Raw genomic sequence first — 57,251 nt, 5'->3', positions numbered from 1 at the left:
CCCCAGCCTGGGCCGGCACATCGCCGCCACCTTCGGCGTCGCCGCGTACGTGGTCCCGGTCCCGGACTCCGCGGGCCTGTCGGACCGCCTGGACCAGGTGGCCATGGCCACGGCCCGGCTGGTGGGCCGCTGGTTCGACTCCGAGATGGTGCTCGGGATCGCCTGGGGCACCACGCTCGCCGCCATCGCGGGCCATCTGCCGCGCAAGCCCACGCGCGGGTCCGAGATCGTGCAGCTCAACGGCGCGGCCAACACGCGCACGTCCGGCGTCTCGTACGCGGGCGACCTGGTCGCCGGGTTCGGCACGGCGTTCGACGCGCACGCGCACTACTTCCCCGTGCCGGCGTTCTTCGACTACGCGACCACCAAGGAAGCGATGTGGCGGGAGCGGTCCGTGCAGCGCGTGCTCGACGTCCAGTCCCGGATCGACATCGCCCTCTTCTCGGTGGGCGCGGCGGTCTCCGGAGGGCTGCCCTCGCACGTGTACGCGGCCGGCTACCTCGAACCGCAGGACACCGAGCTACTCCACGCGGAGGGCGTCGTGGGAGACGTGTGCACCGTGTTCCTCCGGGCCGACGGCAGTTACCAGGACATCCCGATCAACGCCCGGGCCACCGGCCCGACCCCGCGGCAGCTGCGCCGGATCCCCCGGCGGCTGTGCGCCGTCGCCGGCGACAACAAGGTCCCGGCGCTGCGGGCAGCCCTGGCGGCCGGCGTGGTCACCGACCTGGTGCTCGACGAACGCACGGCCACACGCCTGATGCGGGGCGCCACCGGCACCGCGAGCCGGTGAGAACCACGAGGTTGCTTGCGGTTGAGAGGGCCGGGACGAAAGCAAGCTCGTGGTCCGCCCTTGGACAAGGTCGATTGTGAACCGGTTCGACGCCTTCGAGCTCAGGCAGCTGGCTGGGACAGCGCGTGCGTGCCAGCACTTCCCTGATTTGGCGGGGATTTTCCCGGCTGGATACTTGCGCGCCCTGGCGCTCGTGTGGTTGAGTGCGAACCGGTTCACAACCCGAACCGGTTCACATCGACGCAAGGAGGCGGAGTGGCCACCATCGGCGACGTCGCACGCATCGCGGGCGTGTCCCGCAGTACGGTGTCGTACGCGCTGTCCGGCAAGCGTGCGATCTCCGACCAGGCGCGCAAGCGCGTCGAGGCCGCGGTCCGCGAGCTCGGCTACACGCCGAACGCGGGTGCCCGGGCGCTGGCGACGTCCCAGACGATGGTGATCGGCCTGCTCGCCCAGTTCCTGGAGGACGAGTTCGCGCCCGCGATGCTCCAGTACATGCTGGGCGTCTCCAACACGGCCCGGGAGCTCGGCTACGACATCCTGCTCTCCACCGAGGAGGACGGCACGCGCGCCCTGCGGCGCATGAGCGACTCCCGGATGGTCGACGGCGTCGTGCTGCTCAACGTCGCCGACGAGGACGACCGCCTCCCCGTGCTCCGGGCCGCGCCCCAGCCGGGTGCGCTCGTCGGCCTGCCGGGCGACTGCACCGGGGTCGACGTCTTCGACCTGGACTTCGAGGAGGCCGGCCGGCTCATGGTCGACCACCTGTTCCGGCTCGGGCACCGCGAGCTGATCCTCGTGTCCCAGCCGGAGCACGTCGTCGAACGCGGAGGCGCCTACGTGTGGCGCCTGCAGAACGCGGCGCAGGAGGCGGCGCGGGCGCGCGGCGTCACCCTGCACGCGACGTTCGGCTCGTCGCGGCAGCCCGACATCGGCCGCGACCTGACCGCGCTCCTCGACGCGCACCCCGGCGCCACGGGCCTGATCCTCAACAACGAGGCGGCCGCGGCGGCGCTGCCGAGCGTGCTGCACGAGCGCGGGCTGGCGGCACCCCGTGACCTGTCGGTCGTGGGGCGGTACTCGGAGGAGTTCGCCAGCACGTTCTCCCTGCACTACACGGCGGTCGAGAGCGCACCGGACCGGCTCGGCCGCATGGCCGTGCGCCAGCTCGTGCGCCGCATCGAGGGCGAGATCGCCCCCGACGACCCGTACGTCGTCCGCTTCGTCTCGCCCGAGCTCGTCGACCGCGGCAGCACGGGCCCGCCGCCGCCGACGACGCCCGGCTGACCTCCCCCACACCGGGAAGCCCACGGACGACGGCGGTCGCCGCCATCCCATCGTGTTTCCGCAATCCCATTCGTGTTAACGCTCACACAGCACCATCGCCATGTGACCCGGCCATCAGGGTCACTGTTCAAGGAGGAACAACCATGCACCACCCGAACCGCGGCGCCGCTCGCCGCACGCTCACGGCCGGACTCGCCACGATCGCCGTCGTCGGCGGCCTGGCTGCCTGCTCGGCCGGAGACGACGCCTCCGGCGGGGACGCCGCCGGGGGCACCTACACCTGGTGGGACCCGTACCCCCAGCACGAGGACGGCTCCGACTGGGCCGAGCGGGTCCAGGCCTGCGGCGAGGACGCCGGCGTCACCATCGAGCGCACCGCCTACGACACCACCGCCCTGACGAACCAGGCGCTGCTCGCGGCCCAGGAGGGCACGTCGCCCGACGTCATGCTGCTGGACAACCCGGCGGTCTCCACCCTCGCGGACACCGGCATACTCACGACCGTCTCCGAGCTGGGCCTCGACACGTCCGCCATCGACGAGAACCTGCTGGCCGCGGGCGTCGTCGACGGCGAGACGTACGGCATCCCGATCGGCGCCAACACCCTGTCGCTCTACTACAACGCCGAGGTCCTCGACGACGCCGGGGTCGACCCCGCCTCCATCACCGACTGGGAGTCCCTCACCGCCGCGCTCGGCGAGGTGACCGGCGCCGGGCACAAGGGCATCACGTTCGCCGGCATCGGCACCGAGGAGGGCTCGTTCCAGTTCCTGCCCTGGTTCTGGGGCGCCGGCGCCGACCTGCGCGACCTCGACTCCCCCGAGGCCGTCGAGGCGCTCGAGCTGTGGACCGGGTGGCTGGACGACGGCTACGCGCCCGACTCCGTGATCACCAACTCCCAGAACACCGTGTGGGAGGAGTTCCTCACCGGCGACTTCGCGTTCGCGGAGAACGGCACCTGGCAGGTGAACAGCGCGGCAGAGGCGGGCTTCGAGACCGGTCTCGTCCAGCTCCCGGCACGCGACGGCGGTGTCGCGCCCGCCCCGACCGGCGGCGAGTTCATCATCGCCCCCGTCCAGGAGGACACCGCCCGCTACGACGTGACCCGCCAGATCGTCGAGTGCATGACGACGCCGGAGGGTCTGGTCGAGACCGCGAACACGTTCGCGTACTACATCCCGCCCACCGCGGAGGGCCAGGACGCGCTCCTGACCGAGAGCCCGGACCTCGAGCCGTGGGTCGAGGCCGTGCGCAACGCGAAGGGCCGCACCAGCGACGACCTGGGCACGGACTACCCGAAGATCAGCGAGGCCCTCTGGACCGCCGTGCAGAACGCGCTGTCCGGGGCCGAGTCCCCCGCCGACGCGCTGTCCAAGGCACAGGCCGACGCCGAGGCCGCGACCAGCTGACCGCACCGCCCGCCGGGCGCACGGGCCACCCGCGGTGGCCCGTGCGCCCGCAACCCGACCGAGCGAGGAATCCCGTGATGACCACCACCGAGGCCCCGGCCGCGGCGGACGCACCCCCGGGCGCCGGGCGCACGCCGCGGCGGACGCGGCGCCGACGCGGCCCGGCCGCCTCCCAGTGGGCCGCCGTCGGCTTCGCCGCACCGCTGCTCGTGTACCTGACCCTCTTCTACGCCTACCCGCTGTGGCGGAACCTCGACCTGAGCGTGCACGACTACACGATCCGCGCATTCGTGCAGGGCAACGCCGAGTTCGTCGGGTTCGACAAGTACGTCGAGGTGTTCACCTCGTCGACGTTCCCGACGGCGCTGTGGAACACCGCCGTGTTCACGATCGTCTCGATCGTGTTCCAGTACGCGATCGGGCTGGCGCTCGCCGTCTTCTTCCGCTCCGGGTTCCGGCTGTCGGCGCTCCTGCGGGCGATGTTCCTCGTGCCGTGGCTGCTGCCGCTCATCGTCTCGGCGTCGACCTGGGCGTGGATGCTCAGCAGCGAGAACGGGATCGTGAACTCCGTGCTCGGGGCGTTCGGCGTACCCCAGATCAACTGGCTGACGTCGCCGGACACCGCCCTGCTCGCCGTGACCATCGCGAACGTCTGGCTCGGTATCCCGTTCAACCTGGTGATCCTGCACTCGGGCCTGCAGAGCATCCCGGAGGACGTGTACGAGGCGGCGTCCCTCGACGGCGCGGGCCCCTGGCGGCAGTTCTGGAGCATCACGTTCCCGCTGCTGCGCCCCGTCTCGGCGATCACGCTGCTCCTCGGCCTGATCTACACCCTCAAGGTCGTGGACGTCATCTGGGTGATGACCACGGGCGGGCCGGCCGACTCCTCGACCACGCTCGCCATCTGGTCCTACCGCGAGGCGTTCGGCACCGGACAGCCGGACTTCTCCCCCGCGGCCGCCGTCGGCAACGTGCTGATCGTCATCGCCCTCGTGTTCGGGTTCCTGCATCTTCAGCTCCAGCGCCGCCAGGAGGAGTCATGACCCGCCGACCCTGGTGGAAGACCGCGCTCGGCCTGTTCTTCACGGCCGTCATGCTCTTCCCCGTCTACTGGATGTTCAACGTCTCCCTCACCCGCACCGCCGACCTGCGGGCCGACCCGCCGCACTGGTTCCCCTGGGACCCCACCACCGAGGGCTACGAGGCGGTCCTCGCCCAGCAGCTCCCCGCCCTCGGGACCAGCCTGCTCGTGGGCCTCGGATGCGTGGCCCTCACCGTCACGATCGCCGCCCCCGCCGGGTACGCCATCGCGCAGCTGCGGCTGCCCGGGCGCGGCCCGCTCAACTTCGTGCTGCTGGTGGCGCAGATGATCCCCGCCGTGGTGATGGCGATGGGCTTCTACGCGGTGTACGTGCGGCTCGGGCTGCTCAACACCGTGGGCGGGCTCATCGTGGCCGACTCCACGATCGCCGTCCCGTTCGGCGTGCTCCTGTACACGGCGTTCATGGCGGGCATCCCGCGCGAACTGCTGCAGGCCGCACGGGTCGACGGCGCGAACGCCTGGCGCACCTTCGTCTCGGTCGTGCTGCCGCTGAGCCGCAACGCCACCCTCACCGTCTCGCTGTTCGCGTTCCTGTGGGCGTGGTCGGACTTCATCTTCGCCTCCACGCTCGACCGCAACGGCGACCTCGTCCCGATCACGCTCGGGATCTACCAGTACATCGGCAACAACACGACGCAGTGGAACGCGATCATGGCGACCGCCGTCGTCGCGTCCGTGCCGGCGGCGGTCCTGCTCGTCGTCGCGCAGCGCTTCGTGACGGCGGGCGTGACCGCCGGCGCCGTCAAGGACTGAGAAAAGGACGAAAGGGCGAACGTGACCCATACCCCCGCGGCCTCCGCCGCGCCCGCTCCACCGGCCGACACCCCTGCCGCCGGCCCGCTCGCCCGGCCCGTCGCACCCGCGACGTCGCGCCGCGGCGCCGGGCTCGGCGAGGTGCGGGTCACCGGCGGGTTCTGGGCGAGCCTCCTGGCGGCCAATGCGAGCGCCACCCTGCGCCACTGCCAGGACTGGATGGAGCGGCTGGGCTGGATCGCGAACTTCGACCGCGTCGCGGCCGGCACCACGGCCGACGGCGAGCGCCCCGGCTGGCAGTTCTCCGACTCGGAGGTGTACAAGCTCCTGGAGGCGCTCGCCTGGGAGCACGCCCGCACCGGCGACCCCGCGGCGAACGCGATGTTCGAGGCGCTCGCCGCCCGCGTCGTCGCAGCCCAGGACGACGACGGCTACCTCAACACCTGCTACGGCCACGCCGGGCAGCCGGGCCGCTACACGGACCTGTCCAGCGGCCACGAGCTGTACTGCGCCGGCCACCTGCTCCAGGCCGCGGTGGCCCGGATCCGCACGTCGGCGGCCGCGGCCGCCGACCCGCTCGTCGCCGCTGCGATCCGCGCCGCCGACCACGTGTGCCGCGAGTTCGGCCCCGGCGCCCGCGAGGCCATCTGCGGCCACCCCGAGATCGAGGTGGGCCTCGCCGAGCTCGGGCGCGCCCTCGCCGAGCCGCGCTGGACCGCGCAGGCCGCCCTGTTCGTCGAACGCCGTGGTCGCGGCACGCTCGCCCCGGTCGCGCTGCTCGGCCCGCAGTACTTCCAGGACGACGTCCCGGTCCGCGACGCCGGCGTCTGGCGCGGCCACGCGGTGCGCGCCCTCTACCTGGCGGCGGCCGCCGTCGACGTCGCGGTCGACACGCACGACGCCGGCCTGCTGGCCGCCGTCGAGCGCCAGTGGACCCGGTCCGTGGAGCGCCGCACCCACCTCACCGGCGGCATGGGCTCGCGCCACCAGGACGAGGGCTTCGGCGACGACTGGGAGCTGCCCGCCGACCGCGCCTACTGCGAGACCTGCGCCGGCATCGCATCCGTCATGGTCTCCTGGCGCCTCCTCCTGGCCACCGACGACGTCCGCTACGCCGACCTCGTCGAGCGCACGCTCTACAACGTCGTCGCCACCTCCCCGCGCTCGGACGGCCGCGCCTTCTTCTACGCCAACCCGCTCCAGCAGCGCACGCCCGGCGGCGATCTCCTGCCCGACGAGGTGAACCCCCGCGCCGAGGGCGGCGTCCGCGCCCCGTGGTTCGACGTGTCCTGCTGCCCCACCAACGTCGCGCGGACGCTCGCGTCCTGGCCCGCCTACACGGCGACCGTCGACGGCGACGTCGTCACGCTCGCCCAGTACGCCCCCGGCGAGATCCGCGTCGCCCTGGACGACGGCGGCACGCTCGGCCTGCGCGTCACCACCCGCTACCCGCACGACGGGTACGTGCGCACGGAGGTCACCGAGGCCCCCGACCGTCCCGTCACGCTCCGCCTGCGCGTCCCGCACTGGGCCGACGGCGCCACCGTCACCGCCCCGCGTGCCGCGGGCGCCGGGCACGGCGACCCGCACCCCGTGCACCCCGGCTGGGCCGAGGTACGCCGCGGGTTCGCCCCCGGCGACGTCGTCACGCTCGACCTGCCCACCGCCCCGCGCCTCACGTGGCCCGACCCCCGGGTGGACGCCCTGCGCGGCACGGTCGCCGTCGAACGCGGGCCGCTCGTCCTCTGCCTGGAGTCGCACGACCTGCCGGACGGCACGGACCTCGCCGACGTGCGGCTCGACCCGTCGGTCCCGCCGGTCGCGCACGACGACGGCGCCCGGGTCCGCGTGCGTCTCACCCCGCTCCCACCATCCCCTGCGGACAGGCCACCGTTCGCAAGCGCCCCGCCCGGAGCGCCGTCGGACACCACCACCCACGCCACCACGACCGACGTCGTCCTCATCCCCTACCACCGCTGGGCCGAACGCGGCCCGGCGGTGATGCGGGTCTTCATTCCGGCCCGTTGACGAACCGACCGAACCCAGCACGACGAGAGAAAGGGCTCGACGATGAGAACCACCTCGCACCGTTCCCCGCAGCGCCTGGCCGCCGCCCTCGCGGCGGCACTGGCGCTCGCGGCGGGACTGACGGCCGGCGCCACGACGGCGGCGGCTGACGACACGGAGGAGACAGTGCCCCACCTGCACTACACGATGGAGGGCGTCGGCGACGGAACCGTCCCCGACGTCTCCGGCAACGGCCTGGACGGCACGCTCGCGGGCGAGGCGTCCGTGATCGGGACCGACGACGGCGGATCGGCGCTCGACCTGGCCGGCGGGCCCGACGGCGGCCACGTGGCGATCCCGCGCGCGGCGCTCGACGGGGCGACGGACCTCACGGTCTCGGCGCGGGTGCGCTGGGACGGCGCGGGCGGGGCGTGGCAGCGGGTCTTCGACCTCGGCTCGTCGACGGAGCGCTACGTGTTCAGCACGCCGTCGAACGGCGGCGGCGACCTGCGCACCGCAGTGACCACCCGGGGCGGGGGCGGCGAGGCCCAGGTCACCGGGTACGGCCCGCTGCGGGCGGGTGAGTGGGCCACGCTCACCACGACGCTCGACACGGCGGCCGGCCGCATCACGACCTACCTGAACGGCGTGGCGGTGGCGTCGGCGCCGACGGCGGTGACCGCGGGCGAACTGCTCGACGCGGGCGCGGAGCGGGCCGGCTGGATCGGCCGCTCCTTCTACCCGGACCCGCTGCTCGACGGCGCCGTGACCGACTTCCGGATCTACCACGCCGCGCTGAGCGCCGACGAGGTCGCGGCGCTCGTGGGCGACGTGCCGACCGCAGTCGGGACCGCGGACGACACGTACGAGCTGCGGACGCTCGTGGGCGCGGCGCCCGACCTGCCCCAGGCGGTGCGCGCCTCGTTCTCCGACGGCTACGACCGGGACGTGCCGGTCACGTGGGACGAGGTCGACCCGGAGCAGTACGCACAGTCCGGCACCTACACCGTGCAGGGCCGAGCGGCGGGCGCGACCGTCACCGCTGAGGTCACGGTCACGCGCGGCGAGCTGCGCGTCGATCTCGGCAGCGACACCGGCGCGTTCCTCGGGGGCGCCTCGGGGACGCTGTACGGCCTGTACGGGCCGGGCCTGCCGTCGGACAACCTCATCGAGGGGATGAACCTGCGCACGGTCTCGACCAAGGCGCAGGACGGACCGCAGCATCCGGGCGCCGACGCGCTCGAGGTGGTGCGGCCGCTGGCGGACGCGACCGACGGCGACGTCTACATCTACATGACGGACATCCACCGCGGCTTCCCCTACCAGTGGCCCGGTGACACGCCGCAGGAGAAGATCGACACCTTCATCGACAAGATGGCGCTCCAGGTGGACCAGGTGCTCGCCCTGCCCGAGGAGTACCAGGACAACGTCGTGTTCGTGCCGTTCAACGAGCCCGAGGGCAACATGTTCGGCACCGGCGAGTGGTCGTACGACCGCACGAGCTGGCTGAACGACCCCACGGACTACTTCGCGGCCTGGGACCGCGCCTACCGGACCATCACGGAGCGCATGCCGGACGCGCGCATCGCGGGCCCGAACACGAGCATCCTGTACACGCAGGTCAAGGGCTTCCTGGAGCACACCGTCGAAGCCGGGACCGTGCCGCAGGTCATGACGTGGCACGAGCTGTCGCACCCGCAGAAGATCCGCGACTCGGTGGCGACGTACCGTGAGTGGGAGCGGGAGGTGTTCGCCGGCACCTCGCACGAGGGCACCGAACTGCCGATCAACATCAACGAGTACGCGTTCAACTACCACACGTCGGTGCCCGGCCAGATGATCCAGTGGGTCTCGGCGATCGAGGACGCCAAGGTCGACGCGGACATCGCCTACTGGAACATCGACGGCAACCTGTCGGACTCCGCCGTCGAGGCGAACCGCGGCAACGGGCAGTGGTGGCTGCTCAACGCGTACGGGCAGATGACGGGCCACACCGTGCAGGTGACGCCGCCGTTCCCGGGCGAGAACTACACGCTCCAGGGCGTCGCGACGCTCGACGAGGAGCGGGCCGTGGCCCGCACGATCCTGGGCGGGGCCGACGGCGCCGCGCCGGTCGACCTGGCGAACGTGCCGCGGGACGTGTTCGGCGACGAGGTGCGGGTGTTCGTGCGGGAGATCCCGTGGACCGGGCAGCTCGGCGACTCGGCACAGCCGCGGCACCTGGCGGAGCTCACGCTGCCCGTGTCGGACGCCGGGACGGTGGCGGTCGACTTCGACGGCGAGACGCTGCCGCTGCTGCGGGAGTCCTCGGCGTACGAGGTCGTCGTCACGCCGGCAGGCGCGGGCACGTCGTCGAGCACGACGCCGGCGCTCTGGGAGGGCAGCTACGAGGCCGAGGACGCCGCGCACTCCGGCACCGGGTACAGCAGGAACGGGCCCGAGGGGTCGCCGTCCGACGTCGGGAAGTTCTACACGTCCGGCGGGTACGACGTGGGCGGGCTGCGCACCGGGTCCGACGTCGTCCTCGACTTCGAGGTCGACGTGCCGGCCGACGGCACCTACGACCTGTCGGTCTTCGCGAACAGCCTGAACACGTACGACCTCGTGGCCGAGCAGGGACCGACCAACGTGTTCGTGCGGGTCGACGGCGAGGCCGAGCAGGAACTGCACCTGCCGCTCGCCTACAAGTGGGTGGTCTGGGACCATGCCGACACCACCGTGGACCTCACCGCGGGCACCCACACGATCTCGCTGGCCGCGCAGAGCCTCGACGGCTCCGGGGCGACGTCGGGTGACGCGATCGTGGACCGGATCACGCTGGCGCTGCCGAACCCCGACGCGGCGACGTCCGTGTACGAGGCGGAGCTCGCCAACCACGACGGCCGGGCGATCTACGACGCAGACACCAGAGGAGCGGTCGAGCTCGGCGCGGGCCAGACGGCGACGTTCTGGGTGTACAGCGCGGCCGACGGCGAGGCGGCGCTCGGCGTCGACGTGCTCGGCGGACACGGCGGGCACGGCGCGGTGGAGGTGAACGGTCACCAGGTGCTGTCCCTGGCCCGGACGCGCGAGGCCGCCGTGCACCTGCGCGGCGGCGTCAACAAGGTCACGGTCACGGGCCGGGCCGGCGGGCTGCTGCTCGACCGGATCACGGTGGGCCCGGGCGAGGGCCTGCTCGGCGTCGTCGAGCGCCAGGCGGAGGACGCCACGCTCGCCGGTTCCGTCACGGTCGACGAGCGGTCGCTGGCCGACGGCGGCGCCGCCGTGGCGGGGATCGGCGGCGAGCCCGGCAACGGGAACACGCTGCGGTTCGACGTCACGGTGCCGGATGACGGCACCTACGCGATGGTGGTGCGCTACTCCAACCCGGAGCAGTCCGAGGCGTCGCACTACAACCCGGACCCGCTCGCCCGCCGGGCGGACATCTCGGTCAACTCCGGGCCGGTCCAGCAGGTGCTGTTCCCGCACACGTTCCACGCGAACGCGTTCGCCGAGCTCACCGTGCCGGTAGACCTGGTGGCGGGCGAGAACACGGTGGTGTTCGCGTCGTCGGAGGCCCCGAACTTCGACGGCGAGACCTTTGCAAGCGACACCTGGCCGGGCATCCTCCTGCGCTCGTCGGAGGCGCCGATCGTGGACAAGATCCGGATCTCCCCGCTGAGCCGGGTGGTCCCGCCGGGCCGGGACGCGGCCGACGGCCGCTGATAGCGGGCTACCGGCACCACTTCGGTCCGGGGCCGGGCCGACCTGACCCGGCTCCGGACTGAGGTGCGTTCAGTAGGGTTTCGAATCCATTCAAGAGGGCTCAGAAGGTCCGCGAGACCCTGCTGAACCCCACGTCAATAGCGAAGCCGGCCGGCCTGGCTCAGGCGCTGAGGCGGAAGATCGGGAAGACGCGGCCCTCGGCCGTCTTCTCGTACCCGGCGAAGGCGCTCGCCAACACCTTGAACCGCTCCCACGTCACGTCGCGCTCCTCGCCGGTCAGCTCGGAGACCTTGGTCCGGACGCTCTCGACCGGGTCGCCCGGGATCTCGAGGTCGACCTGCTCGGCGCGGCGCAGGCCGTGGACCCACGCCGGGTGCTTCGGCGAGCCGCCCGCCGAACCCACGATGTACCAGGCGTTGTCCTCCGGGATCGCCGCGAGCGGCACGATGCGCTCGCCGCCGTCCTTCTTCGGCACGTGCACGAGCACGAGCCCCTTGCCGAACTGGACCGGCTCGTTGACCTCTCCGCCGTTGGCGCGGAAGGTGTCGATGATCTGCTGGTTGAAGTCCATGCCCGGACAACACGACGCGGGAGTCGCGACATTCCCGCCGCCACGCGCGATCTCCTACGCTGCTGACCATGGATGTCGCCATCGCCGGAGGCCACGGATTCATCGGATCGGCCCTGATCGCGCACCTCGTCGAACGCGGGCACGACGTGCGGCGGCTGGTCCGCCGTGGTTCCGCCGCCGGACGTGCGATGCCCGGCGACGACCCGGGCGCCGTTGCGGACGACGGTGCTTCCACCCGGGGCCGCGTGACCGACGTCGTCTGGGACCCGCGGACCGGTGAGCTCGATCCCGCCGCGCTGGAGGGCGCCGACGCCGTCGTGAACCTCGCCGGGGCCGGCGTCGGCGACCGGCGGTGGACCGCGGCGTACCGGGCCACAATCCGGGAGTCCCGCACGTCGACCGCCGGTCTGATCGCGCGCACCGTCGCCGCGCTCGACTCGCGCCCGGCACTCGTGCAGGCGTCCGCCGTCGGCTACTACGGCGACCGCGGCGACGAGGCGCTCACCGAGCGGTCGGGCCCCGGGGACGACTTCCTCGCCGGCGTGGTCCGCGACTGGGAGGCCGCCCCCGCGCCCGCCGCCGACGCCGGCGCCCGCGTGGTCCTGCTGCGCAGCGGGATCGTCCTGGCCCCGCGCGGCGGCGCGCTCGGCAGACTCCTCCCGCTCGTGCGCCTGGGCCTCGGCGGGCCGCTGGGCGGCGGGCGCCAGTGGTGGCCGTGGATCACGCTCCCGGACGAGCTGGCCGTGCTCCGCCGGGCGATCGGGGCCGACGACGGCGGTCCCGCGCTGAGCGGCCCCGTGAACTCGGTCGCGCCCGGGCTCGTGACGAACGCCGGCCTGACCCGCGCGCTCGCGGCCGCGCTGCACCGCCCCGCCGTCGTCCCCGCCCCGGCCTTCGCGCTGCGGACCGCCCTCGGCGGCTTCGCGGACGAACTGCTGGCGTCACGCAGGCTCGCCCCGGCGGCCCTCCAGGACGCGGGCTTCGCCTGGCAGCACGCGACGGCCGAGTCCGCGGCGTCCTGGATCGCGGCGGAGATCGGACGATCCTGACGTCGGGGTGCGACGATTCCGCCATGCTGATCGCCATCGACTCTCCCGCGCGCGCCGACGTCCGGAGCCTCCTGGACGAGCACCTGTCGGAGATGCACGCCACGTCGCCGCCCGAGAGCGTGCACGCGCTCGACCACTCGGCGCTGCTCGCGCCGTCGATCACGTTCTGGACGGCGCGGGACGACACGGGTGCGCTGCTGGGGGCGGTCGCGCTGAGCGAGCTCACCCCCGCCCACGGGGAGGTCAAGTCCATGCGGACGACGGCGCCGGCCCGCGGCCGGGGTGTCGGGGCGGCGCTCGTGCGGCACGTGCTGGCCGAGGCCCGCTCGCGCGGGTACGCCCGGCTGAGCCTGGAGACGGGGACCCAGGAGTACTTCGCGCCGGCGCGGCGCCTCTACGCGCGGCACGGCTTCACGGAGTGCGGCCCGTTCGCGGACTACGGGCCGGACCCGGCCAGCACCTTCATGACGCTGACACTCTGACCGCACTCCCGCAGGGCTGGGCCGCGCGACCTTTCGTTCGTATCTGGAATCGTATATGTTCCTGAGTGGGGCGACGACGACGCCACCGCACGTCGACACCGAGGTCGAGCGAGAGGGCACCATCCATGCAGTTCCACCACCACGGATACGTGACGTCCGACCCCCGGGTCCTGCCCGCAGCCGGGACCGGCGTCAGCCGCCCGGACGAGCTGCCCGACGAGGTGGACGTCCTCATCGTGGGCAGCGGCCCGGCGGGCATGATCGCCGCGGCCCAGCTCGCGCAGTTCCCCGAGATCACCACCCGCGTCGTGGAGCGGCGCCCGGGCCGCCTGGAGATGGGCCAGGCCGACGGCATCCAGGCGCGCAGCGTCGAGACCTTCCAGGCGTTCGGCTTCGCCGAGCGGATCACCGCCGAGGCGTACCGCATCACCGAGATGGCGTTCTGGAAGCCGGACCCCGCTCGCCCGGATCACATCGTCCGCACGGCCCGCGTGCCTGACGACCCGCACGGCATCACCGAGTTCCCCCACCTCATCGTGAACCAGGCACGCGTGCTGGACTACTTCGCGGAGGTCGCCGCCGACTCCCCCGCCCGGATCACGCCGGACCACGGCTGGGAGTTCGCAGGCCTCACGGTGGACGACGACGGCGTCACCGTCACGCTCCGCCGCACCGCCGGCCCCGACAAGGGCACCGAGCGCACCGTCCGCGCGAAGTTCGTGCTCGGGGCCGACGGCGCCCGCAGCGCCGTCCGGGAGGCGATCGGCCGCGAGCTCGTCGGCGACCAGGCCAACCACGCCTGGGGCGTGATCGACGTCCTCGCGGTGACCGACTTCCCCGACGTGCGCACCAAGTGCGCCATCCAGTCGCACGACGGCGGCAGCATCCTCCTCATCCCCCGCGAGGGCGGCTTCCTGTGCCGCTGGTACGTCGATCTCGGGGAGGTGTCCGACGACGACGCCCACGCCGTGCGCGCCACCCCCGTCTCCGAGATCGTGGAGCACGCGAACCGGATCCTGCACCCGTACCGGCTCGACGTGAAGGACGTCCCCTGGCACAGCGTCTACGAGGTGGGCCACCGCCTCACCGACAAGTTCGACGACGTGCCGGCCGAGCTGACCGGGACCCGCACGCCGCGCGTGTTCATCGCGGGCGACGCCTGCCACACGCACAGCGCGAAGGCCGGGCAGGGCATGAACGTGTCGATGCAGGACGGCTGGAACATCGCCTGGAAGCTGGGCCACGTCCTGACCGGGCGCGCGCCCGAGACGCTGCTCGACACGTACTCCGCCGAGCGGCAGGTGGTGGCGCGGAACCTCATCGAGTTCGACCGCGAGTGGTCCACGCTCATGGCGACCAGGCCCGAGGACATGCCCGACCCGTCGATCCTCGAGGACTTCTACGTGCAGACCACGGAGTTCCTCTTCGGGTTCCGCACGGAGTACGAGGAGTCGATGGTCGTCGGGCCCGCGACGCACCAGGGACTGGCCGAGGGGTTCCCGGTCGGGAAGCGGTTCAAGTCCGCGCCCGTCACGCGGGTCGCGGACGGGAACCCCGTGCACCTGGGGCATCACGCCCGGGCCGACGGGCGGTGGCGCGTCTACGCGTTCGCCGACGACGACGGCGCAGGGGCCCCCGGTCTCGAGCGCTGGGCGGGGTGGCTGGCGACGTCGCCGGACTCGCCGGTCGTGCGGTACACGCCCGGGGGCACGGACCCGGACTCGGTGATCGACGCCAAGGTGATCTATCAGCGCGATCACACCCAGGTCGAGGTGGGCGACGTGCCCGGCGCCTTCCTGCCGCGCGTCGGGCCGTTCGGGCTCGTCGACTACGAGAAGGCGTACGCCGCCGACCCGGACGACGACATCTTCGCCGCGCGGGGCATCGACCGCGGGGGCGCCGTCGTCGTCGTCCGCCCGGATCACTACGTCGCGGCGGTCCTCCCGCTCGGCGCGACGGCGGACCTGGCGGCGTTCTTCGACGGCGTGCTGCTCAGGTCGTGAAGGCCCGCAGTTCGGCGACCACCTGGTCGCCGTCCTCCCGGAGGACGTCCACGTCGAGGTAGTGAGCGTCCGCGGGCTCCTGGGTCAGGTCGACCTGCACGCAGGCGATCGCTTCGACGCAGGGCTCGTCGGCGAGCTCGGGGGCGCCGGGGAGTTCCGCCAGCCAGGCATCCAGGGCCTCGCGGGACGTGGTGATCTCACCCTGGACGTACCAGTCCTGGAAGCTGCCGAGCTCGCACGGGCCGCCGGTGGCGCCGTCGGGCAGCGACTCCTGCCCCACCGCCGTGGCGATCTCCACGCAGTCCACGTGCTCCGGCCGGCCGGCGTCGGCGAACCACCACCCGGCCAGCGCGAGCAGCGCGGTGTACAGCACGATCACCACCGCGACGACGATCCCGGCGATCAGCAGCCACAGCCGCCAGCCCCGCAACCTCTTCTCGGTCGGCACGTCCGTCCTCCTGATTCGTCGGCGGGCCCCATCTTGCCGCTCCCGACGCCGAGAAGCCAGGAATCAACCGAATTGCCCCCACGCCTGGGCGATACCGGGCCGGTGGGCCATGCGGTTGCTTACGCCTCCGGCCCCTGATGCGTCACCAACCTCATGGCTCACGATCGCGGGTCCTCCGGGTGGCGGCCCGCGAGCGGGATCTCCCAGCGGTAGCGCAGCGACAGCATCCGCAGCGCGAACACGAGCACCGCGATCGCGAGCCCGGTGCCCGCGTTCATCCAGCCGATCGACTCGGCGGCGCTGGTCAGCCCGGCGCCCAGCAGCGCGGCGATGGCGTACAGGCCGCGCGGGTGGAAGACCTGCGGGTCCTCGTTGGCCACGACGTCCCGGATCACCCCGCCGCCGACGGCGGTGGTCAGCCCGAGGATCGCGGCCGTGACCGGGTTCAGCCCCGCCCTCAGCGCGATCTGCGTGCCGGTGATGCAGAACAGGGCCATGCCGGCGGCGTCGAACGCGGTCAGGGCGCCCGCGTAGCGGTGCTCGCTGGCGGCGAACCAGTAGACGAGGACGGTGGCGAGCACCGGCGGCAGGAGGTGGACGGGCGACGCGAACGCGTGCGGCACACTCTGGCCGATGATGAGGTCGCGCAGGATCCCGCCGCCGAGGCCCACGCACGAGCCGAGCATCAGCGAGCCCACGATGTCGAACTGCCGGCGGGCGGCCAGCAGCGAACCCGACATCGCGAAGAAGAAGACTCCCGCCAGGTCCATGGCGAGCTGCACCCAGGTCAACGCCGCGCTCTCCCCCCGGCTCTCGGACGGCCGGCATCCGCGGCCCGTACGATGCTAGGCCGCGCCACGCCGGGCAGAAACCCGGACGGGTGTCACGCTCGTCACCCAGGTACGTAGTTCACCCAATGGCGGGCGGGGACCGGAGGCCTCTACCTTCTACTGACCGGCCAGTCACCTGTTCGTCGGGACGACGCTCCGGCCATCGCCGCCGCGAGCACCCGCACGGCAGGTCCATACCTGCGAGGGAGCAGCCCATGCGTGCCAGACCCCGAACCCGCACTGCCGTCACGGTCGTCACCGCACTGTCCGCCGTCGCGCTCGCCGCGACGGGCGCCGTGGCCGCCGTCAGCGCTGCCACCGCCGACAACACCGCAGACAGCGCCGCGGAGAGCGTCGCCGCCGCGCAGCTCGCCTGGTCCGACGAGTTCGACGGCGCGGCAGGATCCGCCCCGGACCCCGACCACTGGAACCACGAGACCGGCGACCACGGCTGGGGCAACAACGAGCTGCAGAACTACACGGACAGCCGCGACAACTCCGCGCTGGACGGCGCCGGCAACCTCGTCATCACCGCCCGTCAGGAGGCCGGCGGCGGTTACACCTCGGCCCGCATGACCACCAAGGACAAGGTGGAGCCGCAGTACGGCCGCGTCGAGGCGCGCATCCAGATCCCCCGCGGCCAGGGCATCTGGCCGGCCTTCTGGATGCTCGGCGCGCAGTTCCCGGACACGCCCTGGCCGGACTCCGGCGAGATCGACATCATGGAGAACGTCGGCTACGAGCCGCACCTCGTCCACGGCACCCTGCACGGCCCCGGCTACTCCGGCGGCGGTGGCGTGGGCGGGACCTACCAGCACCCGCAGGGCTGGTCCTTCGCCGACGACTTCCACATCTTCGCCGTCGACTGGTCCCCCGACCGGATCTCCTGGTCCGTCGACGGCGAGACCTACATGACGCGCACTCCCGCGGACGTCCCCGGTAGCTGGGTCTACAACCAGCCCTTCTTCATGATCCTGAACATCGCCGTCGGCGGTGACTGGCCCGGCTACCCCGACGGGACCACCCAGTTCCCGCAGCAGATGCGCGTCGACTACGTGCGCGTCTACGACACCGAGAGCGGAGGCGGCGGCGGGACCGGCACCGTGACCGCGAGCAACGGCATGTGCCTCGACGTGGCCTGGGCGGACACGGCGAACGGCACACCCGTCCAGCTCGCGTGGTGCAACGGCAACGCGGCCCAGGAATGGACGTTCGCGACCGACGGCTCGGTGCGCGCGCTCGGCAAGTGCCTCGACGTCGCGGGGGGCGGCACCGCACCGGGGACGCCGGTCCAGCTCTGGGACTGCAACGGCACCGGGGCGCAGCAGTGGGCCCGTGACGGCGGGGCGCTGCGCAACCCGCAGTCGAACCTGTGCCTGCAGCCGGTGGGACGGGTGCAGAACGACGGCACGCACATGGAAATCGCGGCCTGCGACGGCAGCACCGTCCAGACCTGGACCACACCGTCCTGACGCGGAGAGGCCGACCCAGGGCCTACGATCGCGCATGTGGCATCGATCGACCACGTGACACCGAGTCCCGGCGCGCGGATGGTGGCCGCCCTCGTGACGCTCACCGTGCTCCTCACGACCGGGTGCACCGGCGCCCCCTGGTCCGACGCTGCCGTCCCGAGGGGCTCCGGCGCGCCCGGACCCTCGTCGGACACCGCGCACGAGCGCGGGACGCTGCGGCGCGAGAAGCCCGCGCGATTCACGCTCGTCGCCGCTGGCGACGTCCTACCGCACGGCCCGCTCAACGACAGCGCGACACGGAACGGCGCCATCGACTACACCCCGCTCCTGGCCGGGCTCGACCCCTGGGTGCGGCAGGCCGATCTGGCGTTGTGCCACCTGGAGGCGCCCGTCGCTCCCCCGGGCACCGCGCCGACCGGGTACCCGGCGTTCGGGGCGCCGGAGGAACTCATCAGGGACCTCGCGGAACAGGGCTGGGACGGCTGCTCGACGGCCTCGAACCACTCGATGGACCGGGGTGTCGACGGCGTCGCCGCGACGCTCGAGGCGCTCGACGACGCCGGGCTCGGGCACGTGGGCACCGCCCGCGACGCCGACGAGAGCGCCCCGCAGCGCTACACGCTCGATCGCGCCGGGCGGCCGCTCACGGTGGCGCACCTGTCGGCCACGTACGGACTCAACGGGTTCTCCGTCCCCGAGGACCAGCCGTGGGCCGTGGACCTGCTGAAGGCCGACCGGGTCATCCGTGAGGCGGCCGCGGCCCGCGAGGACGGCGCGGAACTCGTGGTGGTGAGCATGCACGCCGGGGCGGAGTACGTGGCCGAGCCCACCGACGAGCAGCGGGCGTTCGCGCGCAAGCTGGCGGCCTCGCGGGAGGTCGACCTGATCATCGGGCACCACGCGCACGTCCCCCAGCGCATCTCGCGGCTCGACGGCGGTCCCGGCGACTCCGGCATGTGGGTGGCCTACGGACTCGGGAACATGATCTCCAACCAGAGCTCCGAGTGCTGCGACGCGCGGACCTCGAACGGCGTGCTGCTGACGGCGACCGTGAACCAGCCCGAGCCAGGCGCGGCCGCGCGCGTCACGGGCGTCGAGTGGACCGCCACCACCGTCGACCGGGCGGCGGGTCACCGGCTGCGGGCGCTCGTCGACGCGATCGACGACCCGGGCTCCGGGAGGCTCTCCGCGGCCGAGCTCCGCCTGCGCTCGGACGCGGTGCGCGACGCCGTCGGCGGCACCGCCCCGGAACGCACCGAACCGCCCGCGCCGACGGGTGAGGAACCCCGGATCTCGCGCTGAGCGCCGAGCGAGTGCCGCCGGAACTGCCGGTCATGAGCGACATCGACCGCCATAAATACCATTAATCCTTTTGGGATCAATTGGCGGTCGTAGAATCATTTGAAGAGCGCGGGCCACAATTCTCTCTCGGCGTGCGTTTGCGCCAGGACATGTCAAACTCACCTTTAAGTGAGAGCGCCCCTCAAAGGCCACGAGATCATTTCCGGAGCCTTTGAACCGGGTCCTGACGGCGGAGGTGCAGACCATGGAAAAGCGAATCGACACCCCTGCGGGAATTCCCCTGTCGCGCCGGGGCACCCTGGTTCTCGGTGCCGCGGCATCACTGGCGTTCGTCGCGCACGCACCGGACGGTGCCGCCGCGACCGCCGCGAACGGCTCGGGCGGCCAGGGCGGCCTGCGCGCCGTCGACCGCTTCGACGACCTGCGGGAGCGCTGGCTGGACTTCCTGCTCGGCACCACCGGACTCGGCCTCGACTCCCCCGCCGTGATCGAGCGGAACCGTCGCCTGTCCGAGTACGCCGCGTGGGCCTACGACCACGCCGACCGCCACCCCGACCCCGGCGACAGCATCTGGCCGGACCTGCCCCTGAGCGGCCCCGATCCGGCGAACCTCACGACCACGTACCGGCGGATCCTCAAGATCGCCACCGCCTGGGCGACACCCGGGACGGACCAGCACGAGAACGAGGCCGTCGAGCGGACGCTGCTCCGGTGGTACCGGCACCTGACCGACCACTGGTACCACGCCGGCGCCGCACCGTCCGGGAACTGGTGGTTCTGGGAGATCGGGATCCCGCGCGTACTCGGCGACCTCACCCTGATCCTGCAGGACCGCCTCCCGCGGCCCGACGCCGGCCGGGCCCTGGACGCGATCCGCGCCTTCAGCCCCGACCCCGCCCGGATCGAGGCGAGCGACAGCCCGTCCACGGGCGCGAACCGCGCCGACAAGGTGCTCAGCTGTCTCCTGCGGGGCGTCGCCGGGCATGCGCCCGAGGACATGTCGCTCGCGCGCGACGCGGTGGTGGATCTCCTCTCGTACACCACGTCCGGCGACGGGTTCTACGCCGACGGCTCCTACATCCACCACCTCTGCATCCCGTACGCCGGGACCTACGGCAAGGCCGCGCTGGCCGCCGTCGCCCCGGCCGTGATGCTGCTCGACGGCACCCGGTGGAGCCTCTCCTCGCAGCTCATGCGCCCCCTCCTGAACAGCCCGACGCTGACGTTCGCGCCGTTCATCTGGAACGGCCGCATGATGGAGACCGTCCGCGGCCGCGCCGTGGCCCGCGAGCACGAGCGCGACTACCGGGACGCCTGGGGCGCGGCGGAGGCCGTCATGCTGCTGGCCGAGCACGTCGACGAGCCGTACCGCTCCCGGTACCGGTCCCTCGCGAAGGGGTGGCTGGCGCGGTGCGGCGAGGACTACAAGCCCACCAGCCTCTCCGACCTGCGGCGCGCCCAGGCGATCCTGGCCGACGCCGGCGTCGAGCCCGCGCCGGAGTCTCCGGGGAACGTGCAGTTCGGCGTCCAGGAGCGGATGGTGCACCGCGGCCAGGGCTGGGCGTTCACCGTCGCGACGTCGTCGGAGCGGATCGGCAGGTTCGGCTGGGGCAACGGCGAGAACCGGTACGGCTGGCACCAGGGCGACGGCGCGTCGTACCTGTACCTCGACAGCGACCAGGGGCAGTTCTCCGACGACTACTGGCCCACCGTCGACCCGTACCGGCTGCCCGGCACCACCGCATCGCTCGCCGAGCGCGCACCCGGGCCGGACTCCGGGACGCCCGTCCCGGAGGCGGCCAACCGCTGGGGCGGCGGCGCCGGGCTGTCCCGCCGCTGGGGCACGACGGGCATGGATCTCACCAACGAGCTCGGCGACGTCCGGGCCAAGAAGTCGTGGTTCCTGCTCGACGACTCCGTCGTCGCGGTCGGCTCCGGCATCGTCGTCACCGGCCCCGGCGCGGAGACCACCGTCGAGAACCGGTCGTTCCCCGCCGGCACCGCCCCCGGATTCGTCGTCGACGGACGCACGGTCGCCCCCGGCGACCGGACCGGCCTCGACGCGCCCCGGTGGGCGCACCTGGACGGCGTCGCCGGTTACGTCTTCCTCGGCTCCTACGCCGCGCGGGCGTCGGTCGCGGAGCGCACCGGCTCGTGGCACGACATCAACGTGGGCGGCGACACCGCCGGCTCACGCACGCCGCTGACCCGCACCTACGCCACCCTGTCGCTCACGCACCCCAGCGGCACCGGCGGGGACCGGTACGCCTACATGATCCTGCCGCGGGCGTCGGCGGCCGCCACCCGCGCGTACGCGGCGAGCGGCGCCACGACCGTGCTCCGCGACGACCCCCGCGCGCACGTCGTCCGCGCCGCGCGCGGGAACCGGTGGTTCCTGTTCGCCCATCTCTTCGAGGCGGTCGACGACGGTGTCGTGCGCGCCGACGGCCCCTGTGCGGTCGTCGCGACCGGGACCGCCGACGTCGCCCGGATCGCGGTGTCCGACCCGGCGAAGTCCGACGAGCAGCGCTCGATCCTGCTCCAGCTCGGCGGCTGGTACCCCGAACTCGCCCGGGCCGACAGCCGGCTCACGGTCCGCGCGGGCCAGATCGTCCAGATCCTGGCCGACCTGGACGGTGCCCGCGGTGCGTCGTACGAGGCCGTGCTGACGACCTAGCTTGTACGGTTCACCCATGCGACTGGCCGTCCTCGACATCGGTTCCAACACCGGCCACCTCCTCGTGGTCGACGCCCACGGCGGGGCCGCCCCGCTGCCGGCGTCGTCGTACAAGGAGCCCCTGCGGCTGGCGGAGCACCTCGACGCGGCGGGCGCGGTCACACCGTCGGGCATCGACGCGCTGGCCGAGTTCACCGCGGAGTCGATCCGCATCGCGGAGGACCGGGGCTGCGCCGACCTGCTGGCGTTCGCGACGTCGGCGGTACGCGACGCCGTCAACGCGGACGAGGTGCTCGACACCGTTGCCGAGCGCACCGGGACCCGGATCGAGGTGCTCCGGGGCGAGGACGAGGCACGGCTGACGTTCCTCGCCGCGCGCCGCTGGTTCGGCTGGTCGGCCGGGCGGCTGGCCGTGTTCGACATCGGCGGCGGGTCGCTGGAGATCGCCGCCGGCAAGGACGAGCTGCCCGACGTCGCCTGGTCCCTCCCCCTCGGCGCGGCCCGCCTGGCCCGATCGATGGAACAGCCGGGCGACGAGACGGAGGTGCGGGCGCTGCGCCGCCGGATCCGCGTCGACATCGCGCAGGACGCGGGCAACCTCCTGCGCCAGGGCCGCCCGGACCGGTCGGTGGCGACCTCCAAGACGTTCCGCTCCCTGGCCCGGATCTGCGGCGCGGCGCCCGAGGCCGAAGGACTGCTCGCGCGCCGGGTGCTGCCGCTGGACGCGCTGCGCGAGTGGATCCCGAAGCTCGCCGGGATGACGCACAAGCAGCTCGCCACGCTGCCGGGCGTGTCGCCGCGGCGGGCGCACCAGATCGTGCCGGGCGCGCTCGTCGCGGAGGCGTGCATGGACATCTTCGACCTGTCCGAGCTGGAGATCTGCCCGTGGGCGCTGCGCGAGGGCGTCATCCTGGAGCGGCTGGACACGATGCCGCACCGCGGGGCTATCTGACCAGGCGGCGGGACTGCGCGTGCAGGCGCTCGGTCATCGCGGTGATCCAGCCGACGACGGCAGCCCGCTGGTGCTCGTCATACGCATCGACCAGGGCCGACGCCTCGCGCTCCAGGGTCGCGAGCGCGTCGGCGAGCACCGGGTCGGTGGGCGCCCCGGTGCTCGAGATCAGCACGCGGCGCCCGTCCGTCGGACACGGCTCGCGGCGTACGTAGCCGCCCTCGACCAGGCGGTTCACCAGCCCTGTGACCGCGCCGGCGGTGAGGCCGGTCTGCTCGGCGAGCTCGCTCGCGGCCAGCGGGCCGCACCGCTCGATCACGCTCAGGGCCTTGTGGTCACCGGCCGACAGGCCGCGCCGGACGCCGATCGCCTCGTGGAACAGCACGAAGGCGTCGGCCAGGTCGGAGGCGAGGCGCGCGTTCACGCCCTACACCTTAGAGCCGTCGCGACGATGAACACCGTCGACACCGCGCCGATGAGCAGGCACATCGCCGCCAGGAGCCCGAGCATGGCGGCGCCGGGCATCACCGGCTCCACCGGCTGCGAGCCCGCGGCGCGCAGCCGGGCGTTGAGCGTGCGGAAACGCAGCGTGCCGACCCGGAGCAGGACGAGCCCGCCGGCCAGCGCCAGCAGGGGCAGCAGCAGGCCGAGCACGTGGTGGCTCTGTCCCAGGTAGCGCGCCGCGAGGACCGTCCCGGCCGTGACGGTCAGGACCGTACGCCGCCAGGCCAGCTCCGCGCGTTCGGGCTGGAGACCCGCGTCCCACGGATAGCTCACGGCGTCGGCCCCACGATCAGGGCGGCGCCGACCAGCACGGCGACGACGAACAGGCCGATCACGGCCGGCAGCGCGGACAGCGGCGACGGCAGCGGGCGCTGGTGGCGCAGCGCCTGCTCGGTGCGCACCCAGCCGAACCAGGCCTCCCAGACCAGGGCGATCCCGGTGGCGACGAGGATCAGGGACGCGATCAGCCGTAGTGTCGGATCGAGCGGCGTGGCCAGCGCCTCCAGCGCCACGGCGCCGGCGATGAACGCCAGCGCCGTGCGGATCCACGCGAGGAAGGTGCGCTCGTTGGCCAGCGAGAAGCGCACGTCGGGCTCGTCGCCGTGGCCGTAGATACGGCGGGGCAGACGGCGCTCGGGCCTCACTGGTCGTCCCTTCCGTACGGGCTCACTACTCTGCTGACACGGGAATTCCAGCATACGGAACCGCCGCCGTCACACCGACTCCAGGACCGCTCGGGCCGCGTTGTGGCCGCCGAGGCCGGAGACGGCGCCGCCGCGCCGTGCGCCCGAGCCGCACAGCAGCACGGCGGGGTGGTCCGTGGCCACGCCCCAGCGGGCCGCGGGGCCGGCGAGGTCGGTCTCGTCACCGGCCCAGGGCCAGGCGAGGTCACCGTGGAAGATGTGCCCGCCCGGCATGTTCAGGTCGGCCTCGATGTCCTGCGGGATCTTCGCCTCGATGCAGGGCGCCCCGTCGGCGTCGCGGGCGACCACGGACGCGATCGGGTCCACCAGGTGCTCGTCGAGGGACGCGATCGCACGCGCCACGGCCTCGGCCTTGCGCTGCTCGCGGGTGGCGGGGTCGTCGAACAGGGTGGCGGGCAGGTGCAGGCCGAAGTAGGTGAGCGTGTGGGTACCCGCGGGGACGTCGCCGAGGATCGTCGGGTCGGTCAGGGAGTGGCAGTAGACCTCTCCGGGCATGCGGCTCGGCACCTGGCCGGCCGCGGCCTCGGCGTACGCGGTCTCCAGCTCGCGGTAGCCCTCGCCGAGGTGGAGCGTGCCGGCGAAGGCGACCCGCGGATCCTCGCCGGACCTGAGCCGGGGCAGCCGGTCCAGCAGGAGGTTCACCTTGAGCTGTGCGCCGACCGGCTTGTCCGACGGATCCGGGACCTCGCCGAGCAGCCCCGACAGCACCCAGGGCGCAACGTTCGCCAGCACGAACCGCGCCCGCAGCGTCCGCCCGGCGACCCGCACCTCGGCGCCGTCGTCCCCGGCGTGGATCGCCGTGACCTCCGCGCCGGTCACCAGTTCCGCGCCCGCCGCCTCCGCGGCCCTGGCCAGGGCGCCGGTGACGGCGCCCATGCCGCCGACCGGAACCTCCCACTCCCCCGTCCCGTTCCCGATCAGGTGATAGAGGAAGCACCGGTTCTGCACCAGCGAGTCGGCGTGCAGGCTCGCGAACGTCCCGATGAGGGCGTCCGTCGCGACGACGCCCCGCACCGTGTCGTCGCGGAAGCGGCGCTCCACGGCCTCGCCGAGCGGGTGCTCCACGAGGTCCCGCCAGATCTCGGCGTCCACCTGCGCGCGCAGTTCCCGTTCCCGGGGCAGGGGCGCGGTGAGGGTGGGAGCGATCACGCCGGCCAGCTCGCCGACCGACGCGTAGAACGCGCGCCACGCCTCGTACGCGGCGTCGGACCCCGTCACGGACCGGAAGGAGGCGGCCGTCGCGGCGCCCTCCGGGCGTTCCACGAGCAGACCGCCCGGCACGCCGTCGCGGACCACGGGCGTGTACGACGCCGTGACGCGCGGCGCCAGCCGCAGGTCGAGCCCGAGCTCGCGCACCACCTGCGCGGGCAGCAGGGAGACCAGGTACGAGTACCGGGAGAGCCGGGCCGGGTGCCCGGGGAAGGCGCGGGCGGAGACGGCGGCGCCGCCCGTCCGGTCCAGGCGTTCGAGGACGGCCACCGACAGGCCGACCCGCGCCAGGTACGCGGCGGCGGTCAGGCCGTTGTGCCCGCCTCCGGCGATGACGACATCGTAGGGAGTGATCATATCGCCATTGTCGCGTATCACGGTTGTGGTTGTCTTACCTGCATTAGACGTGAACGTCATGAACGCCATACCCATTACGTCAACTTCTCAGGTTGTCGCATGTTCGCGCTGTGAAGCTCTTCAAATGATCGGCGCGTCTACCTTGATATCAGGCGGCAGCGTGATAAGGCCGCCGGTCCAACACGAAGGAGAAACATCATGGGTATTCTGGACGGAATCCTCGCGGCCATTGCCGCACTCCTCTCCAGCCTGGGGCTGCCGATCGCACTGCCGGAGCTGCCGGGCCTCCCCCTCCCGCTCTGATCCGCCCAGACCTCGCACCGACGCCGGGGCATCCCTCACCAGGGGTGCCCCGGCGTCGCGTCAGGTCAGGGCTCGGCACGCAGCAGGACCGTCGCGCAGCCGATCAGCCCGCCGAGCAGGACCAGCGCGGCCGCGAGGACGTAGCCGTTGTCGCGGGTCTCGAGGGCGATCCAGCCGAGGACCGCGCTCGCGACGACACTGGCGCCGAGGATCGGCCAGACGGCGCGCCGTCCGAACCGGAACAGCAGCGCCCCGGCGAACGCCGCGAGCAGACCTCCGGCCAGCCCGCTCAGCACCTCGGTGGAGAACGCTTCGAAGTCCACGCCGGCAGTATTCCACGACCGCGCCCTCGCGGTGAGCTCGATGCACATGCTCGGCATCGGACTCACCGCGAGGGCGCGGCGTTCACTCTCGAGGAGCTAGGTTCAGCTCTCCGGCGGCGTCGACATGCAGCCGTGGGCCGAAGCCTCGGCGTGGCCGATCGTGATGTCCGCCAGGCCGTCGAGCTTGACGACCACGGCGGTCACGGCAATGCCGGTACCCATCTCGGTGGGCACCTGCTTGTTGACGACGATCTCGCCACCCGGGATCTGGATCGCGACGTTCGGGTCGTCCACGAGAATGGTCTCGTTGCCGATCCGCAGCGTCAGGTCGACATCACCCGACACCCTGTCGCACGAGGCGACAGCGGTCGCCGTCAGGTCCTCGACGATGATCGCCGGGGTGCCGAGCACGTTGACCGAGGCTTCCTCGATCGTGGTCTCGGAGACCACGGTGTCGGTTGCCGTGTCGACGGACACGCTCGGGCACAGAACACCGGCGTCGAGCAGGCTGGACTCGACCGACACCGTGCAACCCGGGTCCACGACCACGTCCTCGGACGTGGAGACCTCACCGGTGTCCGGCTGCGCCGGCAGGACGACCGCCCCGAGCAGGTCGACGGCAGCGCCGTAGGCCTGGCCGTTGTAGTACTCAGCGGCAGCCTCCGCCGTGGCCTCGCCCTCGATGGCCTGAGCCGTCGCCGGCACCACGGCCGACCCGACGAGCAGTGCCACGACCGGCACCAGCTTGATCATTCGCATTCGATATTCCTCCCCATGGAGTTGCTTCTTACGGACATGCGTCGTGGCGAACCGGTCCGGGGGGAACTGGGCAACAGATCAGCACCTTGCGCACCGCGACGCGCCATTATCTTCCGACGCATCACCCATTCCGCGTATCGCCCGCATGGCTGGACAAAGCGCGACTCGCGTTGTTGGAGACGATTTCATGCATCGCCGCTGAAACCGCCATTGCCGCAGACGAGATCAGCTTTTTCGCCCGTTGGCGCCCTCGCGGCGACGGACCCGGGCGGACTAGGTTGACCGCATGAACTTCGATGGCACGGTGGCTCTCGTGACCGGCGCGGCCCACGGCATCGGCGCCGCGACCGCCCGGCGTCTGCACAGCGACGGCGCCACGGTCGTCGTCGCCGACCACGACACGGACGCCGCGCGGGCCCTGGCCCGCGACCTCGGGACACGCGCCCTCGCGACCGCCTGCGACATCCACGACCGCGACTCGGTGGATGCCGCCGCCGACGCCGCGCGGTCCGCCTTCGGACGCCTCGACCAGCTCGTCACGGTCGCCGGCGGGTCGGTTCCGACCCCGGATCCGGAGGAGGTCTCGGACGAGCAGTGGAGCCGGCTCGTCGACCTCAACCTCACCGGCACCATGCGGTGCGTCCGCGCCGCGCTGCCGCTGCTGCGCGAGTCCCCGCGCCCCGCCGTCGTCATGGTCTCCTCGGTGAACGGCCTCGCGGCGTTCGGCGACGAGCCGTACTCGGCCGCCAAGGCCGGTCTGTCGGTGCTCGCGAGGAACTACGCCGTCCGCTACGGCCCGGCGGGCATCCGCTTCAACGTGGTCGCGCCCGGCACCGTCCGCACGCGGGTCTGGGACTCCCAGGACGGGGCGCTCGAGCGCCTCGCTCCCCTCTATCCCCTCCGCCGGGTCGGGGAGCCCGAGGACATCGCGGCCGCCATCGCGTTCCTCGTGTCCGACGACGCCGCCTGGATCACCGGCGTCACCCTCCCGGTCGACGGCGGCATCCTCGCCGGTCCGCTCCAGACCATGTTCCCGGAGCGGTGATGCCCGGTACAGTCACCGGATGAAAATGGACAATGAGGTCACTCTGGATACAACCGATGCGGCGCCTCGCTGGAAGATCATCGGCCCTGGCATCGTCGTCGCCGCCACCGGCATCGGGGCCGGCGACCTCGTCGCCACGATGGTGGCCGGCAGCCAGTACGGCTACGCCCTGCTGTGGGCGGCCGTCGTCGGCGTGCTGATCAAGATCGTGCTGGTGGAGGGCGCGGGGCGGTGGACGCTCGCGACCGGCCGCACGATCTTCGACGGCTGGAAGCAGCTCGGGCGGTGGGCCACGATCTACTTCGGCATCTACATCGTGCTGTGGGGCTTCAGTTTCGGCGCCGCGGCGATGTCCGCGACCGGGCTGGCGCTGAACGGGCTCATGCCCGGCGTCGAGCTGCGGTGGTGGGCGATGGCGGCCGGCGTCGCGGGCCTGCTGCTGGTCTGGTTCGGCAAGTACCGGCCGTTCGAGATCATCGTCGCCGTCCTGGTGGGCGTCATGTTCCTGACGGTGGTCGGCTCGGCGATCCTGACGACGCCGCACCTCGGCGGCATCGTGAGCGGGCTCGTGCCCCGGATCCCCGAGGGCGGCGTGATCTACACGCTCGGCCTGGCGGGCGGCGTGGGCGGCACCATCACGCTCGCCGCCTACGGGTACTGGCTCGCCGAGAAGGGGTGGTCCACGCCGCGCTGGATGCGGGTCATGCGCATCGACAACGCCTGGGCGTACGTGATGTCCGGGATCTTCGTGATCGCCATGCTGATCGTCGGCGCCGAGCTGCTGTACTCCTCGGGGATCACGGTGGAGGACGGCGGCGCCGGGCTCGTGGACCTGTCCGCCATCCTCGCGGACCGCTACGGCGCGTTCATGGCCCCCGTCTTCCTGATCGGGTTCGCGGCCGCCACGTTCTCCTCGGTGCTCGGGGTCTGGCACGGCGTGTCGCTGATGTTCGCCGACTTCGTCGCGACGTCGCGCGGCCTGCCCGCCGACGACCGTCGCCGCGGCGCCGGCGGCCTCTACTACCGCGCGTACATCCTGTGGCTGACCGTCCCGCCGATGGGGCTGCTGTTCCTGGACCGGCCCATCGCCCTGGTCATCGCCTACGGCGCGCTCGGCTCGCTGTTCATGCCGTTCCTGGCGATCACCCTGCTGTTCCTGAACAACTCGTCGAGCGTGCCGCGCCGGTGGCGCAACCGCTGGTGGGTCAACGTGATCCTGGCGGCCGTGGCGGCGATGTTCCTCCTGCTCGGCTACAACCAGCTCGCGAGCGCCCTCGGCGAGGTGGTGCCGCTGCCGACGCTCGGGTTCTGATCACTGGTACCCGCGGATCTCCTTGAAGGCCTCGCCGATCGAGCTCTCCGCGACGTCGAAGACCCGGCCGCCGGTCGTCTCGGCGAGCCGGGCGACGTCGGTGCGCGCTCGTTCGTCGTCGCCCAGCATGACGACGAACGTCGGCACGCCGAGCCCGGCCCAGCCCTCGTCGTGGTACGCCGCCTCGAACTCGTCGAGCGAGATGCCGCGGTTGTTCTCGCCGTCAGTCATGAGGACGACGGAGGTGTAGTAGCCCTCGTTGGTGGGGTCGTCGAGGATCTCGCGGTACGCCTGGGCAAGGCTCTCGTAGACGGCGGTGGTGCCGCCCTGGGCGCGGAGCGCGCGCACGGCGTCCCGGATCGGGTCGAGCTCGGCCGGGTCCGCCTCGGGGTCCTGGAGATCGAAGGTCACGAGGTCGCCCGGCTCGGTCGCGTAGGGCAGGATCGCGACCCGCTCGCCCTGGCGGAACCGCGTGAAGTTCCCGGTCACGGACGTGTCGTTGCCCGTCAGGTCGCCGAAGGCCTGCTGCAGCTGGTTCAGCCGCGTGCCCGCCATGGACCGGGAGTCGTCGAGCACGTAGACCACGTTCGCCGGGTCGCGGTAGTCCTTCAGGTAGTTGGCGATCAGCCGGTCGGCCGTGTTCAGGTCCTCCGGCAGCGCCACGGGTGCCGGGTCGGCCCGGGGGATGGCGGGGTCCGGCAGGGCCGCGCCGGCCGTCTGCGGGCGCCGGTACGACACCCGGGTCAGCAGCTCCTGCGTCTCGGTCTCGGAGAGCCACTCGTCGATGCGCTCGAACAGCTCGCCCTGCTCGGCGTCCAGCAGCGTGAGCGGGTAGTCGGAGTAGACGGCGGCGTCGGGGTAGACGATCACGAGGTCCTCGGCCAGGTCGCCGGACTCGTTCAGCGCCACCAGCTCGGACTCGTAGTTGACGATCGCGTCGGCCTCGCCCTGCCGCGCGACGAACTCGTCGGCCAGCCAGCCGGAACTGCCCGCCGTGCGCACGAGTCCCGAGAAGAAGCCGGTCACGGCGTCGTCGTCCACCTGTTCGACGGTGATCGGCGAGACGCCGCCGTCGAACGCGGACGCGACGCTGACCAGTGCCGAGAAGCCGGAGTTGGACGACGCCGGGTTCGTCATGAAGAACGACAGGTCGCCCTGCCGGGCCGTCTCCGCGATCGTCGTCCACGGCACCGTGGTGCCCTGTTCCCAGCCGAGGCGCTGGGCGGCGCCCGGGCTGACGCCGAGCACGACCGGGGACCGGCCCGTCTCGCCGGTGCTGTCGCTCCACGGCTCGCGCGCCGCCGGGTTCTCCGCCTTCTTCTGGTCCCACAGCAGGTTCATGTAGCGGTCGGACGAGAACCAGGCCAGGTCGCAGTCGGCGGGTTCGCCGTCGTCGTCGCACGTCGGCGACCCGCTGACGACGGTCTCGGCGCCCTGGAGCGTGCCCTCGTAGGTGGGGACGAGCGTGACGCCGGTGGAGCGGCGCAGGTCCTCGGCGACCTCGTCGTTCTCGATGACGCTCTCCAGCTCGGAGCCGGCGAGCACGGTGAGGGTCACAGGGGCGTGCGGGCTGTAGGCGTTGCGTTGGGCCACCAGGACCAGGAAGACGACGACGATGATCACGACCGTCGTCCCGGCCGCCACGACGACCTTGTTCATGCCAGAGCCTTCCACGCGAGACGAGGCGCGCCGCCCCGGCCTCCGCACCGGACGAACGCGCCCTGACCTGCGTCATGGTGGCACGCCCGATCCGGCCACCCATATCCGACATGCCCGCCAGAACGCAGCGTTCACCGGAAGTTCATCCCGGCTGCGGGCGCAGTACGGCGAGACGCAGACGTACCAGGTGGTGTCCGTGAGCGACGACGAGCTCGTCTACGAGGCGCGCACCACCGACGGGACCGTCGTGGACGGGTTCACGGAGGACAAGTCGGACGGGACGAAGGTCGTCACGGACCACTGAGCCTGTGCACCCGTTCACCCGGCCAGGTGTCCCCATCTGGTGCGGAGGGCGTCCCAGAGGCCGGCGTCGACCTGTCGTCCGTGGTCGAGCACGACGACGTGGTCGGCCGCGTCGAGGGTCGCGGCACGGGAGGAGGAGCCCACGATCGTCCTGCCGGATGCCCGCAGCGCCGTCCAGAGGGCGGCCTCGGTACCGGCGTCCAGGGCGGAGGAGACGTCATCGACGACCAGCAGGTCAGGGTCGGCCGCGAGGGCGCGGGCGAGCGCGAGGCGCTGGACCTGGCCCCCGGACAGCCTCAGACCGCGGTGTCCGACGACGGTGCCGTGCCCGCCAGCCTCGCTGACGTCCTCGTCGAGCTGCGCGGTGACGAGCGACGAGGCCACGGCGCGGTCGTGATCGAGGTGGACGTTCTCGGCGACCGTGCCGGACACGATCCGGGGCACCTGCCCCACGAACGCGGTCCTGGTCCCGGCCAGCCGGGCCATACCGGTCAGGCGCGTCTCGTTCCAGGTGACGGCGCCGTCCAGGCGGACGAGCCCGGCGAGCCCGGCCAGCAGCGACGACTTCCCGGCGCCGACACGTCCGACGACGAGGACCGTCTGGCCGGGCCGGATCTCGAGGTGGACGTCACGCACGCCGATCGTGCCGTCGTCGTGCACGGCGCTCACCCCGGCCAGGCGGAGCCGGGCGAGCGGGCCGACCGGGACGGTCGCGGCCGAGGTCCGGTGCGTCCCGCGGACGAGGTCCACGTCGGCCGGTACGGCGGCGAGGTCGCTCGTCCCGGCGAGGCGGGTGGCGACGTCGGTCCAGCGGCGGGCGACCGGGATGCGGGTGACGACGTTCCCGGCGGTGGCGCCGACCCATCCGTAGGCGCCGATTGCCGTGTAGACCACGAGCGTCGTGGTCAGCGACCAGGTTCCGGCGACATGGAGCCACCACACCAGGACGGTCGCGGACCGTGAGACCAGCCAGGGCGCCTGCCAGACGAGGTAGGAGACACGGTCCTCGCGCTGGGCCGCGGCGACCCGCTCGGCGTCCTGCCGGCGCAGGTGGGCCAGCGCGGCGCCGGTCGCGCCGGAGAGCTTGATCGTGCGGACGGCCTCGAGCACCGACCCGAGGGCACGCCCGAACGCCGCGCGAGCATCGCCGGCCAGCCGCGCCGTATCGCCCACGAGCCGGGCGCCCAGTCCCGCGGCGCCCGCCGAGACGCCCACGACGCCGGCCGCGATGGCCACGGCGATCGGGCTGCCGGACACCCCGCCCAGGACGGCCAGGGTCGTGAGGCCGAAGGCGAACTCGCGCGCGGTCCGGGACAGGACCAGGAGCCGGTACTCCTCGAGCGTGCGGGCGGTGACCTCACCGGGAGACGGCCGTTCGACCGGGGCGTGACCGGTCTGGCCGCGCAGGATAGCCAGCCTGACCCTCAGGCGGCCCTCGGTCCACAGCATCGTCCTGGGACGTGTCTCCAGGTAGTAGACCACGCTGCTGAACAGGGCGGCGGCGATCACCCCGGCCGCGGGCCACCAGGGATTCGCCCCGGCCATGAGTGCGGTGACGAGCGCGGCCCACACCCACCCGGCGACCGCGCTGCCGGAGCCGACGACGTCGTCGAGCCACATCAGGAGTTCGGCGGGGATCCACCAGCGGGGGCGGGTCAGGGCGGCTCGCGTCGCCGTCCTGCCGACCGGGACGCGCGCTGAGCCGGCGCGCGGCCGCGTGGTGTCGTGTGCCCGGGTGCGGACGGCGCCGTGCGCGTGCGCGGCCGGGGCCGCGTCGTCGTCCCGTGTCGCGGCGGTGCCGTCGGCTTCGACGAGGGCGGCGAACCGCCCGTCCCCGGCGGCCAGCTCGTCCCAGGTGCCGTGCTCGACGATCCGTCCGTGGTCCATGACGGCGATGGTGTCGGCGACCCGCGCCGTGGCGAGCCGGTGGGCGACGACGATGCCGGTGCGTCCGGCCAGCAGGCCGCGCGCGGCGTGCGTGACGGTCCGGGAGGTGTACGGGTCCATGCGTGCGGTGGCCTCGTCGAGCACGACGACGCGCACGTCGCGGACCAGCAGCCGTGCGAACGCGACCAGTTGTTCCTCCCCGGCGCTGAGCATCACCCCGCGCGGCCCGAGGACCGTGTCCAGCCCGTCGGGGAGCCCGTCCACCCAGCCGGTCAGGCCGAGCGCCGCGATCGCGGCCCCGACCCGTTCGGCCGGGACGTCACCGAACAGCGCGATGTTCTGCCGCAGCGTCCCGGACAGGATCTCCGTGCGCTGACCCACCACCCCGACGGTGCCGCGCAGGTGCTCCACGTCCAGGTCCCGCACGTCCACGCCGTCGAGGAGCACGCTGCCGGCCGGAGGCTCGACCGCCCGGGACAGGACCTTGGTCAGGGTGGTCTTGCCCGACCCCGTACGGCCCACCAGGGCCACGGTGCGTCCGGCCGGGAGGGACAGGGAGACCGGGCCGAGCCTGAACCCGTCGCCGTCCGCGGCCGGGTAGGTGAACGTCAGGTCCCGCACGTCGATCCGCGCCCCGGGCGCGCCGCCGGCCTCGCCGAGCCGTCCCCCGAGTGCCGGCTCCTGTGCGGCGTCGAGCATGCCCCGCACGCGGGCGAGGGTCCCGAGGCCTTCCTGGATCTGCGGCAGCAGGCTCGTCAGCGTGTGAAGTCTCCGCACGAACATCGCGACCAGGAGAAAGAGCGTGACGAACCGCGCCACCTCCAGCCCGCCGTCCCGGACGGCCGCCACGCCGCCCAGCACGACCACCGCCGTCAGCCCGGCCATCACCAGCGACAGGCGCAGCGAGAACCGCGCCGAAAGGATCGACGCCGCGAGCTGGGCGCGGATCGCGGCGGCACCCGCCCGGGCGAACCTGCGCAGGACGAATGGCTGGCCGCCCACGGCCCGCATGTCGTCCCTCGCGGCCACCGCCTCCTCGAGTTGCGCGGCCGAGTCGGACCACGCCTCCTCCGCGGCCGTCGTTGCCGCCGTGATCCGCGCCCCGGTTCCCCGGACCGTCAGCAGCGCGAGCGCGCCGACGACGGGGAACAGCCACCACGCCGGCCACCACGCCACCCCCGCGGCCACCCACGCGACGACGGCTCCGACCAAGCCGTAGAACGCCACCTCCCCCAGCCGGCGGAACGCCGAGAACAGGGCGCGCGGATCGTCGTCGGTGCGCTCCAGCAACGACCCGATGGCCTGTTCCTCCAGGTCGGGCAGCGTCCGGCGCAACGTGACCGCCAGCAGTTCGCCGCGCAGCCGGGACTCACCACGCGCCGCCACGACACGCCACCATCCCGTGACGATCACGCCGCCGACGATCGTCGTGGCCGTCAGTCCGGCGAACATCCAGAACCGCTCCAGCGACGGGATCGCGACAAGATCCCCGGTGACGACGGCGAGCCACGCGTCGATGCCCGCCAGAGCCATCGTCAGCGGCACCACCGGCGCCAGGGCCCGCATCAGGTAGCCGCGCCACGAGCCGCCGGGCCGGCCGCCGGGCCGCGCCCTCTTCGAGTACCTCGGCAACGCGGTCTCCTTGATCGTGTGGCGTCTTGAACGGTGGGGGGTGCGAGGGGGCGCGTCGCCTATTCCAACCCGGATCCTCGCTGCTGCCCAGGGCATTTCTGTGGCAGGTCTGCGGCATCGGGCGCCACGCGGCCCGGCCACACGGTTCGCGCGACCGGCGGCGCGAGGGTGTCGCCGGGCTCTGCCCCCACGTGCGGCTGTCGCAGCGCGGCTCGTAGCAGTTCGAGAGTTGCCCGGACCGAGCCCTCTGCGTTGACCTCGACCGCGTCCGGCCGGCTCTGCCGGACTTCTTCCAGTGACTCCACGAGGCGTTCAGCATCCTCGGGTCCGACCAGGGCGTTGTTGATCCGGTGTTCTGTGCGGGTCGGAGCAGCTGACCGCTCGGCCAGTCGCCGGGCGAGGGCCGTGGGTCCCAGGTCGAGGATGCACTCGACGAACGTCGCGCCGCATTCCTCGGCCAGCCGCTCCAAGGATTCGATGAAGTCGGTCCGAGCCAGATACTGGCCGACGATCACGTCGTGCCCGCTCCTGAGTTGCTCGTAGGCCATTGCGAGAGCCAGCCTCCTGGCGTGCAGACCGGATGCCTGGGTGTCCTCGCTCCAGTTGCCCAGGGAGTGCTTGATGCCGTCCACGTCGAGCGGCAGCGTCAAGGGCCGATCGTGCGCCAGCAATTCTGCCAGCGTCGACTTCCCCGATCCGGGCGCACCGTTGAGCAGGATCAGGCGGGCCATGCGGAGACCCTGGCTGCGCCTGAGATTCGTGGTGGAAGTCGGTTGCAGTTCGTCGCGAACCGCAATCGTGCGTCGGTCGGCGTCGGCGAACCACAGCCGAACCGCAGCCAGCGCCCGCCGACCGCCGTCAAACCGCAGGGACACGCCGAGAACACCGGGAATTGTCGGCGTGTCGCTGCGCCTCGGCGACGGAAACCGTCCTCGCTCTGCGGTTCGGCGGACACCGGCGCACTCAGGGTGCGGCGTCAAGGGTCCTCGGGAGTCCGCTCGTCGAGCGCCTGCGACGTTCGGCGATTCGGTCGGCGCCGTCCGGCTCTGTCCTGGCAGCATGACGGCATGGAGCGTGTACTGGGAATTGGTGGCTACTTCCTGCGGGCGGCCGACCCGACGGCCCTGATCGCGTGGTATCGCGACTGTCTGGGCCTGAACCCCGAGGAGAACGACGTCTGGCACCAGGAGGCCGGGCCGACCGTCTTCGCGACCTTCGAGTCCGAGACGGACTACTTCGGATCCCGCGCCCAGCAGACCATGCTCAACTTCCGGGTCCGCGACCTGGACGCGATGCTCGCGCAACTGCGCGCCAAGGGCGCGGACGTAACGGAGGAGACGCAGGACATGGAGGGTGTCGGCCGATTCGGCTGGGTCACCGATCCGGAGGGCAACCGGATCGAGCTGTGGCAGCCCGCCTGACCGAAGACGTCACCGGGCTTCCGGACGAGCATCTCCCGATTCGTTCGCCGCCGGAACCGCCCCTGGGCGTTCGCTCTCCGCCGCGAGGCCGGCCGCGAGGAGCGTGGCGAGGCCCGAAACGTCTTGCGCGTCGAGCATGGCGATGTACGACGACCGCTGGTCGAACTGCACGATCGCCGGGAACCCGAACCGGCGGATCGTCTGCAGAGCGATGATCGCCCGTCCGGTCCGGCCGTTGCCGTCGCTGAACGGGTGGATCCGCTCGAACGCGATGTGCGCGTCCGCGACCGCCTCCAGCAGAGCTCGGTCGTCGAGATTCGCCGTCTGCCACTCCGTCTGGTCGGCCCACTGGTGGACGAGGCCCGGCACCCGTGAGGGCGGCGCCGGCTTCCATGACGCACCAGTGACGACGTTGTCGGAGGTCTTGAACTGTCCGACGTCGTGAGCCAGGTGATCCATCAGAGCCCTGTGGAGGTCGAGGACGAGGCCGGAGGAGATCGGCTCGTCGTCGGCGACGGCTCGCAGGATCCGGGCCATCGCCTGGCGGTGGTTCGCCACCTCGTACAGCTCGCGGATCGGGGTGCCCGCCGCCGGCGTTCGTTCGTCGACCAGAAGCGTGATGGTGTCCGACAGGGAGAGCGTGTTTCCCTCGATCGCCGAGGAGTGGTGGGCGAGCCGCACCAGCACGTCGTCGGCGTAGTCGGGCGTCAGCACCGCGGACTGCTGCACCTCGATCCGGAACTGCTCATGATCCCAGGTCATCGACGGGTCCGTCGGCTGTTGATGATGCCGACCAGTTCGTCCAGCCCGAGGCCCTCGTACTTGTTCACGGGCTTCACCTCGAGCACCCCGCCCTGCACGGTCACCTCGACGGGGTCACCCGCGTTCAGGCCCAGCGCGCGCAACTCGGCCGGGCTGATCGTGATGCCCGTGGAGTTGCCGATGGTGACGACCTTCTTCCTCATACGAACAGGCTAGCAGCATGTTCGTACAGGACGTGGTGCGCCTCGCGGGCGAGCGGCGGTCCGACCGGAGCCAGAAAAACTACGACACAAACCTCGCGTGCAGGACACTGGCAATCCACCGGCGACCACCAAGGAGGCAACCGCATGACCGAAGGTGAGAGCACATCGTGAGCGGGCTCGCGATCCGGGACGCGGTCCCCGACGACGCCGGCCGGCTCGCCGTCGTCCGCCATGCCACCTGGCGGGCCACCTATGGGCGTGGCGTGGCCGCTTCCTGGAGCGACCCGCCGAGCACCGACAGCGAGGCGGCACGCGCGTCGCGGCCTCGTTCCCCGCGGTGGGTGATCAGGAGGTCGACGAGCTGCTCGGTGAGCAGCATCAGCGCCGCCCGCGAGGTGTGGATGAGCTCGTCGTGGAAGCCCTCGGTGATCGGCGGCACGACGAGCAGGACGTCCGCCAGCTCGGCGACGGCCGAGCCAGAGAACGACGTGACCACCAGCACCTTCGCCCCGCCGGCCCGCGCCGCGCGCATCGACTCCAGCGTGACCCGGCTCGCGCCGGAACCCGAGAAGACGACGGCGGCGGCCCCCGCCCCGAGCTGCCGCGCCGCGATCTGCTCTGACATCGCGTCCATGAGCTGCTCGGCCGGGCGCCCTGCCGCGTTGAGGCGGAGCACCATGTCCAGGCCGAGCGGGCTGGAGAGCCCGTTGGCGATGACGAGCACCCGCTCGGCCTCGTCGAGCGTGCGGAGGAACTCGGCGAGCGCCTCCTCGGTGAGCGCGGACATCGCGTGTCCCAGCCGCGCCCCGAAGCGCTCCGCCCCGGCGCGCACGGTGCCCGTGAGGGAGGCGGGGGTGTCGTCGATCCCGTGGGAGGTCTGCTCGTGGGCGAGTTCCTGGACGAGGGCGACGCGCAGTTGCGGGTAGCCGTCGTAGCCGAGGGACTGTGCCGCGCGGATGACCGTGGTGCGTCCGACGCCGACGGCGTCGGCCAGTTCCTGGGCCGTGCGATCGACGGTCGTGGCGCGGTCGGCGGCGATCGCGTCGACCACGCGCCGTTCGGTGGGCTGCAGGGACGGCGCGAGGGAGAGGATGCGCGCCGTCGGCGGGGCGTCAGGCGCTCCTTGCCAGGCCACGGACCGTTGCCCCCTTCATGATGCGCCGGCGGATGGCTCCGGAGATCGCGTCCATGATCATGGTCGCCGCCACGACGACGATCAGCAGCATGCCGACCGTGTCCCACTGCCGGAAGTTGGTGTAGTTCGAGAGCATACTGCCGATCCCGCCCGCGCCGACGAGGCCGAGCACGGCGGACGTGCGGATGTTGATCTCGAACCGGTACAGCGCGGAGGACAGCAACGACGGTGCGGCGGCCGGCCACAGCGCCCACCGGGTGACCTCGGCGGTGCTGCCTCCCGCGGCGCGGACCGCCTCCGAGGCGCCCTCCTGCACCGACTCGATCGTCTCGTACACCCACTTGCCCTGGGTGCCGATGCCGGCGATGCCGAGGGCGAGCGCGCCGGTCAGCGGGGTGAGCCCGGTGACGGTGAGCAGGATCAGCGCGAAGATGACCTCGGGCACGGCGCGGATCACGGCGAACAGTCCTCGCAGGGTCGTGCGCAGCCAGGCCGGTCCGACGCCGCGCGCCGCGAGCATGCCGAGCGGAATGGAGACGACGACGCAGCCGATGGCGCCGATCCACGCCATGGAGATCGATCGCCACGTCTCGAACAGGGCGCGCGGCAGCTTCTCCCAGTTCGGGGCCCCGAACATGAGCACCAGGTAGTCCCAGACCTTGCCGGGCAGCGACGGCAGGTCGCTCCAGGCGATCTTCAGGTCGATCGTCGAGAGCAGAATGACGGTGCCCACGACCAGGGCGATCACGGTGGGCCACAGCCGGGAGGGGCGCGGGGGTACGGGAAGCGGCCCGTCCGCCGTGGGGGTGGCCGCCGGAGCGGTGGCGAGGTTCGTCATACCAGCCTCCTGCGCAGCAGATTGGAGCACACCTCGATGGCGATGACGACCACGAGGATCTCCAGGACGATGACGGACACGTCGTCGTAGGCGTAGAACGCGCGGCGTTCGTCGAGCAGGCGGCCGATGCCGCCGGCGCCGACGATGCCGAGGATCGCCGAGATGCGGACGTTGAGTTCGAGGGTGTACAGCCACTGCCCGGCGAACAGGGGCCACGACTGCGGTAGTGCGGTGACGCGGTTGATCTGCGCCTGGGTGCCGCCGGCGGCGCGGCCGGCCTCCATGTAGCCGTGGTCGGCGGAGTCGATCGCCTCAGAGACGAGCTTGACGATGATCCCGAGGTCGAACAGGAACAGGGTGACCACGCCCGGCAGGACCCCCACACCGAGCATGGCCACCAGCACCGTGGCGTACACGAGGTCGGGCACCGCGCGCACCACGTTGACGACGGCGCGCACGGCCCGGCGGGTCAGCCCGTTCGGGTTCGTCGGCGCGGCCGCCCACAGGGTCAGCGGCACGGAGACGACGGCGGCGAACGCCGCGCCCACCAGCGCCATCTGGAGCGTCTCCAGCAAGGGCCCGAGGGTCCGGGGCAAGAACGTGAAGTCGGGCTGGAGGAACTGGGCGATCTTCCCGGCGCCGTTGCGCCAGTGCTGCGCGATGGCCGCGAGGTCCAGGTCGATGCCCCCGATCGCGGGCACGCAGGTGGCGACCGTGAACGCGGCGAACCCCGCGACGACGAGCGCCGTGCGCAGGTGGTTCCGGGGCCGCGGCGGCACGACGAGGTCGGTGGCCGTCACGGGTGCACGCCCAGCTGGTCCGCGGCCCGCACGGGACGGCCGTAGATCTGCTCGAAGTCGGCGTCCGTCGCCTCGCCCGCGGGCCCGTCGTAGACGATCCCGCCCGCACGCAGCCCGATCATGCGGGTCGTGTACTGCCGTGCGAGATCCATGAGGTGGATGTTGACCAGCACGGTGAGGCCGCGCTCCTGGTTGATCCGGCGCAGGTCGCCCATCACGGAGTGCGCCGTCGGCGGGTCGAGGCTCGCGACGGGCTCGTCGGCCAGCATGATGCTCGGCTCCTGCATGAGGGCCCGGGCGATCGCGACGCGCTGCTTCTGCCCGCCGGAGAGCGCGTCCGCGCGGGTCCACACCTTCTCGAGCATCCCGACGGAGTCGAGCGCGTGCAGGGCACGACGGCGGTCGTCCGCCGTCGGCAGGCCCAGCATCGTCCGGAACGCGGGTGTCCAGGCGAAGCTCCCGACGAGCACGTTGTGGAACACATCGGCGCGCTCGGCCAGGTTGAACCCCTGGAAGATCATGCCGATGTGCCCGCGGGCCGCGCGCAGACGCCGCCCGCGCAACGTGGCGACGTCGTAGGGGCCGACCGTGACCGACCCGCTCGTCGCGCGCACCAGGCCGTTGATCGTGCGGATGAGCGTCGACTTGCCGGAGCCCGACAGCCCGACGACCGAGACCATCTCCCCCGGCTCGATCCGCAGCGAGACGTCCCGCAGTGCCTTCGTGCCGTTCGGATAGGTCACTGACACGCCGTCGAGCGCGACATGCCATGACGTGGACGACGACGTGTCAGTGTGCATCCGGATTCTCCCCTGGCGCTCAGTTCGCGAACTGCTGGAGGATCTCGCCGTAGCGGGCGATCTCCTCGTCGGACGTCTCGGCCGTCCAGTCCGACAGGCCCACGAGGTCGAACATCACGTCCGCGGCCTCGTCGGAGGAGCCGGCGTAGTCGTCCATCAGCGTCGTCAGCTCGGCGACCAGGTCGTCGGGCAGCGACGGCGCGACGGCGACCCCGCCGTTGGGGATCATCTCGGTGTAGGCGAAGGCCACGACGTCGTCGGCCACGCCCGGAGCCTCCTCGAGCACGGTGGTGCGGGCGTCCCAGTAGGCGAACCCGACCTCGGCGTCGCCGTTGTGGACGGCCAGCACGGCGTTGTTGTTGCCCTCGACGGGGATCTGCGTGATCCCCGCGTCGGTGTCGATCCCCGCGTCCCGCATGGCAACGACCGGGTACTGGTAGCCGGCCGGCGAGGTGGCCGCCTGGAGGGCGACCTTCGTGCCGTCGGTGATCTTCGAGAACGCCTCGGTGCCCGCCGGGCCCTGGCCCCCGGCGTCCTGCCCGGCCTCCTCGACGCCGTTGCAGTAGGCCAGCTCGGCGCCGCTCGCGGCGTAGGTGGCCTTGACCGGCTCGCCCGCGCAGTACTTGCCGGGGTTGTTGGTGTAGGCCACCCCGGCGTACGACGTCGCGCCGAAACGCACGTCGCGCAGGATCAGCTCGGCGTCGTACTGCTCGGTCGCCTGGTACAGCGATCCGGCGTCGGTGATGACGACCTGTGCCTGGTCGGCGCCGAGGGCCTCGACCGTCGCCGCGTAGTCGGTGGCGACGACGCCGTTCACCTCGATGCCCAGCCCGTCGGAGAGGTACGCCGTGAGCGGGTCGAGCGCCTCGGCGAGGTCCTCGCCCTCGACGGACGGCACGAGCGAGATGGTGATGGAGTCGGGCCGTTCCCCCGAGCCGGAGGCGTCGGAGGTGCCGCCGCAGCCGGCCAGAGCGAGGGGGACCACGGCGAGGGCGCTCGTGGTGAGCAGGAACTTGCGCATTGTTTGCCTTTCGGTGGTGAGGCGCCTCAGGGGGCGGAGACGCCGGCTGCCGCGGTCGCGGCCCAGGTTTCGATGTCGGTGCGGAGGTCGGCGAGGCTCGCGCCGCGCATCGTGACCGATGCCGGAGAGCTCTCCGCCGTCGCGCCGACCAGGGCGGTGTCGGCGCCGAGCGCCGCTGCCGGCGCGAGGTCGTACTCGGCGATGTCGCCGACGGAGAGCACCGGGCCGGCGGCGAGCGCCCGGCGCGCGATCTCGACGATCCCCTGTGGTTTGCCGACCCGGAAGTGCAGCTCGTCGAAGAGGTCGCGCGCGCCCCAGCCGTCCAGCACGGTGTCGATGCCGTCGCGTGGCGCATTGGTCGCCAGCAGGAGGTCGGCGTGCGGGCGCAGCGTCGTGAGGAAGTCCGCGAGGCCGGGCATCGTGCTCACGGGGGCGTTCTCGCTGCCGAGCTGACGGCGGCTCTGCCGATACGCCGTGTCGGCCGCGGCGGCGTCGACCCCGTCCGCGGCCGCGATCGCCGCGGCGACGTGGTATCCGTCGCGATACGTGAGATCGCCCTTCGCGTGCTCGCCGAGCGCCGCCTCGACCCGCGCGAGATAGCCCGTGTTCGCCCGCGGGGCGAGCAGCCTCGCGTAGGCGAGGACGGGGCCGTGCCCGACGGCGAGGGTGCCGTCGAAGTCGAAGATGATGCTGGGTCTCACGCGCTCTCCACTGCCGGTCTGGACGATGCGTCCAAACTAGCGCGGATTCATGGACGAATCGTCGACAGCGCGATGAACACTCGGTAACAGAATGGGTCCTGGCACCACCGATGAGTTCCGCACGCCCGCCTCGTCCATCCCCACAGCGCGCCGCATCCCGCGGCCAGGTCACACCCCGAGGAGAACCACCATGAGCACCATCGTCGCCACACACTTCGTCTCGCTCGACGGCAAGGTCGACCCGACCGGCGGAGATCCCGCGCTGCACGACACGGCGTGGACGTTCAAGACGGTCGACGTCGTCCCGGAGGCCTACGAGCTCAAGGGCCGCGAGCAGGAGGAGGCCGGCGCCCTGCTCCTGGGCCGCACGAGCTACCAGATGTTCGCGCCGGTCTGGCCGGACATGGACGAGTTCACCCGGTACAACACCCTGCCCAAGTACGTCGTCTCCACGTCCCTCACCGAGGACGACCTGACCGACAACTGGGGCGAGACCACCATCCTGCGCTCGCTGGACGACGTCGCGCGGCTCAAGGAGTCCGGCAGCGACGAGATCCAGGTGCACGGCAGCGTCAGCCTCACCCGCGCGCTCGCGGACGCGGGACTGATCGACTCGTACCACCTGCTCGTCTTCCCGGTGCTCCTGGGCCAGGGGAAGCCGCTGTTCAGCGACGCCGACAAGCCGGCGCAGAAGCTCCGGCTCGTCGAGCACGACGTGTACGACAACGGCATCCAGAAGCAGGTGTTCGAGGTCGAGCGCTGACGCCCGCGAAGGCTAGACCGTCGCCCGCTCCCGCCGCTTCAGCCAGACGCCCAGCACGAGCAGCACCGCGATCGCCGCGTACGCGGAGGCGGCGAACGGGCTGGTGACCAGGTAGGTCAGGTCGCCCTGGCTGATGGCGAGGGAGCGGCGCAGCCGGTCCTCGGCCATCGGGCCGAGGATCATGCCCACCACCATCGGCGCCACCGGGTAACCGTACCGGCGCATCATGAACCCGGCCAGGCCCACCAGCACCAGGAGCAGCACGTCCACGGGCGAGAAGTTCAGCGCGTAGGAACCCAGCGCGCCGAACAGGAGGATGCCCGCGTACAGGTAGTGCCGCGGGATCTGCAGCACCTTCACCCACATGCCCACCAGCGGCAGGTTGAGGACGAGCAGCATGACGTTGCCGATGTACAGGCTCGCGACCAGCGCCCACACCAGGGCCGGCTCGTTGACCATGAGCAGCGGTCCGGGCTGGATGGCGTACGACTGGAACGCGACGAGGATGATCGCCGCGGTCGCCGTCGTCGGCAGTCCGAGCGTGAGCAGCGGGACGAGCACGCCCGACGCCGCGGCGTTGTTCGCCGCCTCCGGGCCCGCGACGCCCTCGATCGCGCCCTTGCCGAACTGCTTGCGCCGCTGCTTCCCCGCGAGGCGGCGCTCGGCGGCGTAGGAGAGGAACGTCGCGACGTCGGCCCCGCCGGCCGGGATGGTGCCCACCGGGAACCCGATGGCGGCGCCGCGCAGCCACGGCTTCCAGGAACGCCGCCAGTCGTCGCGCTTCATCCAGCCCCGCCAGCCCTTCTCGACGGGGATGATCTCGACCGGTCCGTGCCGCATCCGCGACCCCACGTACAGGGCCTCGCCGACGGCGAACAGGCCGACGGCGACCACGACGACGTCGATCCCGTCCGCGAGGTTGGGCACGCCGAAGGTGAACCGCTGCTGCCCCGTCAGGGTGTCGGTGCCGACCAGGCCCAGGAACAGGCCCAGCGAGAGCGACGCGAGCCCGCGCGGCACGGAGCTGCCGAGCAGCGCGCCGACGGTGATGAAGGCGACCACCATGAGCGCGAAGTAGTCGGGCTCGCCGAGCTGCACGGCCATCCGGGCGACGTACGGCGCGACGAAAGTGAGCGCCACCGTGGCGAGCGACCCGGCGACGAACGAGCCGATCGCGGCCGTAGCGAGCGCCGCCGCCCCCCGCCCGGCGCGGGCCATCTTGTTGCCCTCGAGCGCGGTGACGATCGAGGCGGACTCGCCGGGGGTGTTGAGCAGGATGGACGTGGTGGATCCGCCGTACATGCCGCCGTAGTAGATGCCGGCGAAGACGATGATCGCGGCGGTCGGCTCCATGGTGTAGGTCAGCGGGAGCAGCAGGGCGATGGTCATGGCCGGGCCGATGCCGGGCAGCACGCCGACGGCGGTCCCGATGAACACGCCGAACAGCGCGTACAGCAGGTAGACGGGGTGCAGGACGGTGGTGAAGCCGTCCATCAGTGCCTGGAGGTTATCCACGGAGGAACGGCACCCCTTCCAGCAGCGGGCCCGCCGGGAGCGACAGGCCCAGCACCCCGCCGAAGACCGCCTGGATGACGAGGCCGAGCACGAGCCCGATCACGGCGGCGCGCCACCAGGGGCGCGCGCCCAGCGCGGCGGCCGCTCCGGTGAACAGGAGCGCGGCGGCGAACGGCCAGCCGATCACGTTGATCACGAACACGTGCACCACGAGCGCCACGACGAGCAGGATCATGGTGAGCCAGTCGGTGCGGACCTCGGGGTCGACGTCCTCGCCCTCCTCCTGCTGCCCGGTCCGGCCGCGCAGCACGAGCACGGTCAGCGCGGCCCCGACCGCGAGGAGCATGGCGCCCACCAGGTAGGGGAAGGCGCGCGGGCCGAGCGTGTTGGTGGAGCCCGGCACGACGATGCCTCCCGCGGCGGCCAGGACGTACACGCCGAGGGCCGCGGTGGCCAGGGCGAGGACGAGCTCGCCCCAGCGGCGCTGCTCGGTCGGTCGCGCGGTGGTCTGCTCGGTCATCGGACGAGCCCGATGTCCTGGAGCACGGCCTGGATCTCGGCGATGTTGCCGGTGAGGTAGGTGTCGAACTCGTCGTCGGCGAGGAACGCGTCGTCCCAGCCGTACTCGTCGAGCGTGCCCGCCCAGGCGTCCGACTCGGCCATCTCGGTGACGGCGGCGGTCAGCGCCTCCCGGTCGGCGTCGTCGATGTCCCCGGGCGCGACGACGCCGCGCCAGTTGGTGAGGACGACGTCGTACCCGGACTCCGTGATGGTCGGCGTGTCCGGGAGGGCCGCGACGCGCTCCTCGCCGGAGACGGCCAGCGCCTTCAGCTCGCCCGCCTCGACCTGCTCGGCGTACTCGGCCACGCCCGAGATGCCGGCGTCGACCTTGTTGCCCAGGAGTGCGGCGAGCGACTCGCCGCCGCCGGAGTAGGCGACGTAGTTGAGGTTGTCGGCCACGTCCTCCTCGGCCATGCCCGCGGCCTTGAGCAGCATGCCGGCGACGATGTGGTCGGCCCCGCCGGCCGAGCCGCCGGTGACGGTGACGTCCTTGCCGTTCTCCTCGATGTCCGCCACCAGGTCGTCGAGGGTCTCGTACGGGGACTCCTTCGGGACCACGATCACCTCCTGCTCCTCGGTGAGGCGGGCGATCGGCGTGGTGTCCTCGATCCGGGCCTGGGACTCGTTGGTCTCCACGGCGCCGACCATGACCAGGCCCATCACCAGCAGGGTGTGCGGGTCGGTGGCGTTGGCGATGTTCGCCAGGCCCACGGTGCCGCCGGCGCCGTCGACGTTCGTGACGGTGGCCCGGCCGACCAGGCCCTCGGCCTGCAGGTCGGCCTGCAGGGCGCGGCCCGTCTGGTCCCAGCCGCCGCCGGGCGCGGCGGGGACCACGATGCTGAGCTCGTCGATGGCGGCGTCGTCGCCGTCAGAGTTTGCCTCCAGGCTGCCGCAGCCCGCGAGGGCCAGTGCCAGGGTGACGGCTCCCACCGGGGCGACCCCGGTTCGGCTGATGCGCATGTCTCCTCCTCGAGAAGCGTGGGCCGGCCTGCCACGTCGCCGGCTCTCGGTCCACTGCGGCGTGAGCGTAGGAAGGACCGCGCACCGGAGTCGCATTCTGGTCGCAACGAACGTTGTGGTCGTTTCGGTCACGGCTCGGTACCGCGCCGCCCGGGAACCGGTGCACACTGACGTCGTGAGAAGAGCGATGACGCTCCGGGCGCAGCTGCTGGTGCTGCAGGTCGTCATCGTGCTCGCGGTGGTGTGCGTGACGGGGATCGTCGCCTCGGCGCTGCAGGAACGCCAGCTCCGCGAGGCGTACGTGGACCAGATGACCGGCGTGGCGCAGTCCGTGGCGCACCTGCCGGCCATTCGCGATGCCTTCGACGACGAGGACCCGTCGGCCACGATCCAGCCGATCGCCGAGGTGATCCGCGAGGCGTCCGGCGTGACCTACCTGGTGGTCACCGACGAACGCGGCATGCGCTACTCCCACCCGAACCCCGCACGGATCGGCAAGCAGGTCTCGACCGACCCGTCCGTGCCCCTGTCCGGGCAGGTGTGGACCGGCACCCAGACCGGCACGCTCGGCACGTCCTGGCGCGTCAAGGTGCCCGTGTTCGGCGAGGCGGCCGACGACGCCTCCCCCGCCCCGGTCATCGGTACCGTCAGCGTGGGCGTCCTCGAGTCCGAGCTGCGCGCCGACCTGACCGAGGACCGCTTCTGGCTGCTCGCCGCCCTCGCCGGCGCCACCGTGGTCGGCGTGCTCTGCGCCGCGTGGGTGACCCGCCTCGTCCGCCGCCGCATCTACCTGCTCGAACCGGAGGACATCGCGACCCTGCTGGAGACCCGCGGCCTCACCGACGCCCTGCGCTCGCAGTCGCACGAGTTCGCCAACACCCTGCACGTGATCTCGGGCCTGCTGGAGCTGGGCCGGACCGGGGAGGCGGTCGCCTTCATCGAGCGATCGGGGCACGGCGGGCTGCTCACCGCGTCCGCGGTCGCACCGGGCGTGCGCTCCCCGGAGGTCGCGGCGCTGCTCCTGGTCAAGACCATCACCGCACGCGAGCACGGCGTGACGCTCGACGTCGACGAGGCGTCCGCGCTCGGCGACCCCGGCAGCCCCGAGGCCTCGTCGCTGCACACCGACGCCCTCATCGTGCTCGGGAACCTGATCGACAACGCCGTCGACGCCGCAGGCCCGGAGGGCCGCGTCCGCGTCCTGGTGCGGGCCGGCGGACCGGGGCTGTGCCTCCAGGTGGACGACGACGGGCCTGGCATCCCCGCGCCCCTGCACCACCAGGTGTTCAAGGCCGGGTTCTCCACGAAGGCGCCCGGCGACCGGGACAGCCGCGGTATCGGGCTCGCGCTGGTGCGACGCATCGCGGACCGGCGGGACGGCGACGTCGTCATCGGGACCGGCGACCTCGGCGGGGCGCGGGTGACGGTCGAGCTCCCCGTCGGCTCCCCCGTGCCCTCCGGCTCCCCGGAGGCCGCGCCGTGACCGCGCCCGCCCGCGTGCTCCTCGTCGAGGACGACCCCGCCGTCGCCGTCGTGCACCGCGGCTTCGTGGAGAGCCACCCCCGCTTCGTCGTCGTGGGCGAGGCACGCAACGGCACCGACGCGCTGCGCCTCGCCGCCGCCCTGCGGCCCGACCTCGTACTGCTCGACCTGCACCTGCCCGGCATCGGCGGCCTCGACGTGCTCCGGAGGCTGCGCCTGCTGCCCGGCGAGCCCATCGACGTCGTCGCCACCACCGCCGCGCGCGAGCTCGACACCGTGCGCCAGGCCATGGCCGGCGGCGTCGTCGCCTACCTCGTCAAGCCGTTCACGTCCGCCGCCCTGCGCGAACGGCTCGACGAGGTGTGGCAGCGGCGCGAGGACCTGCGCCGGTCGCGGGGCACCCTCGACCAGGATGAGGTGGACCTGCTGCTGGCCGGGCCGCGCTCCGGCACGGCCGCGCCGCCCAAGGGGCTGTCCGGACGCAGCCGCGCCCTCGTCCAGGAGGCGCTCGCGAGCCTGTGCGGCACGGCGGGTGCGGACGGGGCGGACGGCGTGGATGCCTCGGCGGCCGAGGTCGCCGAGGCGGTCGGGATGTCGCGGGTCAGCGCCCGCCGCTACCTGGAGCACCTGGTCGCCGAGGGGCACGCCCAGGTCGCGCCCCGCTACGGCGCCACGGGCCGGCCGGAGAACCGGTACCGGCCGGTGTGAGAGATCGCGGGTCGACCTCACCACCCTGTGGACCAGGCACTTGCTTACGAACCATGAGGTTGGTTACGCCAGACCCCCGTTTGGCGTAACCAACCTCGTGGTTCGTAAGCAACCGCACGGCCTCATTCAGGCCTCCCGCCAGACTTGTTTTCGGGTGACCGAACTTTTATGGTTTGGGTATGCCCACAACTCGCCGTACGCCGGTCGCGCTCCGTCTCGCCCTCCCGCTCCTCCTGGCCGCCGGCCTCTCCGGCTGCGGCGCCACGTTCGAGGGCCGCGCCGCCGACGACGACCGGCCGGTCGTCCTGACGACGTTCACCGTGCTCGCGGACATCGCGCAGAACGTGGCCGGGGACCACATCCGGGTGGAGTCGATCACGAAGGTCGGCTCGGAGATCCACGGGTACGAGCCGACACCGGGCGACATCGCCAAGGCGTCCGAGGCGGACCTGATCCTCGACAACGGGCTGAACCTGGAGGCGTGGTTCGGCCAGTTCGTGGAGTCGGTGGACGTGCCGCACGTGGTCCTGACCGACGGCGTCGAGCCGATGGACATCACCGAGGACGCCTACGCCGGTAAGCCGAACCCGCACGCCTGGATGAGCCCGCTGAACGTGCAGATCTACGTCGACAACATGGTCGACGCCTTCGGCGAGCTCGACCCGGAGCACGCGGCCGATTTCGAGGCCGACGGCGAGGCGTACAAGGCCGAGCTGCAGCAGGTGCAGGACGAGTTGGTCGACGGGTTGTCGGCGTTGCCCGAGAACGAGCGCGCGCTGGCGACCTGCGAGGGCGCGTTCTCCTACCTCGCCCGCGACGCCGGCCTGACCGAGCAGTACATCTGGCCGGTGAACGCCGAGCAGCAGGCCACCCCGCAGCAGATCACCTCCATGATCGAGTTCGTCAAGGAGAACGACGTCCCCGCCGTGTTCTGCGAGTCGACCGTGTCGGACAAGCCGATGCAGCAGGTGGTCGACGCGACCGACGCCACCTTCGGCGGGACGCTCTACGTCGACTCCCTCTCGGAGGCCGACGGGCCGGTGCCGACCTACCTCGACCTGATCCGCTACGACAGCACGACCATCCTCGACGCCCTCAGCGGGGACGACGCGTGACCACCGCACCCTCGGCCACGATCGAGGTGGACGACGTCGTCGTCCGCTACGGCGAGGTCCTGGCCCTGGACGGGGTGTCCCTGCGCGTGCCACCAGGCCGGGTGACCGGGCTGATCGGGATGAACGGGTCCGGTAAGTCGACCCTCTTCAAGACGATCATGGGCATGGTCCGCCCCGACCGGGGCGGCGTCCTCCTCGACGGCGCCGCCCCAACGGCGGCGCGCAAGCGCGGCCTGGTCGGGTACGTCCCGCAGAGCGAGGACGTCGACTGGGCGTTCCCCGTCTCCGTCCGCGACGTCGTGATGATGGGACGCTACGGACGCCAGGGCCTCACCCGCCGCGCCCGCCCGGCCGACCACTCGGCGGTCACCGAGGCCCTGGAACGCGTCGAGCTGACCGACTACGCCGAACGACAGATCGGGCAGCTCTCCGGCGGGCAGCGCAAGCGCGCGTTCGTCGCCCGCGGCATCGCCCAGGACGCCCGGATCCTGCTCCTGGACGAGCCGTTCGCCGGCGTCGACAAGCGCTCCGAGGCCACCATCGTGCGGCTGCTGCGGGAACTGGCCGACGACGGCCGCACCGTCCTGGTCTCCACCCACGACCTGCACGCCCTCCCCCGGCTGGCCGACGAGGCCGCGCTCCTGCTGCGCCGGGTGCTGTTCCACGGCGACGTCTCCGAGGCGCTGCGACCCGAGAACCTCGCCCGCGCGTTCGGCCTGGACGTGCTCGACCACGAGGAATCCGCATGAACCCGCTCGACCTGCTCCTGGAGCCCCTGCAGTACGACTTCATGGTGCGCGCGCTCGTGACCACGGTGATCGCCGCCGTGGTGTGCGCGCTGCTGTCCTGCTGGCTCGTCCTGGTGGGCTGGTCGCTGATGGGCGACGCCGTCTCCCACGCCGTCCTGCCCGGCGTCGTCATCGCCTACGTCCTCGGTGTGCCGTTCGCGATCGGGGCTCTCGTGTTCGGGTTCCTCGCCGTCGTCCTGATCGGCACGATCCGCGGCACGAGCCGCGTCAAGGAGGACGCGGCGATCGGGATCGTGTTCACCACCCTGTTCGCCCTCGGTCTCGTCCTCATCTCCGTGACGCCCAGCCAGACCGACCTGAACCACATCATCTTCGGCAACATCCTGGGCGTCTCCGACGTGGAACTCGTCCAGATCGCGATCCTGGCCGCCGTCGCCTTCGTGACGCTCGTCGTCAAACGCCGCGACCTGACGCTGTACGCGTTCGACCGCCTGCACGCCCACGCCATCGGGCTCTCGCCCCGGTTCCTCGGGGCGCTGCTGCTCGGGCTCCTCGCCCTGACCGCCGTCGTCGCCCTCCAGGTGGTCGGCGTGATCCTGGTCGTGGCGATGCTGATCATCCCGGGCGCCACCGCCTACCTGCTCACCGACCGGTTCGGGCGGATGCTCGTGATCGCGCCCGTGATGTCGGCGGTCTGCTCGGTGGTGGGGATCTACCTCAGCTACTGGCTCGACGCGGCGTCGGGCGGGCTCGTGGTGGTGGTGCAGGGGGCCGCGTTCGCGCTCGTGTACCTGTTCGCGCCGCGGCACGGGCTGCTCGGCAAGCGGCTGGCCGCGGGACGACGGCGGGTGGCATCGCGTCCGGACATGGTGGCCTGAGGCGGGACGTCCGCCCGGGCACATCCTCGTCGTCACCTGAGTGCCCCCTATGCGTTATAGTTCCGTATGTGATGGGGGTTCACCCCCCAGCGATCCCGGCACCACCTGAACTGTCCCTGCGCAAGGTCGATCCTTCCTGTCGCACAGCTCACGGAGGTACGCATGCCGACCGACGCCTCACGTGCCATGGCCGAGATCTTGTCCGGCCCGCTGGGTGACGTGTTCCTTGTGCCCGGGCAGGGGGTGGATCCCGTCGGCGCCATGGCACGTGACTCCTTGGCCGGAAGCGGAACGGTCAGGCAAGCGCTGTCGGTCGTGGATTCCGTTGCCGCCGACCATGGCTATCCAGCGGTCACGGGTCTGGTGCTCGGATCGGCGAACGGGTCCGAGCAGGAGTACGGCGCGACGCAGCTCGCTCTCTATGCCGCTTCCGTTGCCGTCCTGGCCGTGTTGCGCGAGCATGGCCCGCGCCCCGGCGCCGTCGTCGGGCAGAGCATGGGCGAGATCGCGGCACGTGTCGCCTCGGGCGTGTACTCCGTCGAGTCCGGCGCACGTGCCGTCTGCTTCCTGAACGACGCTCACGCCGCGCACCCGTGCGAGGGCGGGCTCGTCATGGCGACGGCCGGCGAGCAGGGCGCCCGGGAGCTGATCGCACGCGCAGGCTCGTCGGACCTGTTCATCGCCGGGGTGATCACCGCCAGGCACACGCTGCTCGTCGGCGGCGAGGAAGCCCTCGGATCACTGCTCGCCCTCGCCGGCGAGCCAGGAGTGCCGGCACTTCAACGCCTCTCCGTGCAGTACACGACCCACCATCCCGGGCTCGGACCGATCCGCCGGCAGTTCGAGTCGGCACTTCGCACGCTGCCGATACAGCCCCTCCAGGTGCCGTTGTACTCGGTCGTCGGGCGACGCTGGTATACCGACGACGACGACTTCTGCGGAGTTCTGGCGGACTGCGTCACCAGGCCGATGTATCTGCTCGAGGCGTTGGAGCAGTTTTCGGCGAACCTCCCGGAGCGATTCATCGAGCTCGGCGCGGGCGACAGCATGACGCGCGCGGCAAGCGTTGTGCTGCGTGGCGTGGCTACGGTCGCGCCCCTGGCGCGTGACCTTTCCTGGTTCTCCGATCTCATCGACCCATCCGCGTCATCCGTGGCCTCGTGATTCCGGCCTGCCGCCCGACACCAAGGGAAGTGACCGATGCCAAATATCCAGGTACCCGAGTTCGACCCGTCGTCGCTGCCGCCGACCTTGGCGAGGTTCGCCGAGGGCGACGCCCTCCTCAACGTCCTCAAGATCCTCCTCCGATCACCGCGGATTGCTGAGGCCGTGGGCAACCTCGGTGCCGTGCAGTTCGCCCACAGCAGCCTGCCCGACGTGGATCGGGAACTGGCGATCCTGGCAGCAGGCACCTGCTACGTGTCCGCCTACGAGACGGCTCAGCACGAGCCCATCTCACGGGCGGTCGGGGTGACCGACGAGCAGCGCGCCGCCCTCGCCGGGGGACGCTGGGACAGCACGGCGTTCAGCACGGCTCAGGCAACGATGATCCGGTTCGTGGTCGCCACGGCCGAAGGCTCGACGGTGCCACCGGAGCTCCTCGGCGAGGTCCGTCACCACTACACCGATCAGCAGGTTGTCGAACTGGTCGTGCAGACCGGGTACTACTTCCTCATCGGCCGGATCACGACGGTGCTCGACCTCGAGATCGACGTCCCCGAGGACGCCCGGGTGTTCGATGCGGGCAGGAACGCCGCTAGGGCCGAGCCGTCCGGCGACAGCCCGGCCCCGTGACCGCGGCGGCGTCCCGGGAGCAGTCGGACGCCAGGGGCGCGACCATGGACGCATGATGCTCGCCGAGGTCGTCGCCACGTCCGAGGTCGTCGCCGCCACGCGCTCGCGCCTCGCCAAGCGCGCGGCCATCGCCGGCTGCCTGCGGCGCGGTGCCGCTGACGCCGCCAGCCCGAGCGCCGACACGGGCCCGGACGTCACCGGCGCCGAAGAGTTGGAGATCGCCGTCGCCTATCTGGCCGGTGAGCTGCGCCAGCGGCGCACCGGACTGGGGTGGGCCACGCTGCGCGATCTCCCGGCGCCTGCCGCGACCCCGACCCTCACACTGCACGACGTCGATGCCGCGCTCGGCGCCCTGTCCGGGCTCGCCGGGCCGGGATCCGAGGCCGCCCGTGCCGCCGCGACGTCGGCCCTGTTCGGTGCCGCAACCGATCGCGAGCAGGTGTTCCTGCGCGGCCTGATCACCGGCGAGCTGCGGCAGGGCGCGCTCGACTCGGTGGCCGTGGACGCCGTCGCCGAGGCGGCGGACGTCCCCGCCGAGGCCGTCCGCCGCGCCGTGATGCTCCGCGGAGCGACCGGGCCGGTCGCGAGCGCCGCGCTGCTCTCCCCCGATCCGCTCGCCGCCCTCGCCGGCTTCTCGCTCGAGGTGGGCCGTCCGGTGCGGCCGATGCTCGCCCAGTCGGCGCCCGACGTCGGCGCCGCGCTCGCGAAGCTGCCCGCGGGCGGCGGCGCCTGCGTCGACGTGAAGCTCGACGGGATCCGCATCCAGGTGCACCGGGCCGACGACGACGTCCGCGTCTTCACGCGGTCCCTGGACGACATCACGCAGCGCGTGCCGGAGATCGTCGCGGCCGTGCGCGAACTCCCGGAACCGCGCCTGGTGCTGGACGGCGAGGCGATCGTCCTGGGGCCCGACGGCGTGCCGCGGCCGTTCCAGGAAACGGCGGCGCGGTCGGCGACGCATGAGGTGGGCGGCGACCCGCCCGCCGGGACCAGCAGCGGGACAGCCTCGGGGCCGAGCGGCGCGCCTGCTCCTGCACTGGAGGCCGTCACTCTCACCCCGTTCTTCTTCGACGTCCTGCACGCGGGTGGCCGCGACCTCATCGACGCGCCGCTGCGCGACCGGCTCGCCGTGCTCGACCGCGTCGCCGGTCCGCATACCGTCCGCCGCCTGATGGGGGCCGAGGCCGAGAGCGAGGCCGGCGTCGACCGATCAGGTACCGCCGTCCGAACCGCGGCAGCCGCCGTCGTCGGCTCCGGGGACAACGAGGCGGATGCCGGACACGGAGCCGACGACCCGGCCGACGACGACGCAGCGCTTTTCACTGAGTTCTTCGAGCAAGCCGTCCACGAGGGCCAGGAAGGTGTCGTCGTGAAGTCGCTCGACTCGGTCTACGCCGCGGGCCGGCGCGGCGCGGGCTGGATCAAGGTGAAGCCACGCAAGACCCTCGACCTGGTGGTCCTCGCCGTCGAATGGGGATCCGGCCGCCGCCAGGGCAAGCTCTCCAACATCCACCTGGGCGCCCGCCGGCCCGACCCGGACGGCGCCGACGACTTCGTGATGCTGGGCAAGACCTTCAAGGGAATGACGGACACCATGCTCGAGTGGCAGACCGAGCGGTTCCTTGCACTGGAGACCTCGCGCGAGGGCCATGTGGTGCACCTCCGCCCCGAGCAGGTCGTGGAGATCGCCTTCGACGGCCTCCAGCGCTCCACCCGCTACCCCGGCGGCCTGGCACTCCGCTTCGCCCGGGTTCTCCGCTACCGTGGCGACAAGACCGCCGCCGAGGCCGACACGATCGACACGGTGCGCGCGCTCGCGGGCTGAACGGCTCACCGCGACCGTGGCGGGGCATGGAGCCGGAAGAAGCCCTCTTCCTGGTCCATCACGAACAGTTGGACCGCGTTGGGTTCGCGCCACGGCACCTCGAAGAACCGTTGCCGGAGAGCATCCAGGTCGGCGTAGTTCAACGCACCCGCCCAGACCTCGCACTCGGGTTCCTTCCAGCCGCCCCATGGCGCTTTCCCGCTCCTGCAAGCGGCCTCAGGTACCCCACGCCGTGGGCATCAGGCATCGAACGAAGGGGCGCTTGCGTGCGCAACCACTCGCTCAGCGCTTCCGCGTTGTCGTTGTCGTTCATGGCGACCGAGACCATGATGTTCGCCACCCAGCTCATAGCGATCGTTGTACTCGAACAAGCAGCCGCGTGACCAATCGCTTCGAGAGCGATCACACGTTGAAGCGGAACGTCGTCCAGGGGAAACGGTGGGGGCGGGCGGGACGCAGGAACGGCTGGGATCGTTGGAATTCCAACGATCCCAGCCGTTGGCGGGTGTGGGGTCCGACGGCGGGGTGCGGACTTCTTGCGGACTGGGTGCGGACTGCATCTTTCCGTGCTCCCGCCGCTCCGAGCAGTCGGCTGCAGAGCGCGGCCCCCGGCTACGGCGAGGAAGCTGACGCCGGCTGGCGCCAGGACGTCCGCATTGACGTGAGCTACCGCCGATAGGCTGCCGGACGTGGTGACACAGGTCGATCCGCTGGCGGGTCTCGACGAGGTCGAGTGGGAGTGGCTGGTCCACGCATACGGCGCCGCCAAGGACGTACCGGCGAACCTGCGTGCGCTACACAGCCGAGACCCACGGGTTCGACACGACGCGCTGGTCCACCTCAGCGCTTCCGTGACGCATCAGGGCAGCAGGTATTCGGCGTCTGCTCCCGTCGCGCGGTTCGTCGTGGAACTCGTCCTGGCCCCGGACGCGCTCGACCGCGGGGGGCTGCTTGAGTTCCTGTGCGCACTGGCGGTCGGGATCGACGACGAACGGTTGCCGGCTGGGGTGCCGATCTCCGAGTGGCGGGATGAGGCCGCGCAGGTGGAAGCAGAGCGCGAGGCGCTGGTTGCTGGCGCGGCAGAGTGTGCAGACAGCGAGATGAAGCGTGGGCCCGATCGTGAGTTGTGGCTCCGCAATCCGTTCAGCGGCCTGGCTCTGAGCCCGGACACTGTCGCTGCCTACGACGCGGTACGTGACGAACTGCCCCGCCTTGTTCGGTTCCTCGGATCGCACCGGAGCGTCGAGCGCGCACGCGTCGCCTACCTGACCGGCATGTTCCCCGAGTCCGCGGCACAGACCGTGCCACTCCTCGCCGACCGTCTCGACGTCGAAACCGACGAGCACGCACTGACATCCACGCTCATCGCACACGGATTGATCGCCAGCCCGTCCGCAACGCTTGACCGTGTGGCACGGTTTCTCGACGACCAACCGCCGCTGGTGCGATGGGGCGCGGCAACAGCGCTGGCCCGAGCATCAGCAACCGACTCCAGGCCACCAGGCCGCCGAGTCATCAGGATCCTCATCGACTCGACCGTGCACCAGGATGTGCCCGACCTTCGGATCCACGACGGCTGGATCGGGTCCTATGCGGCCAAGAGCCTGACATCGATCAGGCACTGGCTCACCGCGGCAGACGTCGAGGATCTTGCCGACCGGCTTCCGCTCGCCGCCTCCAACTTCAACCGCGACCGGTTGCTCGACGCCATCCTGTCCGCCGCGTTTCCCGGCGCGGGTCCCGCGGCTAACGTCAGGCTGGACGGCCTGACACCGGTGCAACAGCACGCCCTGCGAGCGGTCCTTCCGGTCTGGGAATCGGACGACTCCTGGATGAGCACGATCCCTGGCACCTTGGCCCGCCACGGACTCATCTGCAGTCGTTCCGAGATCGAGGCGGCCCTCACCACCAACTAGGCTCGACGGTCGCACCGCGGGGTTCCACCCGGACGAGGCCGGACGCTCCGCGCGGCGTCCGAACCGTCGTACGATCTGCTGGTCTGTCGGGCCGACATGGAGATGCTGAGTGACTGCAACCGTGCTGTGCATCGACTTCATCACGTCTGTGGCAATCCCCTGAAACCGTGGAGACGTGATTTTGCTTTGGTCTGGCAGTCGTGGGTCGTGGCTGCCAGGGTGTTCGGGGCGGCTGTGTCCGGAGCCGCCCGGCCGGGTGGAGTCGCGGGTCAAGGCTGCCGCGTAGCGGTACCCCCGTAGGGGGCTTGGCCTTGAGGCGCGGCGGAACGCGGCGACGCTGGAGCGACGGCCGCCCGGGCAGAAGCGTGTTCATGCCGCCTTCCTGCCGGTGTCGTCGGCCGGGCCCGGCTGGCCGGTCTCGAACTCGATCGGGGACTTCATGCCCAGGGCGGTGTGGAACCGGTC

Annotated in this window: 51 protein-coding genes (1 of these 51 running past the window's edge); 28 read left to right on the top strand and 23 right to left on the bottom strand. The window is 72.0% G+C overall.

The window, feature by feature from the left end; genetic code table 11:
- The 7 genes from ACYVK5_RS09130 to ACYVK5_RS09100 all read left to right on the top strand — a co-directional run.
- Positions 1-793, top strand: the 3' portion of a protein-coding gene (locus ACYVK5_RS09130) for a sugar-binding transcriptional regulator (protein ID WP_460704062.1). 179 nt of this gene lie to the left of the window's left edge; the window shows 793 of its 972 coding nt (coding positions 180-972); its start codon lies beyond the left edge, outside the window; it ends in the stop codon at positions 791-793.
- 255 nt (positions 794-1,048) lie between these two features.
- The gene (locus ACYVK5_RS09125) at positions 1,049-2,080 is read left to right on the top strand and encodes a LacI family DNA-binding transcriptional regulator (RefSeq protein ID WP_460704060.1); all 1,032 of its coding nucleotides are present in this window, start codon (positions 1,049-1,051) and stop codon (positions 2,078-2,080) included.
- A gap of 143 nt (positions 2,081-2,223) precedes the next feature.
- The gene (locus ACYVK5_RS09120; RefSeq protein WP_460704058.1) at positions 2,224-3,489 is read left to right on the top strand and encodes a sugar ABC transporter substrate-binding protein; all 1,266 of its coding nucleotides are present in this window, start codon (positions 2,224-2,226) and stop codon (positions 3,487-3,489) included.
- Positions 3,490-3,566: 77 nt separating this feature from the next.
- Positions 3,567-4,532, top strand: coding sequence for a carbohydrate ABC transporter permease (locus ACYVK5_RS09115; protein WP_460704056.1), 966 nt, complete (start codon positions 3,567-3,569; stop codon positions 4,530-4,532).
- Entirely contained in the window at positions 4,529-5,344 is an 816-nt protein-coding gene (locus ACYVK5_RS09110) for a carbohydrate ABC transporter permease (RefSeq protein ID WP_460704054.1), read from the top strand. The genes ACYVK5_RS09115 and ACYVK5_RS09110 overlap by 4 nt, the downstream gene beginning before the upstream one ends.
- Before the next feature lie 21 nt (positions 5,345-5,365).
- Positions 5,366-7,372: a glycoside hydrolase family 127 protein gene (locus ACYVK5_RS09105; protein ID WP_460704052.1), complete on the top strand. Its 2,007-nt coding sequence runs from the start codon at positions 5,366-5,368 to the stop codon at positions 7,370-7,372.
- A gap of 42 nt (positions 7,373-7,414) precedes the next feature.
- Positions 7,415-11,056 (top strand): LamG-like jellyroll fold domain-containing protein, encoded by a 3,642-nt coding sequence (locus ACYVK5_RS09100; protein WP_460704050.1) that lies wholly within the window; start codon positions 7,415-7,417, stop codon positions 11,054-11,056.
- Between the two features lie 160 nt (positions 11,057-11,216).
- Here ACYVK5_RS09100 and ACYVK5_RS09095 read toward each other — a convergent pair whose 3' ends face one another.
- On the bottom strand, positions 11,217-11,627 hold the full coding sequence (locus ACYVK5_RS09095; RefSeq protein ID WP_460704048.1) for a nitroreductase/quinone reductase family protein: 411 nt from the start codon (positions 11,625-11,627) through the stop codon (positions 11,217-11,219).
- A 68-nt stretch (positions 11,628-11,695) separates the two neighbouring features.
- Between ACYVK5_RS09095 and ACYVK5_RS09090 the strand changes: the two genes are divergently transcribed.
- From ACYVK5_RS09090 to ACYVK5_RS09080, 3 genes are all read left to right on the top strand, one after another.
- Entirely contained in the window at positions 11,696-12,676 is a 981-nt protein-coding gene (locus ACYVK5_RS09090) for a TIGR01777 family oxidoreductase (protein ID WP_460704046.1), read from the top strand.
- A gap of 23 nt (positions 12,677-12,699) precedes the next feature.
- Positions 12,700-13,158 carry a GNAT family N-acetyltransferase gene (locus ACYVK5_RS09085; RefSeq protein WP_460704044.1) on the top strand — a complete coding sequence of 153 codons (459 nt, stop codon included), beginning with the start codon at positions 12,700-12,702 and terminating at the stop codon, positions 13,156-13,158.
- Between the two features lie 125 nt (positions 13,159-13,283).
- On the top strand, positions 13,284-15,161 hold the full coding sequence (locus ACYVK5_RS09080) for an FAD-binding monooxygenase (protein ID WP_460704042.1): 1,878 nt from the start codon (positions 13,284-13,286) through the stop codon (positions 15,159-15,161).
- Here ACYVK5_RS09080 and ACYVK5_RS09075 read toward each other — a convergent pair.
- Together ACYVK5_RS09075 and ACYVK5_RS09070 are read right to left on the bottom strand one after the other, a co-directional pair.
- Positions 15,151-15,609 carry a hypothetical protein gene (locus ACYVK5_RS09075; protein ID WP_460704040.1) on the bottom strand — a complete coding sequence of 153 codons (459 nt, stop codon included), beginning with the start codon at positions 15,607-15,609 and terminating at the stop codon, positions 15,151-15,153. The two genes, ACYVK5_RS09080 and ACYVK5_RS09075, sit on opposite strands and share 11 nt — an antisense overlap.
- Positions 15,610-15,767: 158 nt before the next feature.
- Positions 15,768-16,391, bottom strand: coding sequence for a trimeric intracellular cation channel family protein (locus ACYVK5_RS09070; protein ID WP_460704100.1), 624 nt, complete (start codon positions 16,389-16,391; stop codon positions 15,768-15,770).
- A 263-nt stretch (positions 16,392-16,654) separates the two neighbouring features.
- Between ACYVK5_RS09070 and ACYVK5_RS09065 the strand changes: the two genes are divergently transcribed.
- The 4 genes from ACYVK5_RS09065 to ACYVK5_RS09050 all read left to right on the top strand — a co-directional run bounded on the left by ACYVK5_RS09065 (position 16,655) and on the right by ACYVK5_RS09050 (position 22,842).
- Positions 16,655-17,911 (top strand): family 16 glycosylhydrolase, encoded by a 1,257-nt coding sequence (locus ACYVK5_RS09065; RefSeq protein ID WP_460704038.1) that lies wholly within the window; start codon positions 16,655-16,657, stop codon positions 17,909-17,911.
- 36 nt (positions 17,912-17,947) lie between these two features.
- Positions 17,948-19,213 carry a CapA family protein gene (locus ACYVK5_RS09060; RefSeq protein WP_460704036.1) on the top strand — a complete coding sequence of 422 codons (1,266 nt, stop codon included), beginning with the start codon at positions 17,948-17,950 and terminating at the stop codon, positions 19,211-19,213.
- A 244-nt stretch (positions 19,214-19,457) separates the two neighbouring features.
- A complete protein-coding gene (locus ACYVK5_RS09055) occupies positions 19,458-21,890 on the top strand; it encodes a polysaccharide lyase 8 family protein (protein ID WP_460704034.1) in 2,433 nt (810 codons plus the stop codon).
- 16 nt (positions 21,891-21,906) lie between these two features.
- Positions 21,907-22,842: a Ppx/GppA family phosphatase gene (locus ACYVK5_RS09050; RefSeq protein ID WP_460704032.1), complete on the top strand. Its 936-nt coding sequence runs from the start codon at positions 21,907-21,909 to the stop codon at positions 22,840-22,842.
- Here ACYVK5_RS09050 and ACYVK5_RS09045 read toward each other — a convergent pair.
- The 6 genes from ACYVK5_RS09045 to ACYVK5_RS09020 form a co-directional block, all read right to left on the bottom strand.
- On the bottom strand, positions 22,835-23,266 hold the full coding sequence (locus tag ACYVK5_RS09045; RefSeq protein ID WP_460704030.1) for a MarR family winged helix-turn-helix transcriptional regulator: 432 nt from the start codon (positions 23,264-23,266) through the stop codon (positions 22,835-22,837). The two genes, ACYVK5_RS09050 and ACYVK5_RS09045, sit on opposite strands and share 8 nt — an antisense overlap.
- Complete coding sequence (locus ACYVK5_RS09040; RefSeq protein ID WP_460704028.1) at positions 23,263-23,619, bottom strand: DUF202 domain-containing protein; 357 nt, start codon at positions 23,617-23,619, stop codon at positions 23,263-23,265. The genes ACYVK5_RS09045 and ACYVK5_RS09040 overlap by 4 nt, the downstream gene beginning before the upstream one ends.
- Positions 23,616-23,990 carry a YidH family protein gene (locus tag ACYVK5_RS09035; protein ID WP_460704025.1) on the bottom strand — a complete coding sequence of 125 codons (375 nt, stop codon included), beginning with the start codon at positions 23,988-23,990 and terminating at the stop codon, positions 23,616-23,618. The genes ACYVK5_RS09040 and ACYVK5_RS09035 overlap by 4 nt, the downstream gene beginning before the upstream one ends.
- A 69-nt stretch (positions 23,991-24,059) precedes the next feature.
- Complete coding sequence (locus ACYVK5_RS09030) at positions 24,060-25,616, bottom strand: phytoene desaturase family protein (RefSeq protein ID WP_460704023.1); 1,557 nt, start codon at positions 25,614-25,616, stop codon at positions 24,060-24,062.
- A gap of 368 nt (positions 25,617-25,984) precedes the next feature.
- Positions 25,985-26,242 (bottom strand): hypothetical protein, encoded by a 258-nt coding sequence (locus ACYVK5_RS09025; protein WP_460704021.1) that lies wholly within the window; start codon positions 26,240-26,242, stop codon positions 25,985-25,987.
- 102 nt (positions 26,243-26,344) lie between these two features.
- Positions 26,345-27,001 (bottom strand): choice-of-anchor P family protein, encoded by a 657-nt coding sequence (locus tag ACYVK5_RS09020; protein ID WP_460704020.1) that lies wholly within the window; start codon positions 26,999-27,001, stop codon positions 26,345-26,347.
- 286 nt (positions 27,002-27,287) lie between these two features.
- Here ACYVK5_RS09020 and ACYVK5_RS09015 point away from each other — a divergent pair, with 286 nt between their 5' ends.
- Together ACYVK5_RS09015 and ACYVK5_RS09010 are read left to right on the top strand one after the other, a co-directional pair.
- Complete coding sequence (locus ACYVK5_RS09015; protein ID WP_460704018.1) at positions 27,288-28,046, top strand: SDR family NAD(P)-dependent oxidoreductase; 759 nt, start codon at positions 27,288-27,290, stop codon at positions 28,044-28,046.
- Between the two features lie 19 nt (positions 28,047-28,065).
- A complete protein-coding gene (locus ACYVK5_RS09010) occupies positions 28,066-29,358 on the top strand; it encodes an Nramp family divalent metal transporter (protein WP_460704016.1) in 1,293 nt (430 codons plus the stop codon).
- Here the strand turns inward: ACYVK5_RS09010 and ACYVK5_RS09005 are convergent, their stop codons facing one another.
- The 3 genes from ACYVK5_RS09005 to ACYVK5_RS08995 form a co-directional block, all read right to left on the bottom strand.
- Positions 29,359-31,017: a vWA domain-containing protein gene (locus ACYVK5_RS09005; RefSeq protein WP_460704014.1), complete on the bottom strand. Its 1,659-nt coding sequence runs from the start codon at positions 31,015-31,017 to the stop codon at positions 29,359-29,361.
- A 318-nt stretch (positions 31,018-31,335) separates the two neighbouring features.
- Positions 31,336-34,839 (bottom strand): ATP-binding cassette domain-containing protein, encoded by a 3,504-nt coding sequence (locus tag ACYVK5_RS09000; protein ID WP_460704012.1) that lies wholly within the window; start codon positions 34,837-34,839, stop codon positions 31,336-31,338.
- A 59-nt stretch (positions 34,840-34,898) separates the two neighbouring features.
- Positions 34,899-35,570 carry an AAA family ATPase gene (locus ACYVK5_RS08995; RefSeq protein ID WP_460704010.1) on the bottom strand — a complete coding sequence of 224 codons (672 nt, stop codon included), beginning with the start codon at positions 35,568-35,570 and terminating at the stop codon, positions 34,899-34,901.
- A gap of 336 nt (positions 35,571-35,906) precedes the next feature.
- Between ACYVK5_RS08995 and ACYVK5_RS08990 the strand changes: the two genes are divergently transcribed.
- The gene (locus tag ACYVK5_RS08990; RefSeq protein ID WP_460704008.1) at positions 35,907-36,260 is read left to right on the top strand and encodes a VOC family protein; all 354 of its coding nucleotides are present in this window, start codon (positions 35,907-35,909) and stop codon (positions 36,258-36,260) included.
- Between the two features lie 9 nt (positions 36,261-36,269).
- Here ACYVK5_RS08990 and ACYVK5_RS08985 read toward each other — a convergent pair whose 3' ends face one another.
- The 8 genes from ACYVK5_RS08985 to ACYVK5_RS08950 form a co-directional block, all read right to left on the bottom strand.
- The gene (locus ACYVK5_RS08985) at positions 36,270-37,022 is read right to left on the bottom strand and encodes a Fic family protein (RefSeq protein WP_460704006.1); all 753 of its coding nucleotides are present in this window, start codon (positions 37,020-37,022) and stop codon (positions 36,270-36,272) included.
- Positions 37,019-37,225, bottom strand: coding sequence for an AbrB/MazE/SpoVT family DNA-binding domain-containing protein (locus ACYVK5_RS08980; protein ID WP_460704004.1), 207 nt, complete (start codon positions 37,223-37,225; stop codon positions 37,019-37,021). The genes ACYVK5_RS08985 and ACYVK5_RS08980 overlap by 4 nt, the downstream gene beginning before the upstream one ends.
- A 250-nt stretch (positions 37,226-37,475) precedes the next feature.
- Positions 37,476-38,360 (bottom strand): MurR/RpiR family transcriptional regulator, encoded by an 885-nt coding sequence (locus ACYVK5_RS08975; protein WP_460704002.1) that lies wholly within the window; start codon positions 38,358-38,360, stop codon positions 37,476-37,478.
- Positions 38,338-39,198 carry a phosphonate ABC transporter, permease protein PhnE gene (phnE, locus tag ACYVK5_RS08970; protein ID WP_460704000.1) on the bottom strand — a complete coding sequence of 287 codons (861 nt, stop codon included), beginning with the start codon at positions 39,196-39,198 and terminating at the stop codon, positions 38,338-38,340. Before phnE (ACYVK5_RS08970) ends, ACYVK5_RS08975 begins: the two co-directional genes overlap by 23 nt.
- Positions 39,195-39,998 carry a phosphonate ABC transporter, permease protein PhnE gene (gene phnE / locus ACYVK5_RS08965; protein WP_460703998.1) on the bottom strand — a complete coding sequence of 268 codons (804 nt, stop codon included), beginning with the start codon at positions 39,996-39,998 and terminating at the stop codon, positions 39,195-39,197. The genes phnE (ACYVK5_RS08970) and phnE (ACYVK5_RS08965) overlap by 4 nt, the downstream gene beginning before the upstream one ends.
- Positions 39,995-40,798, bottom strand: coding sequence for a phosphonate ABC transporter ATP-binding protein (gene phnC / locus ACYVK5_RS08960; RefSeq protein WP_460703996.1), 804 nt, complete (start codon positions 40,796-40,798; stop codon positions 39,995-39,997). The genes phnE (ACYVK5_RS08965) and phnC overlap by 4 nt, the downstream gene beginning before the upstream one ends.
- A gap of 19 nt (positions 40,799-40,817) precedes the next feature.
- The gene (gene phnD, locus ACYVK5_RS08955; RefSeq protein ID WP_460703994.1) at positions 40,818-41,819 is read right to left on the bottom strand and encodes a phosphate/phosphite/phosphonate ABC transporter substrate-binding protein; all 1,002 of its coding nucleotides are present in this window, start codon (positions 41,817-41,819) and stop codon (positions 40,818-40,820) included.
- Positions 41,820-41,845: 26 nt separating this feature from the next.
- A complete protein-coding gene (locus ACYVK5_RS08950; RefSeq protein WP_460703992.1) occupies positions 41,846-42,520 on the bottom strand; it encodes an HAD family hydrolase in 675 nt (224 codons plus the stop codon).
- Positions 42,521-42,710: 190 nt separating this feature from the next.
- On the opposite strand from ACYVK5_RS08950, the gene ACYVK5_RS08945 reads away from it, so the two are divergent.
- Complete coding sequence (locus ACYVK5_RS08945) at positions 42,711-43,283, top strand: dihydrofolate reductase family protein (protein WP_460703990.1); 573 nt, start codon at positions 42,711-42,713, stop codon at positions 43,281-43,283.
- A gap of 12 nt (positions 43,284-43,295) precedes the next feature.
- Here the strand turns inward: ACYVK5_RS08945 and ACYVK5_RS08940 are convergent, their stop codons facing one another.
- The 3 genes from ACYVK5_RS08940 to ACYVK5_RS08930 are packed head-to-tail and all read right to left on the bottom strand — an operon-like array spanning position 43,296 to position 46,319.
- Positions 43,296-44,798 (bottom strand): tripartite tricarboxylate transporter permease, encoded by a 1,503-nt coding sequence (locus ACYVK5_RS08940; RefSeq protein ID WP_460703988.1) that lies wholly within the window; start codon positions 44,796-44,798, stop codon positions 43,296-43,298.
- On the bottom strand, positions 44,791-45,318 hold the full coding sequence (locus tag ACYVK5_RS08935) for a tripartite tricarboxylate transporter TctB family protein (protein WP_460703986.1): 528 nt from the start codon (positions 45,316-45,318) through the stop codon (positions 44,791-44,793). Before ACYVK5_RS08935 ends, ACYVK5_RS08940 begins: the two co-directional genes overlap by 8 nt.
- Entirely contained in the window at positions 45,315-46,319 is a 1,005-nt protein-coding gene (locus tag ACYVK5_RS08930; protein ID WP_460703984.1) for a Bug family tripartite tricarboxylate transporter substrate binding protein, read from the bottom strand. The genes ACYVK5_RS08935 and ACYVK5_RS08930 overlap by 4 nt, the downstream gene beginning before the upstream one ends.
- Before the next feature lie 175 nt (positions 46,320-46,494).
- Between ACYVK5_RS08930 and ACYVK5_RS08925 the strand changes: the two genes are divergently transcribed.
- The 10 genes from ACYVK5_RS08925 (at position 46,495) to ACYVK5_RS08880 (ending at position 56,786) form a co-directional block, all read left to right on the top strand.
- Positions 46,495-47,802, top strand: coding sequence for a sensor histidine kinase (locus ACYVK5_RS08925; protein ID WP_460703982.1), 1,308 nt, complete (start codon positions 46,495-46,497; stop codon positions 47,800-47,802).
- Entirely contained in the window at positions 47,799-48,509 is a 711-nt protein-coding gene (locus ACYVK5_RS08920) for a response regulator (RefSeq protein ID WP_460703980.1), read from the top strand. The genes ACYVK5_RS08925 and ACYVK5_RS08920 overlap by 4 nt, the downstream gene beginning before the upstream one ends.
- Positions 48,510-48,688: 179 nt before the next feature.
- Positions 48,689-49,624, top strand: a complete 936-nt coding sequence (locus ACYVK5_RS08915) for a metal ABC transporter substrate-binding protein (RefSeq protein ID WP_460703978.1) — start codon at positions 48,689-48,691, stop codon at positions 49,622-49,624.
- Positions 49,621-50,373, top strand: coding sequence for a metal ABC transporter ATP-binding protein (locus ACYVK5_RS08910; RefSeq protein ID WP_460703976.1), 753 nt, complete (start codon positions 49,621-49,623; stop codon positions 50,371-50,373). Before ACYVK5_RS08915 ends, ACYVK5_RS08910 begins: the two co-directional genes overlap by 4 nt.
- Entirely contained in the window at positions 50,370-51,251 is an 882-nt protein-coding gene (locus ACYVK5_RS08905) for a metal ABC transporter permease (RefSeq protein WP_460703974.1), read from the top strand. Before ACYVK5_RS08910 ends, ACYVK5_RS08905 begins: the two co-directional genes overlap by 4 nt.
- Before the next feature lie 162 nt (positions 51,252-51,413).
- The gene (locus tag ACYVK5_RS08900; protein ID WP_460703972.1) at positions 51,414-52,415 is read left to right on the top strand and encodes an ACP S-malonyltransferase; all 1,002 of its coding nucleotides are present in this window, start codon (positions 51,414-51,416) and stop codon (positions 52,413-52,415) included.
- Positions 52,416-52,451: 36 nt separating this feature from the next.
- Complete coding sequence (locus ACYVK5_RS08895) at positions 52,452-53,045, top strand: carboxymuconolactone decarboxylase family protein (protein ID WP_460703970.1); 594 nt, start codon at positions 52,452-52,454, stop codon at positions 53,043-53,045.
- A 52-nt stretch (positions 53,046-53,097) separates the two neighbouring features.
- Positions 53,098-54,870: an ATP-dependent DNA ligase gene (locus ACYVK5_RS08890; RefSeq protein WP_460703968.1), complete on the top strand. Its 1,773-nt coding sequence runs from the start codon at positions 53,098-53,100 to the stop codon at positions 54,868-54,870.
- 26 nt (positions 54,871-54,896) lie between these two features.
- Positions 54,897-55,253, top strand: a complete 357-nt coding sequence (locus tag ACYVK5_RS08885; RefSeq protein ID WP_460703966.1) for a hypothetical protein — start codon at positions 54,897-54,899, stop codon at positions 55,251-55,253.
- A gap of 522 nt (positions 55,254-55,775) precedes the next feature.
- Positions 55,776-56,786, top strand: coding sequence for a hypothetical protein (locus ACYVK5_RS08880; protein ID WP_460703964.1), 1,011 nt, complete (start codon positions 55,776-55,778; stop codon positions 56,784-56,786).
- Positions 56,787-57,251: the final 465 nt, after the last annotated feature.

This window comes from Myceligenerans halotolerans (assembly GCF_054782975.1).
This window is presented reverse-complemented; position numbering and strand designations above follow the sequence as displayed.

Bases quoted from the DNA above. Each gene is read 5' to 3' on its own strand.
- ACYVK5_RS08895 (WP_460703970.1), top strand. From the start codon at position 52,452: ATGCCAAATATCCAGGTACCCGAGTTCGACCCGTCGTCGCTGCCGCCG.
- ACYVK5_RS09050 (WP_460704032.1), top strand. From the start codon at position 21,907: ATGCGACTGGCCGTCCTCGACATCGGTTCCAACACCGGCCACCTCCTC.
- phnD (WP_460703994.1), bottom strand. From the start codon at position 41,819: ATGCGCAAGTTCCTGCTCACCACGAGCGCCCTCGCCGTGGTCCCCCTC.
- ACYVK5_RS09020 (WP_460704020.1), bottom strand. From the start codon at position 27,001: ATGCGAATGATCAAGCTGGTGCCGGTCGTGGCACTGCTCGTCGGGTCG.
- ACYVK5_RS09055 (WP_460704034.1), top strand. From the start codon at position 19,458: ATGGAAAAGCGAATCGACACCCCTGCGGGAATTCCCCTGTCGCGCCGG.
- ACYVK5_RS09030 (WP_460704023.1), bottom strand. From the start codon at position 25,616: ATGATCACTCCCTACGATGTCGTCATCGCCGGAGGCGGGCACAACGGC.
- ACYVK5_RS09065 (WP_460704038.1), top strand. From the start codon at position 16,655: ATGCGTGCCAGACCCCGAACCCGCACTGCCGTCACGGTCGTCACCGCA.
- ACYVK5_RS08980 (WP_460704004.1), bottom strand. From the start codon at position 37,225: ATGAGGAAGAAGGTCGTCACCATCGGCAACTCCACGGGCATCACGATC.
- ACYVK5_RS09120 (WP_460704058.1), top strand. From the start codon at position 2,224: ATGCACCACCCGAACCGCGGCGCCGCTCGCCGCACGCTCACGGCCGGA.
- ACYVK5_RS09100 (WP_460704050.1), top strand. From the start codon at position 7,415: ATGAGAACCACCTCGCACCGTTCCCCGCAGCGCCTGGCCGCCGCCCTC.
- ACYVK5_RS08945 (WP_460703990.1), top strand. From the start codon at position 42,711: ATGAGCACCATCGTCGCCACACACTTCGTCTCGCTCGACGGCAAGGTC.
- ACYVK5_RS08890 (WP_460703968.1), top strand. From the start codon at position 53,098: ATGATGCTCGCCGAGGTCGTCGCCACGTCCGAGGTCGTCGCCGCCACG.
- ACYVK5_RS08885 (WP_460703966.1), top strand. From the start codon at position 54,897: ATGGAGCCGGAAGAAGCCCTCTTCCTGGTCCATCACGAACAGTTGGAC.
- ACYVK5_RS09095 (WP_460704048.1), bottom strand. From the start codon at position 11,627: ATGGACTTCAACCAGCAGATCATCGACACCTTCCGCGCCAACGGCGGA.
- ACYVK5_RS09090 (WP_460704046.1), top strand. From the start codon at position 11,696: ATGGATGTCGCCATCGCCGGAGGCCACGGATTCATCGGATCGGCCCTG.
- phnC (WP_460703996.1), bottom strand. From the start codon at position 40,798: ATGCACACTGACACGTCGTCGTCCACGTCATGGCATGTCGCGCTCGAC.
- ACYVK5_RS09015 (WP_460704018.1), top strand. From the start codon at position 27,288: ATGAACTTCGATGGCACGGTGGCTCTCGTGACCGGCGCGGCCCACGGC.
- ACYVK5_RS08915 (WP_460703978.1), top strand. From the start codon at position 48,689: ATGCCCACAACTCGCCGTACGCCGGTCGCGCTCCGTCTCGCCCTCCCG.
- ACYVK5_RS08905 (WP_460703974.1), top strand. From the start codon at position 50,370: ATGAACCCGCTCGACCTGCTCCTGGAGCCCCTGCAGTACGACTTCATG.
- ACYVK5_RS08985 (WP_460704006.1), bottom strand. From the start codon at position 37,022: ATGACCTGGGATCATGAGCAGTTCCGGATCGAGGTGCAGCAGTCCGCG.
- ACYVK5_RS09010 (WP_460704016.1), top strand. From the start codon at position 28,066: ATGAAAATGGACAATGAGGTCACTCTGGATACAACCGATGCGGCGCCT.
- ACYVK5_RS08930 (WP_460703984.1), bottom strand. From the start codon at position 46,319: ATGCGCATCAGCCGAACCGGGGTCGCCCCGGTGGGAGCCGTCACCCTG.
- phnE (WP_460704000.1), bottom strand. From the start codon at position 39,198: ATGACGAACCTCGCCACCGCTCCGGCGGCCACCCCCACGGCGGACGGG.
- ACYVK5_RS08900 (WP_460703972.1), top strand. From the start codon at position 51,414: ATGCCGACCGACGCCTCACGTGCCATGGCCGAGATCTTGTCCGGCCCG.
- ACYVK5_RS09080 (WP_460704042.1), top strand. From the start codon at position 13,284: ATGCAGTTCCACCACCACGGATACGTGACGTCCGACCCCCGGGTCCTG.
- ACYVK5_RS09115 (WP_460704056.1), top strand. From the start codon at position 3,567: ATGACCACCACCGAGGCCCCGGCCGCGGCGGACGCACCCCCGGGCGCC.
- ACYVK5_RS08990 (WP_460704008.1), top strand. From the start codon at position 35,907: ATGGAGCGTGTACTGGGAATTGGTGGCTACTTCCTGCGGGCGGCCGAC.
- ACYVK5_RS08935 (WP_460703986.1), bottom strand. From the start codon at position 45,318: ATGACCGAGCAGACCACCGCGCGACCGACCGAGCAGCGCCGCTGGGGC.
- ACYVK5_RS09110 (WP_460704054.1), top strand. From the start codon at position 4,529: ATGACCCGCCGACCCTGGTGGAAGACCGCGCTCGGCCTGTTCTTCACG.
- ACYVK5_RS09085 (WP_460704044.1), top strand. From the start codon at position 12,700: ATGCTGATCGCCATCGACTCTCCCGCGCGCGCCGACGTCCGGAGCCTC.
- ACYVK5_RS09005 (WP_460704014.1), bottom strand. From the start codon at position 31,017: ATGAACAAGGTCGTCGTGGCGGCCGGGACGACGGTCGTGATCATCGTC.
- ACYVK5_RS08995 (WP_460704010.1), bottom strand. From the start codon at position 35,570: ATGGCCCGCCTGATCCTGCTCAACGGTGCGCCCGGATCGGGGAAGTCG.